Consider the following 57671-nt stretch of genomic DNA (forward strand, 5'->3'; position numbering starts at 1 on the left):
TTGCCGCTTCCGATATTTCGATGATAAACCTTGAATGTCCCATAAGCACCAGAGGCACCAAGGCAAAGGACAAACAATTCACCTTCCGTGCCAAACCATCTAGTGTTGAGGCCCTTACTTCAGCCGGAATTGATATTGTTACTCTTGCAAACAACCATATTCTGGACTTTGGTACCGATGCAATGCTTGATACTTTTACCAACCTGGATAAAGCAGGTATTAAATATGTCGGTGCAGGCTATGACCTTGATAAGGCCAGTATGGCAAAGTATTATAATCTAAACGGTTCTAACGTAGCCATCCTGGGGTCAAGCCATGTCATACCTGTGGTTGAATGGGCAGCAGGAAAGAACAGCCCCGGTGTTGCTACAACCTATAATCCTGCAAGACTTCTTTCTGAAATTAGCAATGCAAAAAAGAAGGCCGATATAGTTGTGGTTTACCTTCACTGGGGTACTGAACGCAATACCAAGCCCGACACCTATCAGAGAAACCTAGCCAAAAAGTATATTGACAGTGGTGCAGACCTTGTTATAGGATCTCACCCCCATGTTCTTCAAGGCTTTGAATATTACAAGGGTAAGCTTATTGCATATAGCCTAGGCAACTTTGTATTCACAAATATAAAAAACGATACAATGATTTTAAATGTAAAGTTTAACAGGGATAAATCCTATACCGCATCAGTTTCAGCATGTGCGATCGATAACTACCGCCCTGTTCTTCTTAAGGATAAACCTAAGCAGACGGCACTGTTTAACAAGCTGCAACAACTGTCCTTCGGTGCCCGCATCGACCCAAATGGTATCATTAGCCCGTCAGCAGGAATAAAATAGCTTGCGGATTGTTGTTGTGAGAACTAAATATTTAATACTTTAAAACAATTTTAAGTTATTTTAGTTATTTTAAATAACTAAAAAATAATTTTAACTATTTTAAACTATTTATAAGACATTTTAAATTCCATCCCGTATATATTTATGAATACAATAAATTTAAAATATAACATGTTATCGATGTATTGTTATTTACTTTAATTATTCATAGAAGGGATGGATGTATAATGAAAAAAAATAACCCCATTTTAGGAATTGCATTATTGGTGCTGGGAGGCATTCTTCTATACAATAATTTCTTCCACACTAACCTATTCAGCATGATGTACATGTGGCCCATGTTTGTTCTTGGACTTGGCCTTGTGTTTGAATTCAATTACTTTACAACCAAAAAAGCACCTGGCCTGTTGGTACCTGGCGGAATTCTTACCTCACTTGGGCTTCTTTTCTTCTTTGAAGCCTTTACCCATTGGAGATTTTCAGGAATGACCTGGCCTTTTTACCCGCTGGCAGTTGCTGTTGGACTTTTTCAATTGTACCTGTTCTCAGGAAGGCCAAAAGGACTGCTCATCCCTGTAGGAATCCTTACAGCAATAGGCGGCAGCTCCTTTGCGATAATGTTTATCAACAGGTTTACATCCTTTGCTGCACATAATTTGTATGTTCCTGTTATTCTAATTATACTTGGATTGTTCTTCATATTCGGAAGATCGGAGAAAAAAGAAGAATTTTGATTGAGCAAAATCATAAAAGTCGGGCCGACACAGTAGTGTTCGGACCCGACTTTATTACTTCTCCTTTTAACTTACTTTACGGTTCGGTATCAATATATTTTTGAGCAATTACACATACCTCTGCTCTTGTTATATTTCCTGCAGGTCTGAAAGTTTTATCCTGGTATCCGCCAATCAACTTAAGCTCGACTGCCTTGCCTACATAGCCCTTTGCCCATGAGGCTATCTTAGCATCATCTGCAAATGAAGTTTTATCAACGTCTATTTCATTATATCCCATGGCACGTACAAACATTGCAGTAAATTCCTGTCTTGTAATGTAGTTGGAAGCTTTAAAGGTATTATCGGTATATCCCTTTATCCATCCCATTTGTACAGCTGTTTTAATATAACCGTACGCCCATGAGGGTATCTTTGCCTCGTCCTTAAATGCCAGTTTGTTTGTGTTATCAGGATTTTTGTTGAATATTTTAACCAAAACAATTGCAGCCTCAGCTCTGGTTATTTTGTTGTCCGGCTTAAAAGTCTTATCAGGATATCCTGCCATTATGCTAAGCTTTATTAGTTTCAAAATATAGTCCTTTGCCCAGTGGTTCTTGATATCTTTAAGCTCGCTGGCATCAGTTGAAGGCTTTTCACCGTCATCCTTCACAACAGATCGTTTTATATTGATTATATATGTCTTAACTTCGCCATTTTCAGCTTTTACACTGATTTCCAGTTTTGTTTTTTCAGACGGAACATTAATATGATAGTTTGTAACACTGTTTGATTTAACAACACCGTCTATTGCCAGCAAAGCATTTTTATCTTCAGTGGTTGCATCTATTATAATATCCTTTATATCACTGTCAAGTGTAAGATCATACAACCCTGTATTTTTATCAAAGGCCGGACTTAGTGTACCCTTGTCGATATTTAATTTGCTCAATTTTGCATTATTGCTTTTATTTGTTGAAGGTTTATTGTCTCCTGGTATTACAATAGTCCCTCCAGGAATACCCGTATTTCCATTGCCGTTTTGGCCGCCGTTCTGATTTCCGTTGGGGTCACCGGTATTATCATTACCGCCGGATGAAAGCTTTTTTGAAAGCAAAAATGATGTATTGTTGTTGGAAGTATACCTCTCTTCACTGGATGTGGTTGTTAAAATGTGTATTATCTTAACTCCATCCTTATCAAACTTCATATCCTTTGTATTGATAGAACATAAGATTTGCTGCTTCCCGCCGGCATTCACTGTAAAGAGGCCTTTCTCTGTTATGATTCTGCCGCTTTCCGAGTCCTCTCTGCCAAAAAGCTTCACATCCTTGGCAGGTATAACACTGGTATTTTTGATGGTCACTACAAGAGTTTTGGAATCTTCATTTCCCATTACGGTCAGCTTTTCAATCAATATATCACAGTAGCCCATATCTGCATAAATTATGTTGTCTGTCATATCTATATCCGCGTTATCATTTACCAAAACCTTTAGGTAAAGATTGTATTTTCTAGCTTCCTTCGGCGTAAAGCTGGTACTGATATTTTTAAAAGTACCGGCCTTGATGTAAGTTTCTATGGTCTTACTTTGATCAAGTTTTTTGCCGCCATTGAAGGGATTGCCTTCATACGCTTCTATAGTGAGTTTCTTTATAGCCTTATTGCCTATATTCTTAAAATCAAATGATATGGGCAGTGGCTTGCCGGGACAGAAATCCGACTCATTGTACTTTGTTGATGCTATATCCGCAGAACCATTGGTATTCCAGCTAATCTTAGTGATGTAGAGATCGCTTAAGCCCTGTTCGTAATATTTATTTTTATCAAGAGTTTTTTCTATTTTTTCTGCTTTATTGCAAACAACATAAAGCTCTCCCGACTGGTCATATATGGCGTCAAAGCTCACAATCATCTGCTTTGTATCTGTAAGCTTAACGATGTTTGTCATTTCTTTTATTTCGGTATCATAAAAGGCACCGAATACTTCTATACTTCCATTAACCTGCTTTGCCCACATGAGGCAAATGCTGTCATTATCTAAAACAATCTTATAATTGTCATTATAACCGTCTATGGGTTCAGGAAGGAAATCTTTAGTCACCGGAGCTGTTATATCTTCCACATATTTTATCCTTTTGTCCTGGTACCAGAAAACTGATGCCTTGTTATTTCTTGTAACAATCTCAGGTTTTGAGTCAATTACATTATTTTTTGTAAGCTGCTTTTGTCCGCTTTGTGTACTTGCATCGGCAATCATATAATATATTTCTCTGTCAACTACAGTTTCAAGCTTTTTATCAACATCCAACGAGTAAGACAGGTATAGCTTTCCACCCAAACCTGTTGAAGTCATAGATATGGGGATACCGGCACAGTCTGCCAGCTTTTTGGCCTGCTGCCATGTTGATCCGTCAAAGCAGCTGTACATAATACTGTTGTTACCCTTTGTACCAAAAAGATCCTTTGCATCGTTGCAGACCCATGATACATATGCTTTTCCACCTGATACTGCTGCTACAGGAGTTTGATCAAGCATATTGTTTGTGGTAAGCCTTACCGGTGTTTCAAAGCTATTTGCTGCCTTGTTGAACTTTGAAACTTTAATCTCACTGGCTTCGGCAAGCTTTTCAAGTGTTGCGTCAGTTTCACCAAATTCCTTATTTATATTTTGCCAGGTTACAAACACATCATTTCCATCAGATGCTATATTGGGATAAAAATCAGCTGTATTGTCATTATCAACCGGTTGTGGAGCTGTCCATGCCCCACTAGCACCAATCTGAACAGAATACATAAGTTCTGTCCTGTTAACAGAATTCCTTGAAGCATCGTCTGCAAGCCATACCAGTACATTGGTATTGTTTACCCGCTTTACTAGCGGCTCAGAACCAGGATAAATGTTTGTCTGGAGTATTCCGTCACCTGAAGCGTTTCCTTTCCACTCCGACGGCAAATTGATATAATCACGGTCCGACACAACAAAATCATCTGTCGGCGTAATTGTATTTTCAGCAAATGCAATCAGGCCGGATGCCTGAATCGTAATCAGGCATCCAAGCAATATAGCATATAGTTTGCTTCTTTTAGATATAAGTTTTCTCATTATTTATTTCTCCCCCAAAAGATTAATACTATATTAAAAGTGATGAATCTAGTTCAATGGCCATTCTTTTTCCTTTAATGTAATCTTGCGTTCAAATATAAGTGCTTTAAGCGTTAAATTGAGTTTTGCAAATATAGCGGCCTGAACGTCTATCGTGTCTGGTGTATATATAATATCAACCTTCGGACCGAACTGCCCGCTTAATGTAACCGAGGCAACCTTGGCAATTCCAACCCCTCCGCCTACTTCTATAGAACCTTCCAGCTTAAGCGTTCCTTTTGGCGTTATTCGAAATGGTTTACTTCCATCAAGGTTCTCAATAGACAAGTTGCTTTCAAGCTGTCTGTATTCCACGCTGCCCTGTAGAGTTATAAATGCTACAATAGGCACACTACCTATAAAGAACTGCTGCTCATGAGTAAAATCTGCCTCTCCAAGAACCAGCACTCCCACGTCAACTTGTTTTATCTTTTTAGGATCATCTTTAAGCCTGACCACCTCTGCATAAGCAAAGGCTCCAACACTGTAGTCCAGTGTGTTTGAATAGTTAAAGACTTTCTTGCCGAAAACCCTCTGTAATTCTCTCCTCAAATCCTCCCAAGCTTTTGCTTTTTGATAAGCATCAGCCAATGCACCGGAACCATTTTCAAAAGTCTTCAAATCATCTCTGATTTGACCTTTTATATCACCAAAACCATTGCTTAACGCATCTTTGTCCAGCTCAATCCCGATAGCGTATTGATCCTTTATCTCATTTGAGCTATACTCAACATCTTTTTTATGCCAAGCCTTTAGGGGCCCTAATGAGCATGTTATTTCATCATCAAGAATTCCATAAGTATCAAAGGGCAGCTTTATGGGAGATGGTGGCGGAAGAAGCTCAGTATCTGCCTCTTCAGAAACTTGAGGAGGTTCTTCAAATTGCAGCATTACTTTAAACATTTGAGACCTTGAGCCATCAGCAGATTCTGCAACGATATATACATCTTCTGCTAAGCTGTCAAATGTTTTTCCAAGTGCCGCTTCAAATATTCCGTCAGAGGAAGATATGCTTTTTGCTCCCTTAACAATATATACATTTCCAGGCCTGTGTCCACGCCAGTTCACGTAAGTATGTATGCGGTACTGACTGCTGCTTCCCACTTCAATTCGTGTGGCAGAAAGGGATAAATCCTTTTTGTTGTAAGTTTCATCAAAAGCTGCAATGACATATGGTGCAGTTGTGCTTGTCTCTTTATCAAGAACTACAGTCATCATATCGCTGTAACCATCGTATGATATATCCATTTCATAAGTATTGTATCCCTGAAGCTCAACCTTTAAGGTGTAATCGCCCCTTTCAGGTATGAATATACCAAAACCTGCAGTTTCAGGCCCTTCATACTGGTTTATCACCTTACAATTTCCGCTCACTACCTTATATGTATTACCATCCTTGTCTGTGAGAGAAATCTGTGCCCCGTTTAACAATGAGCCGTCTGATTTACTTACCACTGCAACCATGAAGAGATTCTTCTGTCCCGCATTCTCCATATACATTGAAGGAATAACCTCTTCAGCCTGGGTCTTGCTTGACCATAAAAGCTTTATACCGCCTTCATTGCTGCCGGTTTGGTAATACTCAATACGTATTTTGGCACCTGGATAAGATATTTTAAATGAAGTCTCTCCATTGTTTGATATGGTATCCACAACCTTTAAATCTTCAACAAAAACCCTTACTCCCTGCTTTGAATCTACCCTGATCATATATTCTTCATTGTACTTTAAGTTTATATTTCCTTCCCAAAGTACACTGTATTTTGAAGAGCTCATCCATGATTTAGGCTTACCGGAGCCCCAGCTAAAATCAATATTTCCGTCTATTGACTCTTCAAAGGAACCGCATAGCTTTTCATTATCAAAGTACCAACCTGAAAGACCGCTGCCTCTAGACCTCTGTATCGATGTAAACTCCCACTCAACAGCATCAGTTGATGCTATTACTTTTGTCTGGCTTAGGTCTAGGGGTCCTGACAGATCATCACTTGGAAGCAGCCAGAATTCATACCATTTGATCTCTCCTGCCTTGAGTTCAGGTATATTTATATCCAAATTCTGTCCTTCCTTGAAAGTGAAGTTAGTCCCTTCTTTAAGCTTAAATGAGACATTATACTGCGAAAAGCTTGCTTTATTCATTATGCCCAGCCTTATAAGGTATGGGTCATCCTTATATCCTATATTCTCTGCCTCACAGTATATCTTCATCGCACTAAGCCCATAAACCTTAAGCTTATCCTTTGCTACAAATCTCTTCTCTATAAGTGCATCAAAAGGCTGAAGTCTTGCACTAAAGTCCGCAGACAACGAATATTCGCCTATTTCATCTCCCCGAATAATCCAAGATGCCTTTCCTTCTCCTCCACCCGGAATATTAACAGGTGTAAGATTTTGGTTGATTTCACCTTTTACAACAGTAAGTCCGTAAGGAGCATTGAGCTTCGCTTTAGAGCCTTCCAGTACAAATTCCGCCCCTTGTGCAAGGTTTTGTACAGTGAGGTTTACCTGGAAAAACTCTTTAAGCATACTCATTTCGCCCGGTATTTCCATATATGAAACAGTTGGCGGAACTGATGGGTCTGGAGCCGGTATTACATTTACGTATACATATTTTCTTTTTGATGTTACACTGTCATTTATGACATAAGTTGTATGTGTTAAACCTGTATTACCTATCTGTCCGTTGCCGTTGCATATAATCTTATATCCCAAATGGATTGTAAAACTATACACATATTGGTTTGCTGCTGACCTTACATCAATACCTGCTGCTTTTATTTCATCAAGCGTCATTCTTTTAAATGTAAGACTTCCATCTACAACTTCACCACGGTGCAGCTTCACTATAACATTGGCGTTCGTACCTGGTGTAATACTGATTTCACTCTTCGCAGGCTGATAACCGTTTTTGAATGCGTAGGCTGTAAAGCTGTTCTTTTGCTGAGCACTTATTAAAGGAACAAGTACTTCAGCAATACCGCTGCTATCTGCATCCAGACTCTTTTCGGTACCGTCAGGCAGCTTCACCACGATGTCAGCACCGCCTATGCCTGTACCTGTTGAGTCATCAACAACCTGTACCTTTACTGTGCTTGCATTTGCGTCATCCATGATATTTATTTTTTGTTCCGAGAAGCCTTTGTTTCCTGCCGAGTCATAAACAGTAAGCTTAACGGTATACTCGCCTGCTGTGCTGAAATTGTGGTAGGAAATAGCCTCTGTTGACTCTTCACCATCTCCAAAGCTCCACAATACCTTTTCTATTTTGTGGTTATCCGAGGATCTGCTCGAATCAAATTTTACCAATGATTTTGTAGTAGCCTGGGTCTCAGCTTTAATTACTGCAACAGGATTTTCAGTATCATCTACTGTGGGTATCCCATAAGCTGTATTGCTTTTTGAAGCATTGAGATACTGATCAACAGCCTCAACCTTATAATAGTATTTGGTTCCTGCTTGAACATCCAAATCCTCATATGATGTTTTTGTAGTTTTTGCTATTAACGAAAATCCTCCATCCGGATTTGTGCTCCTTAATACATGGTATCCGGCCATATCAGGTTCAGCGTTGGCACTCCATGTAAGCTCTACCTTCCAACCTCCTGCTTTGGCTGTCAATTCAGGTGCTTTTGGAGCCGCCAGGTTGAAACTATATGTTACCTTCAGTTCATCGCTTTCATAACCGTTTACATCTTTTGCTGTAAATACCACCTCATAATTTTCTTCGGTAAGTCCCTTTGAATCCCAATTAAATTCACATACATTGCTGTAATTATTTATACCGCTTACGGTTTTTACTAAAGTCCATTCCGTGGAACCTGCCAAACGATATTTCATTGTAATACTTTCCAATAAATAGTTGTCTTCAGCAAGAACTCTTATCCTTGGATTAGCAGGCAGAACAGCATTATTGGCATATGAAACACTCAAAATCTGAGGTTTTTCGGTATCAGTAATTAGTTTTGCAGCCTGTGTTTGGTATGCTTCACTCTCATTACCCGATGAGTCTACTGCTGTTATTTTGTACCTGTAGCTTATGGAGCTCTGCAGATTCCTGTCCCTGATGTTTAGATACTGATAACCGCTTGCTATTTTCTCATAGGCTCCTCCGTCTTTAGATCTATATATATTGTAATAGCTTAAATCTTCTTCAGTGCCCTTGTCCCATTTTAAATCAATGTATGAGGCACCAGTTGCTACCTCTACCCCTGTAGGTGTAGCCGGTGGGGTATGATCGACTATATACTCATTTATAGGTACTCCATCAGATACATTTCCGCTCCCATCTTTTGCAATACAACGGATATATATTTTTCCTTCTTCAAGCTTCAATATATCATAATTGTATGAAACATAAGCATTTGATGCTGATGCAGTGAGAGCTACTATGTCTGTCCACTCTGCTCTGTCACGCGACACCTGGAATACGGCTGATACTACTTTTATGTTGTCGTATATGCTAGCTGAAAGGAGCAGTTTATCCTTATACCTCTTTGACACTGGTCCAAGGTAAGTTATGACAGGCTTGATATCATCATCGGTAGTTGTTACCGATAGGGTCTCCGATACCTCACCCCTGTTTCCGTATTTATCATAGGCACAAACCCTGTATACAAAAGTAGTGTTGTTTAATAATCCAAATAACTGGATTCCCCTCTGGGTGCTAACTGTACCTACAGTTTTAAAGCTTCCATCCTCATTTTGACACTCTACCTGGAAATATGAAAAATCATTGTCGGGAACATCATCCCAGTTTAAGGTTATGTTATTTGATGCAGGAATTGCCTTCAATCCCGTAACCTTTTGGGGTCCCTGACGGTCAATTACATAAGCCCTTACAGGAGTTCCGTCACTTTCATTTCCTGATGTGTCAACCGCTATTGCACGTATATATACATTTCCGTTCATAGTGGGAGTTGTCCAGCTAAAATTGGCGTTGCCGGTAGTATTAACTGTCCTTATGTCATTCCAGTTATCCGTCCCGTTTAACGAATACTGCAGCTTTATGCTTGATATCTGTACATTATCCTGTGCTCTTACTACTATATTGCAGTTTGATCCCATTACGGTATTGTTTGCCGGTTCTATGCCAAGAATAACAGGTGGTGTGGTTTCGGAACTTGCAATTGCACTTATAACCCCTGTTGTATTGCTCTCAAGCCCAAGCTTGTCTACAGCAGATATCTTGTAGTAATACGTTTTTCCTATCTCAAGACCTGTGTCCTTAAAATTCACATTGCTTCTACCTGTTACTGTTCCTGCCAAACTCCACCTTGCACCCGCATCAACAGAACGGTAAACTCTATAGATGTTTGTATCAAGTTCAGGGCTGGCTTCCCACTTTAACTCTATACTGCCTTCCTTTGATACCGCTGTGAGATTAGTCGGTATAGATGGAGCTGACCTGTCCAAATCCAGTGTTACTATGGAACTGTCCGAATCCCTTCCCGCATCATAAACAGTATACCTTACCTTATAGCTTCCGCTTTCGGTAATTCCGGCATAATCCCAATTGATGCTGAACCATATATCATTGTAATTCCATGATGCTCCTGTACCAGAACCTATGCTTATCCAGTTGGTTCCATCCTTGGAATACTCAAAGGTTGCATACGCACCGGTATAGTTGAAGCTGTTTGTAATGCTAACTGTTAACTGATTACCTGTGCCACCTATGGTAGTTCCATCGGAAGGCGACACACTCTTTATATGAGGCATTACCGGCGTGCAGCTAACCTCCAAAGACTTCTCAGATTTGTTTCCTGCATTGTCATATGCAGCCACTGAATATTTATATGTTGTATCCGGTACAAGCTCTTTATCGGTAAATTTATTGGTTGCCGATGTAGATATTAAAGCCCCATCCCTGTATATCTCATACCCCTTTACACTTACGTTGTCAGTGGATGCTGTCCATGTTAATGATATGGTGTGCCCTGTTCTAGATGCCAATGATAAATTAGCAGGTACGGTAGGCTTCTCTGTATCAACTACAGTATCTACTGTCTTTTCATTGCTTGCAACAGACAGGTTGCCTGCTGCATCATATGCTATTACATAATAAGTGTATGTAGAATCAGGAGTTAACCCTGCATCCTTATAGCTGTTTGTTGCAATAGTTTTTATCTTTGTATTATTTCTGTAAATGTCATAAGCCGTTACACCGATATTATCCTCCGGCACTGTCCAGCTAAGGGAAATAGTTGTAGTTGTTTTATCTACAACCGTCAGCTCCGGTGCAGCAGGTGCCTGATTGTCAAATATCAATTCATTGCTGGCTTCTGAAATATTTCCAGCATTATCGTAGGCTTTAATTATATATTTGTAAGTTCCGGGCGGAAGTTCACTGTCTAAAAAGCTAAGACCGGTGGTAGTTTTTAGCTCTTCTCCGTTTCTAATTACCTTATATCCGATTACCTTTACATTATCTGTTGATCCAACCCATGAAAGCAATACTGAATTTGGAGTTTTAGCTGCTGCTGTAAGGTTTTTAGGTGAAGTAGGTGCCGATATATCTGGTTCTGTTCTTACTTCTATAATATTACTGTCTGCAGAAATATTTCTTACAATATCAAAGGCTGCAACCTTATATACGTAATGCGTATCGGGTATTAAATCTGTATCAAGGTAGTTTGATTTTGCAGTACTAGATATAAGTTCCCCATTACGATATACATAGTAACCGGCAACCCCCACATTATCATTTGAAGGAGTCCATGTCAGTGACACCTTTGTTTCTGTCTTTGATGATGAAGATAAATCAATTACAGCTGTTGGAGGCTCTTTATCGTTTTCTTCTTCAAGAAGCTTATTCCATACAGGTGTCTTGTTGAATGTGTATCCTATATCCATCTGTTTGTTAATGGATAATATGTTAAAACTTGAGCTGCCAGGGTTTTCAAAATATACATTTTGAAGTCCGCTGCCATTTAACATAACTTTATGGGTTCCTGTTGCCTTAAAATTATTTCCGTAATACTGTACCCTTTGGGTAAAGTCACCTCTAACCTCCAGTACACCAGCTGTAAGATAGCCTTCGTGACCATAGTAGGTCTGGGTAAAGAAATTTCTTTTAACAAGCACATAATCGGCTTCATTGGTCATTTGAAAGCGTCCGTATGTGCCATAAGGTATGGAGTAATCTTTTTCAACTACTATCTGACCTCCGCTAACTACCACAGTTCCATTTTGGGTAAAACTGCCTGCTGTCCTTATTTCCCCACTGCTTAGGGTTAAGTTGCCTGATTGGGAGATACTGCCTCCCGCAATAAGCTTATGGCCTTTCAAATCGATTGTACCGTTTAGTACCATATCTTTTCCCGCATTCACATCATTGCTTAATATTGCATTGGCCGAGAAGCTTATAGACTTTTCAACATTAATTTTATATCCGTTTTGATTAAAATTGCCGTTATAAATATTTAAGCTCCCTTGAATATTTAGATCCTTTTTTAGGGTTGTATTTCCTTCCATACTGAGGTTGTATGGCCAGCTTTCCCAGTTAATTGCTGCTGTTGAGCCAAGATATAGATTTTCACTGTCCACAAGAGTAGATTTTGTAAGTTTCACCTCTCCAGTTACTACCGTTTTTGTAGCAAACCTTAATCCCTGCAACGAGGTATTTGCAATCTCGAGAGTGCCTAGTGATGATTCTCCGTTTTCTGTGTTTTCAAAGGATATTGTCTGAAAGTTTTTACCGCTAAGCATCAAAGTATGGGTTCCTTCTGCTTTAAAGTTATCTGCAGCTATTTGTCTTTTTTGTGTAAAGTCTCCCTTTAAATTTATTACACCTGCTTTTAAGTAACCATTATGGCTGTATTGTGATTGAGTTATAAAGTTTCCTCCAATCTCAATATAATCAGAATCGTTTACCATCTTGAGAAATCCGTTACTATAGCTGAAACTTATTGTTCCATCCGCTGCTTTTGCTGCGGTTTGAATCCTATAATCCCCAGAAACAAATAGTTTACCGCCGTTTATATAAACCGTTCCTCCTGATTGCACAAGATTTCCCTTTACAGTAAGCGTATAACCATTTAGATCAAGGACATCTTCAGCAAGATATAGATCTCCATCAATAGTCTCATCCTTTGTAAGCTTCCATCCCATTTTGTCTCCATTAGCAAAGGATACTCTGCAGCCGTTTCTTATAAACGTAACCGCTCTTAATGGAGTTGCAAATTTTACTCCCTGCTCTGAGCTATTTAGAAGCTCAAGAGTACTAAAACCTGATTCAGCTGCCTCAAAGCTAACTGTTTGTAAGCCTGCACCACTTAATATCACCTTGTGGGTTCCTGTTGCTTTAAAATTATACCTGTAGTAATGCACCCTTTGGGTAAAATCCCCTCTAACTTCTAAAACTCCCGCAGTCAAGTACCCGTCAAGATTGTAATACGACTGAGTAAAGAAATTGCCTCCAACCAGCAGATAGTCCTTTTGATTGGTCATCTGAAGGCGTCCATAGGATGGATATGGAAGCGTATAATTGCCTGCTACCGACATTTGTCCTCCACCTAAAACCACAGTTCCGGTCTGTGAGACATTTCCTCCTACTGTGACTTTCTGGCCATTAACATTAAAGGTATTGTTGTTAATGCTAAAATCCTTATTTACTGTTAATTCTGCTGTTAAGGTTATACTAGCTGATATATTAAGGCTTTTCCCAACACTTATTTTAAATTTGTTCTGGTTGAAGGCCCCCGCATCTATAAACAAATCACCCGAAATATTTAAATCCTTATTTAGCGTCCTGTTTTCTTCCATGCTTAAATCATAGGGCCATACATCCCAGTTTATAACTGCAGTTGCTCCAAGATAAAGGTTTCTGCTATCTGTAAGAAGTGCAGTTGTCTCTTTTAATTCTCCTGTAACATAAGTTTTTGTTAAAAACTTTACACCTTTTTCTGAGCTGTTTGTTATTTCCAAAATTCCAAAGCAAGAATATCCGCTTGCCGGAGAATCGAAGGAGACATTCTGCAAGCCTGCTCCCCTTAGAATTGTTTTATGGGTTACACCGGCTTTGAAGTTGTCATAGGCTATCTGCCTCTTTTGTACAAAATCCCCCAAAACCTCAAGAGTACCTGCTGCAAGCATTCCATTATGACTATACTGGGATTGGGTTATAAAGCTTCCCCCTACCGTAACATAGTCCGATTGATTTACCATTTTAAGGTATCCGTTTCCATAGCCATAAGTAATCGTGCCATCTGCAGCTTTTGCGGCAGTCTGCATCCTGTAATCGCCGGTTATCTCAAGCTGGCCTCCGTTTATATATATGGTTCCGCCGGACTGTATCAGGTTACCCTTTACAGTTAACTTATGACCGTTTAAGTCAAGGGTCTCTCCTGCAAGATATAGATCTCCCTCATAAGTTTCATCCTCCTCAAGCTTCCACCCTAGAACATCGCCATTGGTAAACGAAACCTTGCAGTCGTTTCTTATAAAAGTTACTGCATTTAATGGTGTTGCAAATCTTATTCCTTGTACAGAATTATTATTAAGCTCCAATATATTAAATCCCGACTCTGCCGCCTCCATATAAACTGTCTGCAAGCCGGTTCCGCTCAAAATTACCTTATGTTTTCCTGTTGCCCTGAAATTATATCTATAGTAATGTACCCTTTCAGTAAAGTCCCCCTTAACCTCCAGCACCCCGGCAGTTAGGTAACTGTCATGGTTGTAATAGGCTTGTGTAAAGAAACTGCCCCCAACTAAAAGGTAGTCTTTCTCATTTGTCATTTGAATTCGTCCATAAGATGGGTATGGTAAAGTATAATTTCCTGCAACCAACATCTGCCCGCCTCCCATAACAAGAGTGCCTGACTGAGTAACATTCCCCCCTACAGTAACTTTTTGTCCTGCCAGGTTTAATGTGCTGCTTATGGATAAATCCTTACCAACTGTGACTTCACCGCTTAATGTAACATCGGATGATAAATTAAGGCTTTTCGCAATGCTTATCTTATATTTGTTTTGGTTAAAGCTGCCACCATTTATATAAAGATCCCCTGATATATTCAAATCCTTTTGAAGTGTCCGATTTTCTTCAAAGCAAAGGTCATAAGGCCATGTATCCCAGCTTATGACTGCAGCCCCTCCAAGATAAATATTCCGGCTGTCTGTTAAAGGTGTGGTTGTAGTTTTTGCTTCCACAGCTACTACAGTTTTTGTAACAAATTTGACTCCCTGCTGTGAGCTATTGGTTATTTCCAGTGTACCAAAGCAAGAATACTGGCTTGCAGGACTGTCAAAAGAAATATTCTGTAATGCTGTACCGCTTAATACAACCTTATGAGTTCCTCCCGCTTTAAAGTTGTCATAAGCAATCTGCCTTTTTTGGATAAAATCTCCTTTTATCTCAAGAATACCGGCAGTCAGCAAGCTGTTATGGCTATATTGTGATTGAGTTATAAAGCTTCCATTTACCTTTATATAGTCTTTCTCATTAACCATCTTAAGGTATCCGTTTCCATAGCTGTAGGAAACAGTTCCGTCGGTAGCTTTTGCAGCGGTCTGCATTCTATAATCGCCTTCTATGGTTAGCTGTCCCCCATTTATAAATAAAGTACCGCCGGACTGAATAATATTGCCTTTAACCAACAGATTATAACCGTTTAAATCAAGGGTTTCACCTGCTAAGTACAGGTCTCCTTCATATGTTTCATCCTTTTCCAACTTCCAACCTAGAATATCACCATTGGTAAACGAAATTTTGCATCCGTTTCTTATTAGTGTGGTAACATTTGGTGGGGTTACAAATTTTACTCCCTGGTCAGAGTAATTTTTAATTTCCAGTGTAGAAAAGCCTGATTCCGCAGCCTCAAAGCTTACTGTCTGCAATCCGGTGCCGCTTAATACAACCTTGTGGCTCCCAGTGGCTTTAAAATTATATCTATAGTAATGTACCTTCTGTGTAAAATCTCCCTTTACCTCCAGAATTCCTGCCGTTAAATAACCATCATGACTGTAATAGGTCTGTGTAAAGAAGCTGCCTTCTACCAAAAGATAATCCTTTTCATTTGTCATTTGGAGCCTGCCGTATGACGGGTATGGCACTGTATAGTTTCCCGCTGCCGACATCTGTCCACCGCCGACTATAAGGGTGCCTGACTGTGAAACATTCCCCCCAACATTAACCTTTTGCCCATTCAAATTAAGGGTACTGTTTATTGTAAGATCCTTTCCGACTGAAACACTGCCGCTTAATGTTACATCAGATGATATACTGAGGCTTTTTCCTATACTTACCTTGTAATTGTTCTGATTGAAAGTTCCTCCGTTAATATAAAAGTCACCTGATATAGCCAAATCTTTATTAAGTGTCCTATTCTCCTCAATGCTTAAGTCATAAGGCCAAGTATCCCATACAATTGAAGCAGTGGATGCCAGATAAATATTCCTGCTGTCAGTAAGTGGTGTTGTAGTTGTTTTTATCTCTCCTGCTATAACTGTTTTAGTTCCAAAACTCACACCAGCTGCTGAGCTATTTATGATTTCCAATGTTCCAAAACATGAATATTGGCTGGAAGAACTGTCAAATGCCACGTTTTGCTTGTTTGAACCACTCAGTATTATTTTATGGGATTTTCCAGCTTTAAAATTATCATTAGCTACCTGCCTTTTTTGAATAAAGTCACCCTTTACCTCAAGCGTTCCGGCTGTCAACATACCGCTATGACTATATTGGGACTGGGTTATAAAACTTCCCTCCACTTTAACATAGTCAATATCATTTACCATCTTAAGGTATCCGTTTCCATAGCTATAGGAGATCACACCATTACCTGCTTTGGAAGCTGTTTGCATCCTGTAATCCCCTGTAACGGTAAGCTGACCTCCGTTAATGTATACAGTGCCGCCTGATTGAATAAGGCTGCCGTTTACAGTTAGTCTATGTCCGTTTAAATCCAGAGTTTCTCCTGCCAGATAAAGATCTCCATCATATGTCTCATCTTTATCAAGTTTCCACCCTGTGACATCACCATTGGTAAATGAAACCTTGCAAGCATTTCTTATGAAATTTACAGCGTTTATGGGTGTTGCAAATTTAACACCCTGAAGGGAATTGTTATTAAGCTCCAAAGTCGCAAAACCTGATTCTGCTGCTTCAAAGTTCACAGTTTGCAAGCCTGTGCCACTTAGCACAACCTTGTGCTTTCCGGTAGCTTTGAAATTGTACCTGTAATAATGCACCTTTTCAGTAAAGTCACCTTTTACTTCCAGCACACCGGCTGTCAAATACCCATCGTGGTTATAATAAGTCTGAGTAAAGAAACTGCCTTTTACAAGCAGATAATCATCTTCATTTGTCATTACAAGACGGCCGTATGAAGGATAAGGTAGTGAATAATTGCCGCCAACAATTACCTTTCCTCCCGCTAGCTCCACATTGCCATATTGGGCGAAATTGCCTCCTACATTGATTTGACCGCCTCTTACATTGACATTGCTCGAATTCTGGAAGTTACCTGTGACATCCAATTGGCCGAAATTTATATTAAAATTACCGTTACTTTGAACAAAATTACCGTTTACCGTTATTTTATGTCCATTTAAGTCTATGTTACCCGAATCTATGTACAGATCCCCATATACCTTATCTTCATACAGCCTGAGATCGGATTTTATATGTGCAGGTTCCACAGTTAATTTTACATCCAACTTATTGCTTGGCTGTGATAGGTTTCCCGATTTATCCTTGGATTTAACCACAAAACTATATGGCGTATAGGGCTTTAAATTTTCCACTTTATATGATGTCGTTCCTGCATAAACACTTCCAACGACACTTTCCCCTTCATACAACTCATAGTCTGTAATGCCGGCATCTTCTGCGGGTGATTCCCACTTTAATGTTACGGTCGATTCGGTTTTGGATTCTACAGATAGGTTTAATGGTGCCGATAGAGCGTAGCTTCCATATACCTCTTGCGTAACCGGTGTCTGTAAAATCTCTTCAGTTTTTATGATTTCCGAAGATGGCGGAATTGATGAATCTGTACTTACATTAACCCTGGGAATAAGAGTAGGAGTAACTACAGATGTTGGTATTGCTGTATACACAGCTTTAGTTACATCAGGAACTGCTGTTACTGATGATGGCACCGAGGATGCTTTAGGAGTATTTTCCAAAGCTCTCTCAATCTTTTGATCTGTCTCTACCGGCTCTCCGGTAGAAAAGCTTGAAGTGCACTGGCCGGCTAACAGCGATACAATCACCAAGCCTGCCAATAGCCTTTTTAATTTAGTCTTCACTTTTTACCCCCCAAAAATAAAATGTTAAAATATAATATAAAAAGCCTTGTATACCCTAAGGAATATTAGGATAACAAAGCTTTATACACAACTAATAATATCAATTGATTTAATATTAAACCTTTAGACTATTTCTATATTTATGGTCCAATAATAAAACACTTAATAAAAACTGTACCAATTTGAACTTTGCTTCCCCAAAGTATAACATTGTTTTACAATTTTTATTATAGCATTTTTACATAATTTTTCAACTCACAAATTAGGAGATTACATTATGATATAACTTCCAAATTTTCGAGTTATTTACTGTTTGTGCATAGTCCAAACCTAATCGTATCTACAAACCTACACCGGATGAACCTTATCTTTATAATCCACCAGGTTGCTGTCAATAGCATATTTGCCGGCTTGACGAAGCTTGAAGAAATTCTCTGCCACCTGCGGGAACAAAGCATATGACAATACGTCTTCATCCTGCTCCAAATATTCTTTCATCTGCTCTCTTATGCTGTCAAGCTCAGGAGATAAAAGATCTGCAGGTCTGCATGTAATCGGCTCTTCATCCCCTAAAATCTTCTTAGAGATTTCTTCTGGAATAGGTGCTGGAGTCTTTCCGTATTCTCCTTTAACAAGGGCTTTTGATTCCTTTGGCACCATCTTGTATCTTTCGCCCATCAGGACATTTAATACAGCCTGTGTTCCTACTATCTGACTGGTAGGTGTAACAAGCGGTGGATAACCGAAGTCTTCACGTACACGAGGCACTTCTTTCAACACTTCTTCATATTTATCTACTGCATTGGACTGCTTTAGCTGGGAAACCAGATTGGAGAGCATTCCGCCCGGAACCTGGTATATAAGTGCGTTAACATCAACTCCCATAACCTTAACATCCAATAATCCGCTTTCTAGGTACTTATCCTTTATGGGTCTGAAATAATCAGCTATTTCACTTAATAAGCCAAGATCAAGACCTGTATCATACGGAGTATCCTTCAATGTTGCTACAAGAGGTTCTGTCGCAGGCTGAGATGTACCAAGTGCCATTGGTGAAATCGCACAGTCAACCACATCAATACCTGCCTCTATTGCTTTAAGGTAAGTCATTGATCCCACACCGCTGGTATAATGGGTATGTAACTGCAGAGGCACCTTAACGTTTTCCTTCAATGCTTTTACAAGTTCATATGCTGAATATGGCGTCAAAAGACCTGCCATATCCTTTATACATATGGAGTCTGCTCCCATTTCCACCAATTGCTTAGCGTCATTTACGAAATGCTGCAGGCTGTGAACAGGACTTACGGTATAACAAACAGTCGCCTGTGCATGGCCGCCTTCCTTTTTACACGCCTTTATAGCTGTCTCAATATTTCTTGGATCATTTAATGCATCAAATATTCTTAAAATATCAATACCATTTGAAATGGACTTCTGTACAAAGTACTCTACCACGTCATCTGCAAAATTCTTGTACGCAAGTATATTCTGGCCTCTTAACAGCATCTGAAGCTTTGTTTTGGTTTTACTTCTGATCTTCCTCAGCCTTTCCCAAGGGTCTTCGTCAAGGAACCTGAGACATGCATCAAAAGTAGCTCCTCCCCATGCCTCTAGTGAGTGATAGCCAACACTATCCAATTTTTCCAATATAGGAAGCATATCATCCGTCTTCATTCTGGTTGCTACAAGGGATTGATGAGCATCCCTTAAAACCGTTTCCGTAATACCAACCTTTGGCATATTCCACCAACCTTCCCCGAATCTATTCGTTTACATCAGTTATCTTAAAAGTTAAGTTATTTTTTCAAAGCACCTGAATTATGATATAGAAACCATAACATCTCCAGCACTCACTGCAGTACCTTTTGCAACGTTTACAGAAGCAATGGTTCCATCCTTTGGAGCTGTAATTTCGTTTTCCATTTTCATGGCTTCAAGTATCAAAAGTACCTGACCCTTTTTAACTGCATCTCCAGAATTAACATTAACCTTAAGGATTGTTCCGGGCATTGGAGCAGTAACTGTTGTTGCTCCCTGTGGAACTGCAGTATCCTTCTTTGGTGCCGGTGCTGATGCAGGTGCTGCTGGAGCCGCACTAACAGGTGCAGCTTTTACGGGCTCGGATAATACTTGAGCTGCCATATCAACCTTTACTTCTTCTACCTCAACTTCATACTGGTTTCCATTAACCTTTATCATATATTTTTTCATATTATTTATCCTCCAATCTATTGTTACGTATTAAGCTTTCTTGAAAGCCTTTCAGTTCTTCCCATAGTATTCCAGACCGGTGATGCGGTTGGAACCCTTTTTATATTTTTTACAACAAGTCTATATCCCTGCCTTGTGTCCATTTGTGCTATTGCAGCGGATATAGCTGCCACTATTTCCTCATCTATCTTATTTACAGTCTTATTTCCCATAATACCCTCCGGTTTAATGTCTCTCGACTTGCTTATAGAGGAATGTTTCCATGCTTCTTAGCAGGCCTGTTTTCACGTTTGCTTGAAAGCATTTCAAGGGCATTAATGAGCCTAATTCTTGTAGTTGCAGGCTCAATAACATCATCCACATATCCTCTTGATGCTGCAACATAAGGATTTGAAAACTTATTTCTATATTCCTCAATCTTTGCAGTCCTTGCTTCAACAGGGTTTTCAGCAGATTGTATCTCTTTTCTGAATATTATGTTTGCAGCTCCGTCAGGGCCCATAACAGCTATTTCAGCACTTGGCCATGCCAATACCATATCTGCTCCTAAATGTTTGCTGTTCATTGCTATATAAGCACCGCCGTAGGCTTTTCTCAATATTACGTTTATCTTTGGAACGGTAGCTTCGGAGAATGAGTAAAGAAGCTTTGCACCGTGTCTTATAACACCATTATGCTCCTGCCCTACTCCCGGAAGATACCCAGGAACATCTGTAAGGGTTATTACAGGAATATTAAAGGCATCACAGAAACGAACAAAACGTGCTGCTTTGTCGGAAGAGTTAACATCTAAAGCCCCTGCCATGAATTTTGGCTGGTTGGCAATTATACCCACAGTACCGCCGTTCAATCTTCCTAATCCGATAATGATGTTTTTTGCGAAATGCTTTTGTATCTCAAGGAAGTCTCCGTTATCAACGATTTTTGTTATAACCTCCAACATGTCATAAGGCTTGTTGGCACCTTCAGGAATTATCTCGTTTAGCTCTTCATCAATCCTGTTTAAGTCATCTCCCTTTGGCTCATACGGAGTATCCGAAAGGTTGTTGTCAGGAAGGAAACCTATGAGTCTCTTGATTTCTTCGATACATTCCATTTCACTGCTGCTCTTAAAGTGAGCAACCCCGCTTGTTGAATTGTGAGTATCAGCTCCACCGAGTTTTTCAAAGCTGACATCCTCACCTGTTACAGCCTTTATAACCTGAGGTCCTGTTATGAACATCTGGCTGGTCTTCTCCACCATGAATATAAAGTCTGTAATAGCTGGTGAATAAACAGCACCTCCTGCACATGGTCCCATTATTACCGATATCTGGGGTATTACACCTGATGCAAGGGTATTCCTGAAGAATATATCACCAAAACCGCTAAGTGAGTCTATACCTTCTTCGATTCTTGCTCCTCCTGAATCATTGATGCTTAAGAAGGGAGTACCCATTTTCATTGCCATATCCATTACTTTTGTGATTTTCTTGGCATGCATTTCACCTAAAGAACCGCCTATTACGGTAAAATCCTGTGATGACACAAACACGAGCCGGCCGTTAACGGTTCCGTATCCTGTTACAACGCCGTCCCCAGGCACTTTTTTCTTCTGCATTCCAAACTCTATGCTTCTTGTTTCTACAAATGCGTCAATTTCAACAAAGCTGTTTTCATCAAAAAGTACATTTAATCTTTCCCTAGCTGTCATTTTTCCGCTTTCATGCTGTTTTGCAATCTTGTCGGCACCTCCGCCAAGACTGATACTTTCCTTTTTCGCATGGAGCTCATTTATTTTGTCTATATTTGCCATTAAATTACCACCCCATAATCATTAATTATTATAAACTATTATTACCTGGTACTATTTTAAAAAATTATATATCAAATAATGTAAATATGCAATATTAATTTCACTACATTAGCAAAATTCATTATTATCAGCAAAATAAACTTTTTCTGAATTATAAAGATATAAATCTATAACATTTGTCTGTAGCACATCCAATTGATACAAACTATATTATATATATATTTGGCAAATAAAATGTATAACGCTTTCAGAAGGCATAAACATATCCATAAACTGTATTTTTTTCGCCTCGAAACCTTTGAATGTAAGGAATTGCCCATCAATCCCCAAAATGTTATAATTAAATAAAAATCAATATTAATTTTACATTTGGCAGAGCAAATAACGAACGGTTCAGCGTTATTTGCGATAGACAAAGTAAAAAATTAATTTGATTTTTATATTAAAATCAATATTAATTTTTAAAAGGGGGTCTGAAAAACGACAAAGCTTTAATAAAAATATATTTTAATAGGAGGTTAAGATGTTTACAAAAAAAGGTTTATTTAAAAAGGTATCAGTGTTCCTCTCGGCCACTCTGCTTATATCAACAGTAATCATACCGCAGAGTACAGCGACTGTAAATGCTGCACCAAGCTATAACTATGGTGAAGCATTACAAAAGTCGATTATGTTTTATGAATTCCAGCGTTCCGGAAAGCTACCAGCAGACAAGAGAATGAACTGGCGCGGTGACTCAGGGCTGACAGATGGTGCCGATGTTGGTGTTGATCTTACAGGCGGCTGGTATGATGCCGGTGATCATGTAAAGTTCAATCTCCCCATGGCCTACACAGTTTCCATGCTCTCATGGAGTGTGTATGAAGCAAGGGATGCCTACAAAAAAAGTGGACAACTTCCCTATATTTTAGACAACATTAAGTGGGCCACCGACTATCTTATCAAGTGTCACACAGCACCAAACGAATTCTACTACCAGGTTGGCGACGGAAACGATGACCACAAATGGTGGGGGCCTTGCGAGGTTATGCAGATGGCCAGACCGTCCTACAAGCTCACCACTGCAAATCCCGGTTCCACAGTTGTCGCTGAAACTGCAGCTGCACTCGCCTCAGCATCAATTATATTTAAGGAAACCGATCCTACATATGCTGCAAACTGTTTGAAACATGCAAAAGAGCTCTTTACTTTTGCCGACACCACAAGAAGCGACAAGGGTTATACCGCTGCATTGAACTTCTATACTTCACACAGCGGATTTATAGATGAATTGACCTGGGCATCAATCTGGATATATATGGCTACGCAGGATAAAACATATCTCACCAAAGCAGAATCCTTTGAACCTAGCTGGCAGAGAGAAAACCAGTCCACTGACCTTAAATTCAGATGGGGAATGTGCTGGGATGATAAGCTTATGGGTTCTTTTCTGCTGCTTGCAAAGTTAACTGAAAAAACTGTTTACAAGGAAGCTATTGAAAGACACTTGGATTGGTGGTCCGTTGGGGTAGGTTCCTCACGTATAGCCTATACCGCTAAAGGTCTGGCATGGTTAACTACATGGGGTTCCTTGAGGCATGCATCCACCACCGCATTTTTAGCAAGCGTTTATGCAGACTGGAATGGATGTTCATCAGATAAAGCAAAGGTTTATAACGATTTTTCAAAGCAGCAAATCGATTACTGTCTTGGAAGCACTGGAAGAAGCTTCCTTACAGGTTTTGGTGTAAATCCGCCGCAGCACTATCACCACAGGACAGCTCACGGATCATGGTATGATTCCATGAAAGTACCTGAGAACCACAGACATACACTTATCGGAGCCCTTGTTGGCGGACCTAAGAGTGCAGCGGACAATACATATTATGACAAGGTTGACGATTATGAATCAAACGAAGTAGCATGTGACTACAATGCAGGATTTGTAGGTGCATGTGCAAAAATGTATGAAGATTACGGCGGCGACCCTATACCGAATTACAAAGCAATTGAGCCTGTGACAGAAGATGAATTCAGTGTAGAAGCAGCTATCAACAATCAGAGTGCAAACCATATTGAAATAAGAGCATTCCTCCTTAACAAATCGGCATGGCCTGCAAGGATGGGAGATAAGCTTTCCTTCAGATATTTTGTAGATTTATCGGAAGTAATCGCTGCAGGTGCAAAACCTTCCGATATAGTTGTTTCTTCCAACTACAGCCAGGGCGGTACCGCTAAAGGACTTACTGCTTGGGATGCATCCAAAAATATATACTACGTAACCCTAGACTTTACAGGCACCAAAATATATCCTGGCGGACAGTCTGCTCATAAGCATGAAATACAGTTCAGAATTGCAGCTCCTCAGGCAACTACCTACTGGGATAACAAAAACGACTTCTCATTTAAAGGAGTATCAACTGACTCCAATGCAGCTGTGAAAGTTACTAATATGCCTGTATATGATAACGGTGTATTGGTTTATGGAATGGAGCCTCCTACAGGATCATCTTCATCAACACCAACACCTACAAAAGCAACTCCTACTCCAACCACAAGCTCTCAGACAGGCTATAAGGTTTACGGATATCTAAAGCCAGGCTTTAGCTATACCGGAGCTCAGGCAGCTTCTGTACAATCAGGCTTTAAGGTTGAGTTTGAAGGCACTTCATTAAGTGCATTGTCAGATGAGAACGGTTATTTTGAAATCAAAAATGTACCAGGCAACAAGGAATATACTCTTGTAATGAGCAAAAAGGGCTATCTTACAAGAAAGGTTTCTCCTATAATAGTTAACGGAGACAGAAAAATATCCTCAAATGCAGCACCTATTGATGTCTGGGCTGGTGATATACCTGTAAATGATATTCAGAATAATGCTATTAACATGGCAGATGTCATTGAGGTTGCAAAATCCTTCGGTAAAACATCCACCGATACAGGATTTATGTCCTATGCAGATTTTAACAAGGATAATTCAGTTAATATGGCTGATGTTATTATACTGGCTGCCAGCTTCAATAAAACTCAGGCGGATTATCCAAGTGTTGTGTTAGGAGAATTTTAATCTTGATGGGGTCCCTTATACAATAATAGATGGCCTGGATTTTGCAAATTTATATGGTCTTGTTGACATGGATATATAAAACTCATAATAGATCAATAAGGGAGATTGGATCCTGCTTAGTGTAAGCAGGATCGAAATACTCCCTATTTTTATATAACAATAATAAAGCAACAGGTAAAAATTTTTCTCAAAACTTTGACAAAATTATCACTTTCATGTTGTAATTTATAATGTGATTAACACTTTTAATATAGAATGTCACTAATACATTTTTGAAAGAAGCAAGTTGATCATTATTCAAAGAGTGTTAAGAAACTTACATGTTTTAAGGGGGAATTAAAATTGGTATCAAGGAAAACCGGCAAGGGTATAAGCATTACTCTTGCAATCATCATGCTTTTTAGCATGATACTGACGACAAACTTTTCATCATTTGCAGCTGGAACATTGGACAACAACTTAGTTAACAACGGTGATATGGAAAACAGCACATATTGGTGGCACAGCAACGGCGGTGCTCCGCTCACTTCCGTCTCGGATGTAAAACACAGCGGAAGTTATAGCATAAAGGCTACAGGAAGACAAAATCCATGGCAGGGCGTAGCACAGAATCTTACAGGAAACCAGAAAGGTGATCCCGTAGCAGGCACCAAATACCATGGAGCCGCATGGGTTATGTTTAACGGAGATACGACACCTGACAGTGTAACATTCAAACTTAGTATCAAAAGGAACAACGGCACTGAAGATAAATATGATAATATCAGTCAAGCTGCCGTAACAAAGGGACAATGGACATTGCTTGAAGGCGACTATACACTTCCTTCAGATACCGACGTTTCTAAGGGAGTACATATTTATGTGGAAACTACCGAATCAGGTTCATTCGTTGATTTCTATGCAGATGATATGAGCTTCACAAGTTTGGAGCCTGCATCCACAACATCACCTTCAACTACTGCATCAACTTCGCCGATACCAACTCCTGTGTCAAGTCCTGACAAGCTGGTTGCACTAACATTTGATGACGGACCGGATACAGTTCTTACACCTTTGGTCATGGACAAGCTGGATAAGTATAAAGTTCCCGCAACATTTATGATGATCGGAAGCAAAATAAATGACACAACCGCTCCTGTTATTAAGAGAATTGTTGATTCGGGCCGGGAAATCGGAAACCATTCCTGGAGCTATTCCAGCATGGATAAAATGTCAAAGGAAGATATTCAAAAATCTGTAAATGACACAACTGCAGCTATAGAAAAATATTCAGGAACTACACCATTGTTCTTCCGCCCGCCCAATCTTGCATTGAGCGATACAATGTATGATGCAATAGATATGACTTTTGTAAGCGGTTTAACAGCAAATGACTGGGATCAGTCAACAACTGCTGAGCAAAGGGCAGATGCAATAATAAATGGAGTAAAAGACGGCTCAATAATCCTTCTTCATGACGTACAGCCTCTACCCCACCCGACAGCGGAAGCACTTGATTTAATAATTCCTGCACTCTTAAGTAAGGGATATGAATTTGTGACTTTGAGCGAATTATTTAAAAGAAAAGGCGTTGAGACGGATCCAACAAAAAAAGTAATGTATTCTGCTGTAACAAGCAGCTCGCCTTCAGTACCAGGTAAAGACATTGTCAACAACGGCGATATGGAAAGCAGTAGTAACTGGTGGTACAACAGGGGAAGTGCTTCCATCGAAGCTTCTCCAGATGAAAAACACGGAGGAACCTCAAGCTTGAAAGTCACCGGCAGGACATCATCATGGCAAGGTCCCGGACAGAACCTGGTCGGAAATGAAAAAGGTGATCCTGTAGCAGACAAATCATATAAAGGGGCAGCATGGGTTATGTACAATAGTGAAACTGCTCCTGAAACCGTAACATTTAAATTGAGTGTTCAGTGGAATGACGGTTCACAAGATCATTACGACCAAGTAAGTCAGGTAAACGTAACAAAGGGCCAGTGGACAAAGCTTGAAGGCCAATACACCATTCCTTCAGGTGCAGTTTTGGAAAATGGTGTACATCTTTATGTAGAAACTACAGAATCGGAGTCATTTGTTGATTTCTATTTGGATGATGTAAGTTTCCAGGAGCCCGGGTCTAAAGTTTCGTTAAACGGCAGCGACAGCTTATACACTGATTTTGAAAATGGTGAAGCAAGCGGTTGGACTAATAGAGGTGACGAAACTGTAGCTGTTACCGGAGCAGCATACCATAACGGAAACTACAGCATTGCCGCGACTGGCAGAACCCAAAGCTGGAACGGTCCTCAGCACACATTGATGGGCGTGGTAAACTTTGATAAATCTTATCAGTTTTCTGCTTATGTAATGTATAAGGAAGGACCTGATACTCAGGACATCCAAATGAGTATTCAAAAAGAAAGCGGGTCAGGTACCGATTATATCAATATTGGTTCAGTTACTGCAACTAAAGGAAAATGGGCACTAATAGAAGGTGAGTATCGTGTAACTTACGACGCTACTCTGTCCAATATCCTATTATATTTTGAAGCACCTGGAGACAGCTTGGTTGATTTTTATATTGATGATGTAAAGGTATCCGGTGGAGATTCACTTGACTTTGACCCAAATATAACTTCTCTACACAGCGTTTGGGATCAGTACTTCCCGCTTGGGGCAGCAATTTCTCCTGAACTGCTTCAATCACCCATCTATAGTGAATATATCAACAAGCATTACTCCAGCTTGACTTTTGGTAACTGTATGAAACCCGATGCAATACAGCCTACGGAGGGTAAATTCACCTTTACTGCGGCAGATAAAATTGTTTCTTTTGCACAAGCAAATAACAAGCTTTTGAGAGGCCATACACTTCTGTGGCACAACCAGATTCCATCATGGTTCTTTACAGATCCTCAGGATTCAACAAAACCTGCATCAAGTGAATTACTTCTTGCAAGGTTGAAAACACACATCGAAGCTGTTATGACACATTATAACGGAAAGATCCATACATATGATGTTGTTAATGAAGTTCTTTCAGATATAAGCGGGCTTCGTGGAGAGAGTGAAAACTCAAAATGGAAATCAATTGTGGGCGATGTGGATAAAGACGGCATTGATGATGACTATATCCTTGCTGCATTTAAATATGCATTTGAAACAGCTAAAAAGATAGGCGATAACGATGTAAAATTCTGTATCAACGATTACAACCTGGAGTCCAGCACTAAAAAGCTAGATGCAATGTATGACATAACAAAGCGTATATTAAAAGTTGCCGATGAATCAGGCATTTCAAGAGACAGGATTGTTGTAGGTTTCCAAATGCACATCAGCATCTACAGTCCTTCTATGGACCAGATTAGGCTATCTTTAGAAAAAATAGCATCCCTTGGTGTAAAGGTTCAGGTAACCGAGTTGGATATGTCCATTTATAAATCTGCAACAGAGCCTGAAAAGACTGCAACAGAGGATATCTTTTTGCTTCAGGCAAAAAGATATATGGATGTCTTTGCAATTTTTAAAGATCTAGCAATTAAAGGCAATTTGGACACTGTAACAATATGGGGTGTGGATGATGGTGAGTCATGGTTAAACGACTTCCCTGTAAAAGGCAGAAAGGACCCTGCACTGCTGTTTAATAAAAGGCTTCAGGCAAAACTGGCTTACACAGCATTGACTGATCCTGACAAGCTGCCGGTTTACAAGCAGCAAATGAATGCATATAAGGGATCACCTGCTATTGGCCAAGAAGTAGACAGCTTATGGAATGCATTAAAATGGGTTGATGTAAACCAGTATGTCTCAGGTACACAAGGTGCGACAGCCAAGGTTAAGACTATGTGGAACGGAAATAGTCTTTACTTTCTTACTCAAATAGATGATAGGACTCCTAATGATAAAGACAGCCTGGAAATATTCCTCGACCCGACTCCCGATATACCAGGTGATACATTGCATTATATTATAATTTTAAAAAATACCCAAAGGACCGCTACCGGATATATAGTGCAGACAGTTATATCCCGCCCTCAAATAATTCCTAAGCAAGGTGATAAGATCGGAATTGATTTCAGGGTAAAAGACTTTACTACAAATGGAGAAATATCATCAGTAGTTGTATGGAATGATAGCAAAAACAAATTAGACACTGACGCTTCTGGCTTTGGTTATTTAATGTTTGATAAGGAAGCAAAGCTTGTTAAAGTAAACTATGGTACCCCTGTAATTGACGGAAGTGTTGATGGCATCTGGAATGAGGTGCAGGCGAATTCAACCGATGTCTGGGTAAGCGGCACATCAGGAGCTACAGCAAAGTTCAAAACCCTATGGGCAGACGGCAAGCTGTATGTCCTAGCTGATGTAACCGACAGTCTGCTGTCAAAAACCAGTACTGATGCTTATCAGCAGGATTCAGTAGAAATATTCATCGATCAGGATAACGCAAAAAACACATACTATGAATCCGATGATTATCAAATCAGAATAAATTTTGACAATGAGGTTTCATATAACCCAGGTGAGCTTACAGGATTCAAATCTGCTACATCCAAGACAGAAACAGGTTATATAGTGGAAGCAGAAATTCCATTAAAAGCAGCGGAAGAAGGCAAAGTTATGGGATTTGACCTTCAAGTCAACAATGACCAAGATGGTGACGGTACACGCGACAGTGTAAGTATCTGGTGTGACCCCACAGGATTTTCATACAAGGATGTTTCCAACTTTGGAAATATAATTCTTGGTCAAAAATCAATTCCTACTGAATTCAAGGTCTCAGGATACATTACTCCAGATTTTAACTATGCAGGCAGTCAGGCTTCAAGCTTATTGTCCGGCTTCAGGGTTGACCTTGAAGGTACAGGCTTAAGTACAGTATCCGATTCAAACGGCTACTTCGAATTTAAAAATGTACCTGGAGGAAAATCATACAGTATCTTAATAAGTAAGGCAGGATATCTTACTAGAAAAATTTCATTTATTAACGTTAACACAGATAGGGTTATCGGATCAAAATCAGCCCCGATTGCCATGTGGGCTGGGGATATCCCTATAAATGATGTTCAGGATAGAGCCGTAAACATGATTGATGCTGTTCAGTTGGCAAAAGCCTTTAATTCTACGAATCTGGATGCAGGTTTTATATCCTATGCAGACTTTAATATGGATAATGCTATAAATATGATGGATGTTGTTATACTTGCTAAGAACTTCAACAGCACTATGGCAGATTATCCGAACTTTATACTAAATTAGTATTAATTAGGGCATGATTACTTGTTTAAAATTCATAAGTTGAAAAGATAATGTATCTTAAAGGTAGAGTCCAAATAAAAGGGCTCTACCTTTATTAATGTCTAGGAAATTAAAGAAAAGTGTTTCTAAATCTATGCCATTCTGGGGGTATTGGACATTAATTATGTACAACATTTTCATCTATCTTATCTACTATAATTATCCTGCTCTTTATCATTCCCATCCAGCAAGTATATAAAATATCTCCAGTTTCATGGGGGAAAAATTCTATAATATTATCTCCTGCTTCAAGCTTCCTATCAATATTAAGCTTTGGAATCACAATTGCATTATTGCAATCATTTAGTTTATCTTCGTCTGCTTTAAGGTTCCATCTTACCTTTATCCCCTTTTGGATCATGATTACCGGGTAACTTCCATAATCTATATGTGTTGTTACCGTCTGAATATCACCTTGGACTATTGCAGTACTGCTTTCAGAACTAGAATTCATCACATGGGGCAGACTAATTGAAATACCTGAAAGTGCAAGACCTCTACCCAACATTACTACGCCTAGAACTACAATTAAAGCAGCACTTACTTTCAATATAAAATTTGAGAATTTTTTATTTATTAATATGTTTATAGCTCCAAAAACAAAAAGAGTAGGCACTGTGCCAATTGAGAATATCAACATTGAAATAGCACCTAACCATATATTCCTGGTACCTAATGCATATAGTTGCACCATCTGCAGAGGACCACATGGCATTAGTCCACTTAAAAGTCCTACATATAAAGGGCCATATTTTTTACCCTTTTGAACTTTTCTTGCAAAAAAAAGTGGCATCCTCAAATTAACCCTTCTAAGAAATGGAAGTACTCCCAACAGATTTATTCCCATTATAACCATGAATATCCCGCCAATTATTGGTACAATTCCTTTTAACACTCCCCCAAAGCTAAATAGCTGGCCAACCCCCCCTACAATGCCTCCTACAATAGTATAAGAAATCACTCTACCCAAATTATATAAAATTGAAGGGATAACCAATAACTTCTTTTGCTTTCCATCTTCGACCCACGGTTTTCCAACAGTCTGAGAAATAGCTATTCCTCCGCACATCCCAATACAATGGAAAGATGTTAATAACCCAAAAATAAAAAGAACAATCACTCCCATATCGCTTTCTAGTTTTGGTAAATATTCAAGCATGAAAAGGTCTCTTAATACTATTACCACATCAATATTTAAAAAGTGTTTTAATATTAAATAAACACATATTAGAATTAACGTACTTATAGCAGTCAATTTATATGCTTTTTTATGCTGAATGTTTTTAGTTTTTTTTATTTCCTTATCATCGATAACCTTGCTAGACATCAACATCACCTACAGTTCTTAATTCTATTAAAGCTATAAATTTAATATATAGATATAGGAGCCCTTCTCTAGGATTACCAAAGAAAGGATGATTATAAATCACCCTTTCTTAATTCTACCTATTTTAAAAGTCACACTCCGTTATGTAATAAAACAGATTAGATACTGCTTGCAGCAGCTCTGACTTCTCCCGTTTCCAGAGCTAGCAAGTGGTCTGCCCATTTTGCTGCCCATTCACGAAGAGCACCAATGTCCAGAGGAGTAGGCACCTTAGAGTCGGTATGATCAGCAATTTTCTGAGCAAGGCTTCTATATACTCCAGCTTGTTTTGAATCAGGTGCTGCTTCAATTGTGGTTTTTCCCTGGAGCTCACTCTGAGTTACTGTAACTGATCTTGGAACATATTCAACAACCTGTGTATTTGTTTGTTTAACAAAGTCATCAATTATTTCCTTTGAATATGGTGCATTTATAGAATTGGCAATAACACCTCCAAGTAAAGCTCCACCTGAATTGGAGTATTTTTGAATCCCTTTGAAAAGGTTATTTGCTGCATATACCGCCATAAAATCAGCTGAAGATACAGTAAATACATGCTCTGCGATTCCTTCCCTTACCGGAACGGCAAAACCACCGCATACAACATCACCCAATACATCATAGATAACATAATCCAAATCAAGCTCCTCAAAAGCCTTCTGCTGCTTAAAAAGCTGAACTGCTGTTATAATTCCGCGGCCTGCACAACCTACACCAGGTGCTGGCCCTCCTGCTTCTACGCAGTAAATTCCATTAAACCCTTCAAATATTACCTCATGTGCCTTAACAACATTCTTTTCTCTTAATGTATCTAGAACAGTAGGAATATACTTTCCACCTCTTAGTGTATTAGTTGAATCACTTTTAGGGTCACATCCAAACTGCATTACCTTGTAGCCAGCTGTAGATAGTGCAGCACTAATGTTTGATGTAGTAGTTGATTTACCAATTCCACCTTTTCCATAGATTGCAATTTGCTTAATTTTTTTAGCCATTATTTACACTCCCGTCATTTTAGTTTTCTAAATACTTTGTGATAATCAGTTTTTAATAAGAGTATCCCAAAACTTATTTCTTGTTCATAAAATGTACTTCATATGAATACATATTTTTATTTATATAAATAAAAGAGGCTAAGCCTAATAATCCTTAAAGGATTATATGCTTAGCCTCCAGTATTTCTGGTCAACTAAAAAATTATTCGTTTCGTTAATTAGTATTCCTATCGTTTTACTAAATTTTAAATCTTTTTTGCAATAATGTCAATAGGATTAGTTGAAATTATTATTAATTATTTTATTTTTCATTAAAACATAAATTTCTGGAATTTTTATATTATTGACAAAATAAAAAAATACTCTTAATACGAAAACATATTTGACTAAAATCAAATATAAAATTGGACCAATCTTATATTAAAGTGCATATTGATATAATATATTTTTTATCTTAGTAAAGTAGCTAACTGGATAACTAGAGGCTAAGTTGATTTTAATTCAACTTAGCTTTTATTAATGATAACGAACTTTAAAGCTTAATAAAAATTCAATTCTAAAGTTCGTTATCATTAATTGATTTTTATCTTACCACATTCAATCTATAATCTTAATTTTTAGGAGGCATTAATTATTGAAATCTTTAGACAACATAAATATTGCTGAACACACAAATACTGAAATATTTACAGATAAAATAGATGAAGACTGTAGTTTATGCATCTATGCAAATAAAACAAGTCATATTCCATTGCTTTCAAAAGAGTTTAGAAAGTCCATAATTTCTTTTGCATGGCCATGCCTTTTGGAATTATTATTTGTGTCGATGATTTCTATTGTCAACCTCATGATGGTTGGCCACCTGGATGCATATGCCGTTAGTGCAATATGCTTAACAACCCACCAATATCAATATCGCTTGGAATAAAGGATGGATTAAGCCTGCCATTTATAAATTCATGTGCATCAAGCGGCCAGCCGTTTTTCATATGAATGCTAATATTCAATTGTATGGACCCTAAGTAAATCATCTTTTGTTATAATGGAAGTTATTTCATCTTTGAAAAGTCTATAAAAACATTCATATATCTCCTGCTAATTAAACTTTCATATATATTACAATGCCATATTTCGCTACTTACGGATAAAATGGGATATATATCCGGCTATATTCACTTTCTTATCTTACTTTAAATTATTTTACAATTTCAATAACCTGTTTTAATTTTCTTAAGACTTAAAGAATTTATAAGCACCGAAATTGAACTAAATGCCATAGCTGCTGCAGCTAACACAGGATTAAGATTTCCTGTAGCCGCAAATGGTATACCTATCAGGTTATAAATAAACGCCCAAAACAAATTCTGTTTTATCTTCCCAAGTGTCTTTTTAGATAAATTTATCGCAATAGGTACATTTGTCAAATCACCTTTTAATAGAACAATATCCCCCGTTTCAATTGCGACGTCTGTCCCGCTCCCTATGGCAAAACCCACATCACTTGTTGCCAAAGCAGGAGCATCATTTATACCGTCACCTACCATGGCAACTTTTTTCCCTAGAGATTGGAGCCGCTTTATCTCATCTGCCTTATTATGCGGAAGCACTTCAGCTATAACATTTTTAATGCCTAACTCGCTTGCTACAGCCTGAGCAGCATATCTGTTATCACCCGTTAGCATATATACTTCTATTCCCATTTTTGTAAGTAGTGAAACCGTTTGTCTTGCCTCATCCCTTATTTTATCTTTAAAAGTAATAGCACCCTTTATTTTTCCACTGATGGATACCAATACAACAGTGCTGCCATCCCTGTTCCTTTCAGAAATAATACCTTCTATGGCAGTTATAGGAATGTTCTTTTCTTTCATGAGACTATATGTCCCAATGTACACTTCCTTCCCGCCAATGATTGAATAAACTCCTTTTCCGGGAATAGCGTGAAACATTTCGGGATCATTTAATTCAGCATCAAAATCTCTTTTCCCTAACTCGTATATGGCTTTACCCAGGGGGTGCTCAGATTTCTTTTCTGATACTGCAGCATAATATAGTAATTCTTTCGAGTTGAATGTATCGTCATCCAGCGTTATAATATCAGCTATGTCAGGCTTTCCAGTTGTTAGAGTCCCTGTTTTATCCAGCACAACAGTATCAACTTTGCATACCCTCTCAAGGACCTCTCCATTTTTAATAAGAATCCCCTTTTTAGCACCAATACCCATACCTGCCATTATAGCCGTTGGTGTTGCAAGCCCTAAAGCACAAGGACATGATACCACAAGTACCGAAACTGCATAAATAATTGGAATATCTATAACATAAAAACTGGAATGGAAAATATAGAAATACCAAATAAAGAAAGTTAAAACTGAAACCATAAGAACTACAGGTACAAAATACCCGCAAACTTTATCTGCTATTTTTTGAATAGGTGCCTTGCTTCCCTGAGCATCTTCAACAAGTTTTATTATCCCAGACAGCATCGTTTCGCTTCCAACTTTTTGAGCTTTAAAAGTCAAGGATCCAAATTGATTTATTGAAGCCCCAAAAACTATATCTCCAGGCTTTTTCTCAACAGAAAGACTTTCACCCGTGAGCATCGATTCATTAACTGTAGAATAGCCATCAAGTATTACTCCATCCACTGGTATCTTTTCACCGGGCCTGACAACTAATATGTCCCCTACTTTAACTTCCTCAACAGGAATATCCTCTTCTTTTCCATTGCGTATAACCTTTGCGGACTTGGGTTTTAACTCAATCAACTTCCTGATAGCCCTCCCTGTCCTGCCTCGTGCAACTGATTCAAGATATTTTCCAAGTAAAACCAATGTTATAATAATACTCGAAGCCTCAAAATATATTTTTTTCATTCCATAAAAATAAGATTCATTATCATATAAAGATATGTAAACGCTGAATAAATAAGTAGCAGTTGTCCCAATTGCAACCAACAAGTCCATGGAAGCTTTTTTAGCCTTTAGTGCATAAAATGAATTTCTATAAAACCTAAATCCAATAATAAATTGTACAGGTGTTGCAAGTGCAAGCTGCAGTCTCCAGTCATGAAAATACCATGTATTTAATCCTATGGATTTTATTAAATCACTTAACCTACTTTGATCATCAGGGTCAAAATACTCGCTGCAGCTTGCCATTCCTCCTAACAGCATTGCAATAATAAGAGGAAAACTTAATACTGCTGCTGAAATAATAAGCCATAAAAGCTTTCTCCTCTCAACATCTGCCTTATCACCAGTTTTCTCGTGAGATTTGTTGGACTCCTCTACTGCAAAACCTAGCTTCTCAATCCTTTTTAGAATGTCATCCAAAGATATAACATCCTTGTCAAAGTCCAGCTGTGCCTTTTCGGCAGCATAGTTCACCGAAACATTTTTGATACCGTTTACCCTTTCCAAAGAGGATTCAATGGTATATGAACATAAAACACATGTCATTCCATAAACTTTTATAGAAATTCTTTCACTCATAAGCACACCCTCATGCCCTAATTAAACTGTTTAAATACATATGTATAAATATCTTCAAGGAGCTTAAGACCTCCATGATAGCCAACATAAGAACTGCTTAAAATCAAACGTTCCTTGATTGGTACCGATACTGCAAGAAAATTCCCGCCAAGCTCCTCTGTAAGCTTCTTCTCAAAAATACTTCCTATTATAAGCGGGGGCCCAAAATACTCATTGTTTCTGATGTCGGTATGTATTTCATACCCATCATTGGAAAATATAACAGGGGCTTCAATTCCATATTTATATTCCTTAAAGCAATTTTTAACCTCTTCCCTGTATTCTTCCGGAGTTGAGTCGGTTATGTACTGTTTGTCAGGTACCAGACCGAAGTCATTTGTAAGAAACTTGGATATTGCAAGGGCATCAGCTGCATTGGTTACAGTTGAATAACGCCTTGACATGGTTCTGTTTTCCAAAAACACATCTGATGTTCTTTCAATATAGTAGTAGTACTCCTTTTCGCGGACATCAATGATTTTTTTGATTTTGTCTCCATCTACTCCTGCATACTCTCCTACTGTTCTTAAAAACTTGCTGGTTTCATACGCACCTATAGGAAGCGTAGGATAGTGCAGGTAGGGGGTTCCAAACCTTTCTTCCAGCAATTTTACGTTTTTTAGCCCAACCCATGGAGAAACCAAAAGATTAAATTCTGCGACGGGTACCCTGTCAATATTCTCAATTCCCCTAAACTCTCCAAAGATTGTGTTAGGTGTAAGTCCAAGCTCTCTTACAAGCAATTCAAGCTCTCTTATGTTTCCAACCCAAAATGGATCATATGATGGAACTGGTCCCCATATATTCACAAGGCCTTTAACTTTATTTCCATAAGTCTTTTTTGAAAGATACTGATCGATAATTGCATTAATTACCCACTCATGACCTTCAAGGTTATTGCCTTTAAATCCGGCTGTCTCTACAAAAATTACAGGCTTTTCGCTGTTCTCAAATTCCCTTACAACCTTTGCTATGTCATCTCCCACTATCTCGGTGGTGCAGCCGGATAAAACCACAAAAATATCTCCATCAACTACTTTCAAAGCGTTTTCTATTGTTTCTTTAAGACGATCTTCTCCGCCAAATACTATTTCTTTTTCCGAAACATTTGAGCAAGGATAAATCTGGGGCGAAATATACCCAGAATCACCATTACTGCCTGCAATACCTCCGGCAAGCTTTTGAGCACAGCCGGGACCTGCATGCAAAACCGGAACTCCCCTATGTATGCCTTGCACTGTTTGCATGGCACCTAACGCACAAACATATCTAGGTTGATCTAAAATCTTTGTCATGCTATGGTTTCCTCACTTTCCAAGAAATGGTCACTATTCTGTCTGAACCACCAATCGGTATATGGCAGCTTTACACGTTTTGACAGATTTTCAGTATAGCTCCTGTTGGTCACAACATCATATATGGAATATGCAAAATTTAAAAGTCCTTTATATCCGAATATTGCATATTCATCAAATACACATAACGCAGGGATTCCTAGTTTCATTGCCCATACTGTAGAACCTGTATGCCTGGAGAAGAAAATATCCGGCTTTACGGTATTTAAGATATTAATGAGTTCATGGTTCTGCAGGTCACTTACAGACAAATTATAGTTATTGGGCGAGTTATCTACCAGGTACTTAAATGCATCGGGTGCATTGCCATCATCATACTGCTTATCAAAGTGCCATGCAGCTGAAAAAACAATTTCTATGCCCAACTCCTGCAAGGCTCTTGTTGTATTGAAATTAAACCCCGGCCCCATTCCTATAACAGCCCTAAGGCCTTTAAGCTTGTTTTTTATCTCTTCAATTCTATGAAGATATTTTTCTTTTTCTTTTTTTAGAAAGTTTTCTACTTCTACTTCTTTTCCGATTGCCTTTCCAAGGCTTCCGAGCCAGCTCTCAAAACCTGCTATCCCATGAGGTTGCAACGACTTCACATAAGGCACTCCGTACTTTTCCATTAAGCCATTTCCCATATATGTTCCTAAAGTACCGCATGTACTTACAGTTGCCAATGACTCGGATAACTTTGATAGCTGCTCAACAGAAGTGTTGGAAATAAGGAAAAGAGGCTCCGCATCCAGCTCAGCAAATATTCTTGTTATTTCTTTCCTGGCACTTCCAAAAAAGTTTATGACATTAATGATGTTATTCCTTTTCTCAGGGGGCTTAACAATTTTAGTCAGTATTGCATGAAATGCAGCATCAAATCCGGATGCCCAAATTTTTGTCCGAAACCCCTCACAATGAACCGGTGCAACAGGAATACCCAATTCTTCTTCAAGTTCTACAGCAGTACTCTCCAAATCCTCTCCAATAACACCGCTTACACATGAAGCTCCAATGAATACTGCACTCGGTTTATATCTTATAAAAGTTTCCCTTACAACATCCCTCAGATTCTCAGTAGCCCCAAATACAGTATCCGATTCATTCATGTCAGTACAAACATAACAGGACCTGGAATTGTCCAGATTCAGTTTTCCTGCCAGCTGGTCCTTTGAATTACTGACCTGCATTGCAGTAACAGCACATCCTGAAGGGGCATGGTGAACTATTGCGGCATCTATAATAAAGCTTAATTGGCTTAACGCACAAGCAGCATTACAAAGACTTGCCTGACTAAAGCATCGTCCCTTGTCGGATAGCCCTCCACAACCTGCCTTATAATTCAGGTCCCTAAGAGTTCCATTATATCCGGTTATGGATCCTAGCCTGTTTTCCCTTGCCTCACTCTCATTGCTTTTTAAGTTAACAGACATGTTGACCTCTCCTTTCAAAACACAAATTATACCAATTATTCCTATCGTTTTTATCAATTTTAACCCACTATTTTTTTACTGTCAATATTTATTTTGATTATTCCTATTGACTTTGTATACTTTTTTAAAATTAATATTAGAAAACCTATTGACAAAGTAAGATTTAGAATTTAGAATAATATCAGCAACGCCTGTAAATTTACTGGATTATACATAATAATTAAATACGTTGACCAGACAATCTGGAGACTAAATATATTCCTTTTCTCATTTAAGGATAAATTTAGTCTTTTTTTGTTCTCACATTGGATATCCGAAAATTAATATCTCCAAACAAAATTTAAGTACTTAAGACTAATTATTTCTTTATGAAGGGGGTGAATTGTATGCATATCAAAACATTTCAATTACTTAAAAATGTATTAATTAAATCAATTGCAATAATAGGGTTTATGGCTCTCTGGGAGATAATGCCGCGTATTGGCCTGGTAGATAAAATGTATTTACCTCCCTTTAGTGAGGTAATAACGGCTTTTGGCAAGCTGGTTATTTCAGGCGATTTATTTATTCATATCGCCTCAAGCCTTAAAAGATCTATGAGTGGACTCTTACTGGCTGTAGCTATAGGTGTACCATTAGGTATATTCGTCGGATGGTTCAAATGGGTTGAAAAATTACTTGACCCTTTGCTTCAAATATTCAGGAATACATCAACACTTGCACTCTTTCCCGTATTTATATTATTCTTCGGACTTGGCGAAATATCTAAACTGGCAATTATATTTTGGGGTACTTTATGGGCTACACTTTTGAATACTATAAATGGTGTAAAAAATGTTGATCCACTTTTAGTAAAGTCTGCACGTTCAATGAGTGCATCCAACTTCTTTATTTTTAGTAAGATAGTTCTTCCTGCCGCAACTCCTTCTATTATTACCGGATTCAGGCTAAGTGCTTCTACTTCAATACTAATACTGGTAGCAGCTGAAATGCTGGGTTCAAACTCAGGCCTGGGTTTTCTGATATTCTATTCGGAGCAGAAATATGATATAGCAGAAATGTATTCGGGCATTTTAACTATTTCCATTCTAGGTATCCTTATTAACTATCTGATAGTAGCATTTGAAAAACGTCTTTTAGTGTGGAAGGAAGGAGGTTAGCATAGATAATAATATTAAAAGTGTTAGAGCTCTTTATTCATACATGACATTCAATAGCATTTTTGGGAGGATAACTATCATGAGAATTTCCAAATTGAAATTTTTAACTTTATTTATAATTATATTAACTTTATTGGCAGCTAACACAGGCTGTGGCAAATCTGAAGACAAAGGGGATAACACAAACAGCAATTCATCAAATACTTCTTCACAAAAAGAAAAAAGCGATAATATGCCTTCTTCTGACAGTGATGAAGAATCAGGCTTTGACATTATAAAACTTCCAAGCTCTGCAAATCCACTTGGTGTGGATACCATCGCTGTAGCAGAAGAGCTGGGACTTTTCAAGGAACAAAAGATTAAAATCGAAAGGGTTGGTATTGTTCCATGGGCACAGCTTATTCCTTCGCTTATCTCAGGTAAGCTTGACTTTGCAAGCGGTCATATAAACCGTGTCGCAGCTGCTGTTGCTGCAGGTGCAAAAGTTAAAGCAGTTGCTGCAAATACTTTAACAACAAAGGAAAAGCCCCATATGACTTTTGTTGTTAAGGAAGAAAGCCCTATAAAAACACCAAATGACATTTTAGGTAAGAAAGTTGCAATAATGGCCTATGGAGGATGTAATGAATATACTCCATATGAATACCTGAAAAAGAATGGTCTCAGTGACCCTAAAGGTAAATTTGAAATTGTAACTGTACCTGCTGGAAAAGAAGAAGAAACCTTAAGAAAAGGTAATGTAGAAATTGCCGGAACACATGACGATCCTGCCAACCTATTGGGCCGCGGCGGTGTAAGGATACTCTTTACCGATTATGACATATGGGGTGATGTCGGAGGTCAAGCACCTTATTTTGCAGCCGAATCATACCTTCAAAAAAAAGCTGATCTCGTAAAACGTTTTGTAACAGTAATCGGAAAGGTAAACAAGTGGATTAATGAAAACCAGCAGAAAGCCATAGAGATACATGCAAAAAAATATGAAGTTGATGCTGCAAAGGTAAGAGTTAATTATTTTGTATCTGATGCAGTCATAAAGGAAGATACAGTTAAACTCTGGATAGATATTTTAAACGGCTACAAAGATTTAAAAAGCCAGATATCACCTCGCGATATATATACCAATGAGTTTAACCTAAATTTTAACAAGTAAAGGGGAGGTAATTTTATGGGTTTATTAGAAGATAAAGTTGTCCCTGGTAGGGAAGAACGTATAAAAGCCAGTATGGCTTATGGAGGATCAGCCTGCGGTTTGGTTAAGGCAGATAAGATTTGTCTTAGAAACCAGGAAAGGACATTTGCACAAGCAGGATTATGCCAATTGCTTCCTACATTGGGAATGCTGGCTTCTCTGCCTGATACAGCTATAATTGTACATGGTGCTATTGGTTGTGCTTCAACCGGATTCGGTGCCAATATCGGAAGCAGATTAAGGCATGTGCAAATGGGTAGAACAGCTATCAAAGATACCATTTGGATATCAACAAATCTTTCTGAAAGTGAAGTAGTGCACGGTGGAGAACAAAGATTGGAAGATACTATATACGAAACATATGAGGAGTTAAAGCCTAAGTCTATAGTTGTTCTTCAGACATGTGCCCCATCAATTATAGGTGATGATCTTCACAGTGTAATTGACAGGGTGAGAGAAAAACTTGATATACCTATCCTTGCATCAACATGCGAAGGTTTTAAAACCAAAATTTGGGCAACAGGTTATGACGTAGCATTCCATGCCATCGTTCACGGTTATATTGAAAATGACAAGGAAGGCCGCCCTCCCCGTAAAGAAGGCCGTAAAGAGGGTGAAAAACCTCTTGTAAACATCATAAATCTTGCATCCGTTGGCCTGACAGACGAAAATGAAATCAAAAGAATTCTAAACAGCATAGGTATTGAAGTCAATATCGGTCCAAACTTTGCTTCAAGAGAAGATATCAGAAGAATGACCCAAGCTGATCTTACAGTAAGCATTTGCCCTACCCACGATGATTACTTTGTGGATTACCTAAACAAAGAATACGGAATACCATTTGTTTTAAGGGATATGCCAATCGGTCTTGAAAACACCAAGAACTGGCTTTTAGATATTGCAAGCAAAGTAGGTTTGCAGAAAGAAGCAGAAAAATTCATTGAAGAAGAAACTAAAAAGACACTTAAAGCAGTAGAAAAGTATACTCCATATTTAAAAGGCAAAAAGGTCTTCTTGAGTGCCGGAGAGTTCAGGGCATTAGTTACAGGGCTTCTTATTCAGGAACTGGGTATGGAAGTAACAGGCCTTAGAGCTTATCATCACGATTACTTTGGCGATGAGTTTTATACAAAGCTTGTAAAAGCACAAGATGGTAAGGATTTTGTTGTAGACATCGCAAATTTCCAGCCCTTTGAGCTTATGAATATTTTACAAAAAGTCAAACCCGATCTCTTTATAGGTCATGTATCTGACAATCTTTCTGCAGCAAAGCTTGGTTTCCCTGCAGCAACCATTTTCAGAATCTTTGATTATTATATTGGTTACAGAGGGTTTTATGAATTCGCAAAGAAAATGACCAGGGTTTTAAAGAATCCGGCTTTTAATAAAAAGTTATCTGAAAATGTTACACATCCTTATAAAAACCAATGGTATGAAGAAAATCCTTTTAAATATATTAAAATAGTTAAAAGTGAAGATAATGATGGCGATATTAAGGAAATTGAAAATTCCTTTGATTTTGCATCTTTGAAAGGAGAAATTTAAATGAGTGGATATATAGAAAGACCGCGTTACCAATGTGCACTTGGAGGAGCATTGGCAACATTAAATTCTGTTGACAGGGCTGTTGCAATAGTTCATTCAGCCCCAGGTTGCAGTTCAAGTGCTGACAGTGCTGCAAATGTAGGAAGCGGTTATTGGGGAGCCACATACTGCGGTGGTAGAGCAACACCAAGCACAAACATACTTGAAAAGGAAATTATATTTGGTGGCGAAAGTAGACTTAAAGAACAAATCGAATCTACCTTCTCCATAATAGATGGTGATTTGTTTGCAGTTATAACAGGATGTATGACTGATATTATAGGTGATGATGTAAAATCAATAACAGAAACATTTAGACAACAAGGAAAAAATATTGTTGTAGCTGAAACCGGAGGATTTAAAGGAAACTCATCTACAGGTTATGATCTAATACTGGAAGCAATTTTTACCCAGTTCACCGAAAAAGGGCTTGAAAAGAATCCAAGACTGGTAAATATATTAGGGCTGGTTCCATCCCAAGATGTTTTCTGGAGAGGTAACCTTATTGAGCTAAGAAGACTTCTTATTGAGCTTGGGATTGAAGTAAATACATTTTTTACTCCATTTGATAATACCAATTCTTTAAAGACTGCATCAAGTGCAGCTCTAAATATTGTATTATCAAATGTTCACGGTATAAACGCTGCAAAGGCTTTTAAGGAGACCCATGGAACCGATTACATTTCTCTTCCTTTTCCAATAGGCCCAAGTGCTACGAATGAATTCCTCAAAGAGGTCGGTAAAAGTCTTGGCATATGCAGCAACAAAGTTGATGAGGTTATTGAAAAAGAGAAAGCATGGTATTATAGTTACATACATAGCCTCACTGATATATATAACGACCTTGATCTCCAACGAAACGCTATTGTAATAGGAGATGCAAACTATGGATATTCAATAACCAGGTTTGTATCCGATGATTTAGGTTGGATTCCTGCATATGTTGCAATTACCGATATACTGGAAGATGATCAAAAAGAACTCATAAAAAAGCAATTTGATTCCTTTTCTCACGATCTGAGGCCAAAGCTTATATTTGAAGAAAACACAAGCCGAATATCAAAACATATAAATGAAGACCTTAGCAGCATCGAAAGCGAGTTTGACCATGCAATAAGTCCAGCTTTCGTTTTGGGAAGCACATTGGATAGGCCTTTAGCAGCAGAGCTAAAAGCCGGTTTCTGGAGTGTATCATATCCAATAGTAAACAGGGTTGTGACTGATCAGGGTTATGTTGGATATCGCGGCGGACTTAGGCTTGCAACCGAAATATTCAGTGTAATTTTAGGAAATAGATAAATAACTATGACAATATGAAAAGGAGGTCATCCTATGGCAAAAATAGCTGTTTCAAGTACTGATGGTGTACTTATTAATGAACACTTTGGAAAAGCCAAACTATTCTATATTTATGAAGTGACTGAAAGCGATGAAGTTAAATTTATTGAGCTGAGAGAAAACACACCGCACTGCTCAGGTACTTATGACCATGGACAGATTGAAGAGGCCGTGAAACTCCTCTCAGATGTGAATGTGGTACTTACCGCTCACATAGGGCCAACTGCCACAGGAATTTTACAAAGTACAGGTACTTCTGTTTATACTTTATCAGGCCCCATTGATAAAGCCCTTAATACATATGCAAAAAGACGTAAGATACTTGAAAATATAAATATAAGCCCCATAGACCAATGCTCACCTTCAGGTGGCTGTTCTTCCGGTGGATGCTCCGGAGGATGCAGATAGCAAAGTAGAAAATCAAATTTAAAAGATACAGAACCATTATGTTTACGGTTCTGTATCTTTTTTAGCATCTAATAGAATATGAATACTTATTTTTAAACTTTTAAAAACGAGCCTATCAATAATTGTGATACCTTCTTTATTTCATCCTCAATATTCCCATAAACCTGCACAACCAACTTGCCTTTGCCTTCCAATATCTTTTGCGGAGAATGGCCGATTCTCATGGTTAAAATAACATCACAATCCTCAATTGTTTTAATAATGCTATCCAATCTTTCATCCTCATCGCATTCACTAGGACCGTTACAGAACTTTTCAACAGCTCTGGTATCAACAAATTCTACTCCACCCTTTTCGTACTTATAAATTCTATATTCTTTTGCATGACCAAAATGTTCATCAATAACTTTACCGCTTCTTGTAGACACCGCAAATGTATAACTAAAATCTGTATTTTCCAATAGATTCTCTTTTTTAGAATGTGAAGGAATTTCTCTAAAATCCTGAGAACAATCTTCATCTAGAGTTCCTATTGCATCTGCCCTGCATTGCTTGCAATGGTACATTTGTTTTAAATGAACCTCACATGACTTCCTAATGTCATTAAGTTCCTTATTACTGGTAAGGGGCATATCTTCGAATACGCTTCCCGATGCAGGAATAAGAGGCATTATATTACTTATGAATACGCCCAATTTTTTTACAGTCTTTATAACTTCTTCAATCTTTTCATCATTTATTCCTTTTATCATAACAACATTAACTTTTACAACAATCCCAAGAGCAACTAGCATCTTAATTCCTGCCAACTGGTTTTTTAAAAGTATTTCTGCAGCTTTTTCACCGGCATGCCTTATTCCGAATATATTTACTTCGCTGTAAATTTTGGCACCTATTTTGGGATCAATGGCGTTTATAGTAACAGTAATATGTGTAACTCCTAGCTTCACCAAATCTGATGCATAGTACGGCAGCAAAAGTCCGTTTGTGGAAAGGCAAAAGGTAACATCAGGATCTACTTCACGTATAAGCTCAAGGGTTTTTTTTGTATTTTCAAAGTTAGCCAGGGCATCGCCAGGGCCAGCTATTCCTACTACTTTCAGATTCGAAAGTTTATTCTTTACTTTTATATATCTTTCAAGTGCCTCATGGGGATTTAGCACATCACTTGTCACCCCAGGCCTGCTTTCATTAACACAATCGAATTTACGGTTGCAATAATTACACGATATATTGCACGCAGGTGCTATAGGAAGGTGAATTCTTGCACTCTGGCACCCTCCGCTGTAGCAGGGGTGGCTCTTTGTTTTTTCTTCCAATTCAGCATTTATAAAGTTATTAACATTACTTATCATAATTAGCCCCCACTTCTATAAAACAGCAGTCGCAGAAATCTCACTTGCAATGTCTACTCCACTGTTATTATCATCTCTTATTTGCCCATGACCATTATTTAATGATTCATATACTTTATGCTTAGCCCAGTTGAAATCGGGCGAAGATCTTATATCACCTATTCTTCTGGGCCTTGGGAGGTTTACCTCAATTATCTCTTTTATAGTGCCTGGATTTACAGACATTACAGCAACCCTATCAGCTAAAGCAACAGCTTCATCAATGCTATGCGTTACAAATATTATTGTCTTATTTGTCTCTTCCCAAATTCTTAATAGCTCATCCTGCAAAATCTCTCTTGTCTGAGCATCTACAGCTGCAAAGGGTTCATCCATCAGAAGAACCTGCGGATCATATGCAAGAGCTCTTGCAATGGCCACCCTCTGCTTCATACCACCGGATAGTTCATAAGGAAACCTGTCTTCAAAACCTTTCAATCCAACAAGTTCAATAAATCTTCTGCTTATACCCTTTCTTTCATTTTTGGGAGTACCCTTAATCTCAAGACCAAATTCCACGTTTTGCCTTACAGTTCTCCAAGGCAAAAGTGCATAACCTTGCATAACAATTCCCCTATCCAAAGCTGGCCCTGTAATAAGCTTTCCATCTATAAAAATCTGTCCCCCGTTAGGCTTTGCCAGTCCTGCTATAATGTCTAAGAGAGTTGATTTACCGCACCCGCTGGGACCTACGATTGTTACAAATTCGCCTTGCTTTACTGTAAGATTTACATCCTGTATTGCCAAAAAATCTTTCTTCTGCTTTGAATTATTTTTATTTATTTGGTAAACCCTGCTTAAATTCTGTATAACTATTTTGTCTTTACTTGCCATACAATTCACTCCTTTATGTACAAAATGGATTTTTACTATATATAGGGATATCATTTTCATCCTATCAAAGCTTCACTCTGGTCAATATATTTAAAAGGATCATCCTTGTACCATTCCTTATGGTACGGGAGGCGTGTATTTTCCGATATGTTTTCATTAAAGGATGGGTTTCTTAAAAGTCTAGCTATTCTTCTTGCAAATTCAAATACACCCTGATATCCGAGATAGTTTATTGTCTGCCCAAATATAGGGAATACAGGTATGTCATCATTTCCAGGCAGTTCTTCCAAAAGCTCATTTCCAAACTTATCGAAGTGATAGCCCTTCATACCCGTTACTTCCATTCCCAGGCTCTGTAACAGCTCGGCTGTAGTTACAACTCTTATCTCACCGCCTGCCAAAAAAACCTTCTTTCCTTTAAGAATTTTCTTAAACGGTGCAATTGCTTCCTCAAGCTGTCTTGTCTCAGATTCAATGAACTTTTCGGCAGCCTCCTCAATCCCAAAAAACTTTGCAATGTCTCTAATCCATATATTTGTGTGCTTAATTCCAATTGGAATAGTTTTTAAAATAAACGGTAAACCAAAAATATCTTTTATATGCTCTACAAAATAATCATCATGGGTAGCACATATGCTTACATTCAGTGCTGCATCCTGCACATTTCCAAAATCATCAGGATGGGAATAGCAAGGTAAAAACCTTGTATTTAAGTCCAATGCTTTTAATATTCTTGTCAGTTCATCCTCATCAACTCTGCTCATGGAAGATACATTAAGAACATTCACCGTTTTACTCACTTGCAGCTTTCTTTTTAAAACTTCAATCTCATCCTCCATGATACTGCTTTCCTCCTTCGTTTCTGATAGGAGATTTCTTAAAATCCCGTGATAGACGGCATCATAAGCGGTAGCCATGATCTTTGTTTTAAAGCCCTCACAATGGACAGGCACTATCTTTGCTGACCTATCACCAGGACAAATTCACTGGTGGCTTTAGCACCTATTGGAAGTGGTGCATTTATATAAGGTACATTATGTACTTCTTCAAAAACCTTAGCTGCATCACTTCCGAAAGTGTCGGATACAACAATATTTAAAGATGCTTTTGCAGCATTTTTTAGGTTATCTAAGGTTTCATTGCTTCCAAAAAAAGTATTTACCTTGAGTCCAAGCTTTGATATGATTCTTTTTAATTCATTAAGATTTCCTTTCCAGAAAACATCCTGTACCGGTACTATTCCAAACAAATTAACAGTTCCAGGCTCTTTCTCATCTGATTTTTCAACATAATCACGAAACAGGGTCTCTAAAACCAGATCATATCCTTTATAGGAATTCCCCTTAAAGCCTCCTGTATCACTACTTAAGACTGTTTTATTACTGCGGTTGAATCTTTTTACTACAGAAGCCGTGTCATCTCCTATCATTTCAACCATGCAGCCGGTAACTACAAAATACAATTCCCCGTCAATCACCTTTAGTGTGTTTTCGATTTGCTCCTCCAGCCTGGCCTCTCCACCAAATACAATCTCATTTTCATATACGTTGGAGCTTGGTAATGCCTGACCCCCGCAATAACTACTACCTGAGTATCCTCCCCCGCCATTTAATGCATTGGATATATTTCCGCCACATCCGGCAGCAGCATGAAGAATCGGAATAACACCCGGCAACGCATTCAAAGTTCCTATTGCTCCCCCTAATGCACATAAATACCTTGGTCTGTCTACAAATTTACTCATTGAAACTCCCTCCAAACTAAGCTACTAAAATTTCCTAGACATCAAAAAAGCAAAACCACTTTACTCTAATGAGTAATATGATTTTGCCTCCAGTTTACTGGTCAACACTTTAATTACGTTTATTCCTATTAATCTGATATGTTTAATTAACTTTAATTTTAAATCTTTATTCTTCACATGTCAAGAACTTTTGCAAATTAATTGGTAATTTTCCTATATGTTTAATATGTTTTTACAGCAGAATTTGTCGGAGTAATGCCAAACTCCTCCTTAGAGACTCGATTGAATGTTCTTTCTGAGCCGAATTCATATTTGTACGCAATAAAACTTCTGTGATATCATTAAGGATTTAACACAGAAGTTCAAACAATGATTTTTCTGATATAATTAGAGTATTATGTAATTTCAGTTATTACTAAATTTCCGGGTGGTTATATGTTTATCAATTTATATGAACGATATATTAAGCGAAAATTATTCAATAAAATATTTATTATATTTTCATCAGTTGCTGTGATTTGCTTTTTTCTTTTTGCATATATGGCTTGTTTAAATATAAATCTTTATTTTAAGAGCAAGTCCAAAGAAGCAAATGAAATGGCAGCGGCAAGCGTACATTCATATATTGAAGAAAAAACAAATGAATCTAGGGATATCATTGATAACATTTATACCAATAAAATATTATATACCGAAATTCTGTACCTCATGGAAAACGGTTATAACAAACATTTAGAATACAAGATGAATAAGCTTTTTGAAAGCCAGGATAACAAATACAATGGATTTGAGAACTATTTCAACTCATGTCTTTTAAGAGACGCTGGCATGACAGGAATCAGCATATACAGCATCAAGCAGGATGAAGCATTTGTATACTCTCTAAATTGTGGTGTTGTATTTCCTAAAGACGGTTATGTAATTAATGCCATAGGAAAATTTAACAATAGCTTTGAAAGCCTAAGGATACTGCCTAGTCATAATGCACATTATCTTAGAAACAGTAACCGGAAAAATGTTTTTTCCATGGCTTATATAGTGAAAGAAAAATTCACTTCAAATAACCTGGGGTTTATAGTTATTGATTATGCTGTAGATAGTATAAAAAACAAGCTTTCAGCATCGGCTAAAGAATATCATGTTGGAATCACAGTCTTTACACCGCAGGGCGGAATAATATATGACTTATTAGGCAAACCCGAATATCATAATCTTTTCAGTGATTTAAAAAATAACAATACTTCATCAGCGATACACAAAAACAATATGATACATACCATTACTTCGGGAAGTGTGGGTATTGTAACTGCAGCTGTTCTCCCGAGACAATCTGTTTTTTCACATTCTTCCGTGTTTACAAAAACTATATTTTTTATTGCGTGTATTTTTATAATAGCTATTTTGGTTTTTACTGCCTTTTCTATCAAGAGGTTTTCAACAAGGATTGCATCACTTGTTCATGGTACCAAAATTATAAAGCAGGGAAACCTTTCCTATAGGATTGATGCGGCAAAAAACGGAGATGAGCTAAGTGAGATTGCAGTGAGCTTTAATGACATGTGTGAGGATTTGAAAAATTATATCGATAGGGCATATGTGTCGGAAATAAATCAGAAAAATGCACAGATAAAAGAACTGCAAGCCCAGATTAATCCTCATTTTCTGTATAATACCCTGGAATCCATAAGAATGAGGATTTTAGCAGGAGAGAATAAGGAAGCCGGAGATATGATTTATCTTTTATCAAAGTATTATCGCAGTACCGTAAAGGAAAAAATGGTTATCAACATATGGGAAGAAATAAGACATGCCAAAATGTATGTGGAGCTTCATAATATTAGATCTTCCTACGTGGTTTTTGTAAAATTCAATATTGAAGAAGAGCTATCGGACTACGGAATTCTTAAGCATACCCTTCAGCCTCTTATTGAAAACTATATTTGCCATGGCATCAATATGGAGCGGGAGGATAATCTACTTAACATAAATGTATACAAAAATGAAAAAGACATATTTATATCCCTTGAAGACAATGGAAACGGAATCTCAAAAGAAAAGCTTGACGATATAAAGGAAAATTTGGAAAGAGGCAGTAATAATACACAAAGTGGCATTGGAATTAAAAATGTGCATGACAGAATTGTATTGTTTTTTGGAGAAGGATATGGACTCACAATAAAAAGCAGTACAGGACAGGGAACTTCTATAACCATAAGGATTCCTGCAATACCAAAGGAGGAAATGGAAGTATATGTACAAAGTTTTCATCGTGGATGACGACCCTGCTATTGTTAGAGGTCTAAAGAATATAATTAACTGGGAAGAGTATGGGTTGAATATCCCTGAGACAGCATATAGCGGACTGGAGGCATGGAAACTTATTGAAAGCAGTACTCCCGATATACTCATTACCGATATTAAAATGCCTTGTATAGATGGGCTGGAGCTTATAAGGAGAGTTAAGCAAATAAAGCCTTGTACTCATTTTATAGTATTGAGCGGCTATGATGATTTTGAATATCTGAAGGAGTCAATCAAGCTTGGCATTGAGAACTATATATTAAAACCTGTAAATGTAGAGGAATTGACATCAACTCTGTTAAATATACTTGAAAAGCTTCAAAACACCCGGGTAAGTCCCATTGATTTTGAGAGGGATAAGGATATAATAAGAAACAATGTCCTCTACCGACTTGTTACAGGTTCAATAAGTGAAGAGGAATTAAATGAAAGACTGTTCCATCTTAACATCAAACTTAATGGACCTCTTACGGTTTGTGTATTTAGAGCTTTGGAGAGTAAGACATGGAAGACGATACCTGGCGATATTATGGCAAACATTGAAAAAATATGCACCAAAGTTATTGATAAGCATGAATTAGGGCCTACTTTTCGTTCTCCTGAGGGAAATATTCTGTTATTGATTTGCTGTAATAAGGAGCTTCTTGAGCCACTTATGCTAAAAGATGTGCTTCTTGAGTGTATGATGGAGGTGAAAAATTCACACTGTATCAATCTTTTTATTACTGCGGGAAGCTATGAAAATAACTGGAGAATGCTTGAGAAAAGTTATAAAAAAGCGATAGAACTTCAGCAATATTCAATAATACTGCCTTTTGACAGTATACTAGACAGTGAAATCGAAAAAGATACTTCTAAAATACAAATAAGGGAAATACTTTCTTTTGATGAGTTGAAGAGGTTTATAGCTTCAAAAGATGTTGACGGACTACTATCTTATATTGATGGCATATTCGTAAGGATAGGAAACTTGAAAGGCATTACGCCATACTTTGTTCAGAATACTTCGGTGGAAATACTTTTTTCCATAATAAACATAGTCATCAGTACTCCGGAGGGAAGCAATGTGCTGGATCAGGAATTGCATAGGCCTGTTTCGGATATTTTCAATCTACAAAGCCTGGAAGAAATAATAGAGTTTACTAAGAACAAGGCTAAAAGTATTCTTCAACACCTTATATATAAGCAGAAAAACCTGCATCCAATCATAAAAAGGGCAATGAAGCATATAAAAACGAATTATTCCAAAGATATTTCCCTTAAGTGCCTGGCTCATGATTTCAATATCAATGCCAATTACTTAGGACGGCTTTTCAAGGAAGAGCTGGGAGTGTATTTTACCGATTATCTCAATACAATAAGAGTAGAAAAAGCTAAGGAGCTTCTGCTGAGCACAAACAAAAGCACAAGAGAGATTTCAATTGAGATTGGTTATTCTGATCCAAATTATTTTTACAGCTTGTTTAAAAAATATACAGGTATTTCACCCTCTGAATTTAAAAATCAATAAAACTTAAAATGCTACTTTTTTATCCTCTTTTCGAGAAGCCATGTATCAAGCTGATTCTGCTGCTGGGCCATCACTTTATCAAGGCCTGCCGCTTTGTATTTTTGAATAATTTTCGGCAGGTATATTTCAGGGTCAACAGCACCAACAAAGAGCGGTCCTTCGAATTCTTCGGTGACCTCGGTAATCTTCTCAATCTCGTTCTTAACAGGTTCAGGGTCAAAATTAAATTCAAGTAGTGGCGAAATTATTGGTGAAGCATTAAAATTCTCAATATCCTTTGATATGTTTTTTGAATAAGAGGAAAGCGTATAAGAAAGCTTCATGTTTCCAAATGTGCATGGCTCTATATGATATGAATTATCCAACAGCTTAATTGCGTTTTCTCCTGTTTTTTGGTAATGGATACCCTCTATTCCGTAAGCTATCAAATTGAAGAGATACTTGTCTGTATTAAGCAGTTCCAGAAACATGACTGTCCTTCCAGGGTCCTGGGAAGTTGATGATATGGCGTGCATGAAGAATACCGTATCCTTTTTTGTTATAAAAGGGCTACCTATGGGAACAACAGTAACATCATAACCCAGTTTTTCCTTCAGTTTGCTTTTTAAAAGTGGGTTATAGGATACTGAACCAGCAAACCAGTTTCCTGCATTTTCAAAGTTACTGACATTTTTTAATGATGCTGCATCCTTTAAAATATACCCGGCTTTATACCACTTGTGCATGAGTGACAAATAATTTTTAAATTCAGTAATCTCCATGGCATTAACAACCTTGTAGCCTGTCCTATTATCCAAATACAGACCGCTTGGCACCTGTTCCTCAACCCTTTCCATAGGCATAGAAAATGCATGACAGGAATAAGGATAAATGAGGTAGGGAACAACATCCTTTTCTTTTTCCTTAATTATTTTAAGCATAGGTTCAAGATCTTCTATTTTTTTAATATTGGACACATCAACCCCATACTTGTCCGTATATTTTTTATTTAAAGAAATTCCCCACTGATGTGCGAGATCCTGGTTTGCCGGAAGGGTATACAGTTTATCCTTAACCCGGGCCCCGTTAAGAAGTATTTGCGGAAGTGCATTCAATGTACCCTTACCGTACTTTTCAAGGAGAGGGTCAAGCTCAATAAAGGACCCCCTTAGGGCATTATGAGTGTAGCTGTTCATCCAGACCGATGTAAAGCAAATATCAAATTTCTCACCTGAGGAAATGGCCGATTTAAGCCTATTATCATAATCGGCTTCTGGAATCAATCTCATTTCCAGGGTTGCATTTATTCTTTTTATTAAATATTCATTGACTTTTTTAAGTACTAGCTGCATATCCTTTTGGGTTTTATGAGCATGATACCATATAATTTTGTAAGGTGGGAGTGACTTGCCGTTTTTATTACTTTCAGCCATCATAGCGTCTCTATTAAAATCAATACTGGAGGAGCTTCCTTTTATATTGAAGAATAACATAATTAAGATAAAAAATATTATTGCTTTTTTAGTATTCCTCATGCAATACCCTCCGTAATTTCCTTAACATAAATAAAAACCTGCACACCTTGAATGTATCAAAATGGGCAGGTTTTTTCAACTCTATTGGATTTATTTTTTTATTTATTTCATAGATTGGTATTAGTCGCTGACTGTTTTATTGAAATTTAAAGCAATAATAACTGCATCAGCCATATTTATTGAACCATCATTGTTCAAATCACAAGAAGCTTTATAATTGCCGTCTCCTACAACTGAATTGAATATAGCTGCCATAAGAACCACATCAGACATGTTAACAGCACCATTTCTGTCTATGTCACCTATAAGTACTTCGGTTGCAGATTTCTTTATAAGACTTAAGTTATCAAAGGTAACAACTGTACCGTTAAAAGTGTCGCTGCCAAGGCTAAATGCAAGAGCACAGTTAGAGTCATCTACTTGGACTGTAAACTTAGCTTCGTAATGTTGAGGCTCATTAGTGATGTTTAAATTACCTAAATGAAGTGGTGACCAAGGTGCATGATTTAGTTGAACAGCGAATGGAAGCAATCGTCCATCGGTACATTTGTAATCGAATGAAAGTACATATTCTGCTCCCTTTTCCAGCATAAAACCTGAGGCAATCGCCTGGGTAGCCCAACTTTCTGAACCCCCGTTTTGAACTGCCACAGCAATTCCTGTGTCGGGTAAAATTTCATAGGTCATTTCGTTTCCAAATGCAAGAATTGAACTTAATTCCAGTAAATTGGACTTGGCAGATAATTCTTTGCCGTCTTCCTTTACAAATATTCCATTTATAAAATCTTCATTATTAAAATGGTCTTTTAGCCAGCTTACACGCTTGGACAGCCAATTGCTAAGATACATGTAATGGTCTTTATATGTTGGAAGTTTAACTATTTCCTCTGGTGAGATGTTTGTCTGCTTTCCTAAAATGTTCCACTTATCAAAATTTCTGCAATAAGACTTATAATTGGATTGGGCTTCTGTAATAACTATATTTGGCAGGTCATTTAATTCGTTTTGAAGTTCATTCCAGCGTTCTTTTACTAATTTGCGGAACCAATTATTTGAAAGTGCATTGCAAAACCATGGATTTGAGTTTGCATTTACATTTAAGACAGTATATGGGCTAAATCCTGCCCATGAGTCAAATCCCTTTACACAGTTTGCATTCCCCATAGCCAGATCAAAATCCCACATAGGGCCAAAGCAAAGTTTTCCGTTAACATCTTTATACATATAGAAGCTGTCCCAGCCGGCATCAACATTTTTTACAATTTCATTGCCAATGTATATATCAACTAATGAGTCAAGGTCAATATACTTTTTTACATTCTCCTGATCGCCATTTTTTAATGCGTTATACGATTCCTTAATGTAATTGGATATGTAATTAATCTGCTGGCCTTTTATTGCTGCAGTTTCAGACAATTCACTTTTTATTACATAGCTTGCTGTATCAACGTCAAACTTATTTTCCCCCTCATATCTGGACATTTCAACTAAATAACCGTTGTTTTCGACTTCATCAGGTGCTTCTTCGATTGCTACACGATTTTTATTAACGTTATTGTCCTCACATAGCAGATAAACACCTTGATATTCACCGTTAAGATATAATTCTATAGAGCGGCAGTTCGGCGAATAAGACATACCGGTAAGTTTCTCTGCAAAACTATATGCTGTAAGATTTCTTAAAAGAGAATGGTCGGAATGATTAGCTATTAAAAGCCAAGGCTTTCCTTTACCGTCGCCAATACCTAATAAGTTTTGTTTTTCTTCAAATTTCATTTTATAGCTTTTCTTTTCTGCGTACATGGAACTGCTGCCGCGGAGTTTTACCAATGTAGCCATATCAGTCATTTCATAAATACCTTTGTCATTAATTATGCTGATTTTTGCATCAGCATATACTTCATCAGAACTGATTTGGCCTCCGGAATTGGTGTTTATTGTAAGTATTGGCATTTCAAGCTGATTATATTCAGTATTTAATGAAGCCACTGTGGTATTTCCTGTTTCTGACGCATACACTTTTTCTTTACATTCCCATCCAAACATACTTATAGCTAAAACCATAACCGTTAATGATATTGTTAAAGCGGGTATTTTTACTTTCATAGCTATAATCCTCCTATTCTAAGCTTATTAAGGAATGATTAAAGAATTACTTCCCCTTGCGAGTGTGAGTTCACGAAATTAAGTGGACTCGAAAACGAGCATATAGGGGGAAGTTATTTCTTTAACATGCCTAACGATTTTGCCCGGGCATTTTATAACACGAACTTTACGCTTCTAAATATAACATTTAAATACATATATGGATACTTGAATAATTATAAATTTACTTTAAAAAAAATACATTTTCTTAAATATCTTTAATGATAAAAAATTTGAACATTAGGTCTTGTTTGGTAATTTTCCTATGTGCTTAATATGTTTTTACAGCAGAATTCAATTGACAAATGTTACTAAATATATTAGAATTATATCATAGTATTCCAATACACTTAATATACTTTAGCATCATTTGTTAATGATAAAAAATTAGGATGTGATAATATGAACATAACAATTTTTGGTGGTGATAATATTGAAAGAATTAATTGCAGTCTTTGTAAAAGAGGCTTCTGCATCATAAAACATATAAGTGGACGAAAAAGCAATCATAAATGTGTAGAAATTCCTCAAAATTCAGATTTAGTAGTTGTTTTTATTGATTATATCAACCACAGTCTGTGTGCACATATAAAAAAAGAAGCCCAAAAATTAGGCATCAAGACTATTTTCTCAAAAAGATCATGGTCTTCTTTGCAATCGTTAATATCTTAGAGATTTTGTATCAGAGTATAATTATTTTTCATGCTCAAAAAGGCTAAAATAGTTTTTGCATCAAGCATATCACCATTTTTAATGTTGTTATGCAATTCGTCAAATCCCATCCAGACTAAATCATAAACATCCTCATCCTCAATCTCAGCACATTGGGCCTCATCCTTCAAAACATTTATATGATAGATCTTCATTAAACTGTTTGAAAACCCCATCATAGGCTTATATGATACAAGGTGCTTTATTGATTCAGGCTTTACGATTAGTCCTGTTTCTTCTTTAAGCTCACGGATTAGACATGTTATTTCATCTTCATTATCTATATCCAAAGATCCTGCTGGAATTTCCAGGGTTTCTTCCATAAGTGCCGGACGAAATTGCTTAACCAGCAAAATCTCGTTATACTGATTAACAATAATTGCAGCCACTGCATTATAGTCATTTAATATATCATACTCTCTATCACCCACTTTACGTTTGTAAACCTTTAGCCAACCGTCATAAGCCAGTTTATCGCCCATCATATTTATTTCCTTTCAAATTTAAAGCTCAATAAAAACAAAAAGGCCGCATTCCTTTAAGGAACACAGCCTCTAGTTTTCTAGTCAGCATATATAAACCATATGTTTTGCAATTATTATTTATATTTCAAAATATAGTAAAACACAAAGCAACTATTTTAATTTGATTTTTTCATTTTTTTCAATCTGAACAACCTTGCCTTCTTGTATGAACAAAGTCACAGAACCATATTGAATACTTTCAACATAACTTAACAGTTTTTTTAAGTTCTCCTCGGATATTTGAGTTTTCTTTATTGCTTCGTCTATTGCCATCATCCATCACACCCTCTATAAATTTGGCTATATCAAAAGTGTTACTATTCTTACAGTTAATGCAAGAATAATAACTTTAATTGACAAAATTAAAAACC

33 protein-coding genes (2 of these 33 cut by a window edge) are annotated in these 57671 nt (G+C 37.8%); 13 read left to right on the forward strand and 20 right to left on the reverse strand.

The genetic code is table 11. The features are described 5' to 3' along the window. Both VIO64_RS14945 and VIO64_RS14950 read left to right on the forward strand, forming a co-directional pair. Nucleotides 1–836, forward strand: partial view of a CapA family protein gene (locus VIO64_RS14945; protein WP_331919633.1) — the 3' portion only. The gene continues 322 nt to the left of window position 1, outside the view; only the last 836 of its 1158 coding nucleotides appear in the window; the start codon falls outside the window, past its left edge; the stop codon is at nt 834–836. 227 nt (nt 837–1063) lie between these two features. Continuing rightward, complete coding sequence (locus VIO64_RS14950; RefSeq protein WP_331919635.1) at nt 1064–1570, forward strand: hypothetical protein; 507 nt, start codon at nt 1064–1066, stop codon at nt 1568–1570. A 76-nt stretch (nt 1571–1646) separates the two neighbouring features. Here the strand turns inward: VIO64_RS14950 and VIO64_RS14955 are convergent, their stop codons facing one another. The 6 genes from VIO64_RS14955 to VIO64_RS14980 all read right to left on the reverse strand — a co-directional run bounded on the left by VIO64_RS14955 (nt 1647) and on the right by VIO64_RS14980 (nt 21957). Further along, entirely contained in the window at nt 1647–4655 is a 3009-nt protein-coding gene (locus tag VIO64_RS14955) for an S-layer homology domain-containing protein (RefSeq protein ID WP_331919637.1), read from the reverse strand. 48 nt (nt 4656–4703) lie between these two features. After that, nucleotides 4704–17948, reverse strand: a complete 13245-nt coding sequence (locus tag VIO64_RS14960; protein ID WP_331919639.1) for a fibronectin type III domain-containing protein — start codon at nt 17946–17948, stop codon at nt 4704–4706. A 348-nt stretch (nt 17949–18296) separates the two neighbouring features. Beyond that, nucleotides 18297–19691, reverse strand: coding sequence for an oxaloacetate decarboxylase subunit alpha (locus VIO64_RS14965; RefSeq protein ID WP_331919641.1), 1395 nt, complete (start codon nt 19689–19691; stop codon nt 18297–18299). Between the two features lie 78 nt (nt 19692–19769). Next, the gene (locus tag VIO64_RS14970) at nt 19770–20162 is read right to left on the reverse strand and encodes a biotin/lipoyl-containing protein (protein ID WP_331919643.1); all 393 of its coding nucleotides are present in this window, start codon (nt 20160–20162) and stop codon (nt 19770–19772) included. A gap of 23 nt (nt 20163–20185) precedes the next feature. Then, nucleotides 20186–20374, reverse strand: a complete 189-nt coding sequence (locus tag VIO64_RS14975) for a sodium pump decarboxylase subunit gamma (RefSeq protein WP_331919645.1) — start codon at nt 20372–20374, stop codon at nt 20186–20188. Nucleotides 20375–20406: 32 nt separating this feature from the next. Further along, nucleotides 20407–21957, reverse strand: coding sequence for an acyl-CoA carboxylase subunit beta (locus VIO64_RS14980; protein ID WP_331919647.1), 1551 nt, complete (start codon nt 21955–21957; stop codon nt 20407–20409). A gap of 523 nt (nt 21958–22480) precedes the next feature. Between VIO64_RS14980 and VIO64_RS14985 the strand changes: the two genes are divergently transcribed. Next, nucleotides 22481–25003 (forward strand): glycoside hydrolase family 9 protein, encoded by a 2523-nt coding sequence (locus VIO64_RS14985; RefSeq protein WP_331919649.1) that lies wholly within the window; start codon nt 22481–22483, stop codon nt 25001–25003. A gap of 342 nt (nt 25004–25345) precedes the next feature. Next, nucleotides 25346–30241 (forward strand): endo-1,4-beta-xylanase, encoded by a 4896-nt coding sequence (locus tag VIO64_RS14990; RefSeq protein ID WP_331919651.1) that lies wholly within the window; start codon nt 25346–25348, stop codon nt 30239–30241. A 157-nt stretch (nt 30242–30398) separates the two neighbouring features. On the opposite strand, the gene VIO64_RS14995 is transcribed toward VIO64_RS14990, so the two are convergent. Then, entirely contained in the window at nt 30399–31607 is a 1209-nt protein-coding gene (locus VIO64_RS14995) for a sulfite exporter TauE/SafE family protein (protein ID WP_331919653.1), read from the reverse strand. A gap of 158 nt (nt 31608–31765) precedes the next feature. Continuing rightward, nucleotides 31766–32641: a nitrogenase iron protein gene (nifH, locus tag VIO64_RS15000; RefSeq protein WP_331919655.1), complete on the reverse strand. Its 876-nt coding sequence runs from the start codon at nt 32639–32641 to the stop codon at nt 31766–31768. Between the two features lie 634 nt (nt 32642–33275). On the opposite strand from nifH, the gene VIO64_RS15005 reads away from it, so the two are divergent. Beyond that, a complete protein-coding gene (locus VIO64_RS15005) occupies nt 33276–33569 on the forward strand; it encodes a hypothetical protein (RefSeq protein WP_331919657.1) in 294 nt (97 codons plus the stop codon). Nucleotides 33570–33849: 280 nt separating this feature from the next. Here the strand turns inward: VIO64_RS15005 and VIO64_RS15010 are convergent, their stop codons facing one another. The 3 genes from VIO64_RS15010 to VIO64_RS15020 are packed head-to-tail and all read right to left on the reverse strand — an operon-like array spanning nt 33850 to nt 38941. After that, complete coding sequence (locus VIO64_RS15010; RefSeq protein ID WP_331919659.1) at nt 33850–36135, reverse strand: heavy metal translocating P-type ATPase; 2286 nt, start codon at nt 36133–36135, stop codon at nt 33850–33852. Between the two features lie 17 nt (nt 36136–36152). Next, on the reverse strand, nt 36153–37469 hold the full coding sequence (locus VIO64_RS15015) for a nitrogenase component 1 (RefSeq protein ID WP_331919661.1): 1317 nt from the start codon (nt 37467–37469) through the stop codon (nt 36153–36155). Continuing rightward, the gene (locus VIO64_RS15020) at nt 37466–38941 is read right to left on the reverse strand and encodes a nitrogenase component 1 (RefSeq protein ID WP_331919663.1); all 1476 of its coding nucleotides are present in this window, start codon (nt 38939–38941) and stop codon (nt 37466–37468) included. The genes VIO64_RS15015 and VIO64_RS15020 overlap by 4 nt, the downstream gene beginning before the upstream one ends. Before the next feature lie 386 nt (nt 38942–39327). Between VIO64_RS15020 and VIO64_RS15025 the strand changes: the two genes are divergently transcribed. The 5 genes from VIO64_RS15025 (at nt 39328) to VIO64_RS15045 (ending at nt 44623) form a co-directional block, all read left to right on the forward strand. After that, nucleotides 39328–40101 carry an ABC transporter permease gene (locus VIO64_RS15025; RefSeq protein ID WP_331919665.1) on the forward strand — a complete coding sequence of 258 codons (774 nt, stop codon included), beginning with the start codon at nt 39328–39330 and terminating at the stop codon, nt 40099–40101. A 79-nt stretch (nt 40102–40180) separates the two neighbouring features. Then, complete coding sequence (locus VIO64_RS15030; protein WP_331919667.1) at nt 40181–41254, forward strand: ABC transporter substrate-binding protein; 1074 nt, start codon at nt 40181–40183, stop codon at nt 41252–41254. A 15-nt stretch (nt 41255–41269) separates the two neighbouring features. Continuing rightward, complete coding sequence (locus VIO64_RS15035; protein ID WP_331919669.1) at nt 41270–42838, forward strand: nitrogenase component 1; 1569 nt, start codon at nt 41270–41272, stop codon at nt 42836–42838. Next, nucleotides 42839–44176 carry a nitrogenase component 1 gene (locus VIO64_RS15040; RefSeq protein WP_331919671.1) on the forward strand — a complete coding sequence of 446 codons (1338 nt, stop codon included), beginning with the start codon at nt 42839–42841 and terminating at the stop codon, nt 44174–44176. Between the two features lie 33 nt (nt 44177–44209). Continuing rightward, complete coding sequence (locus tag VIO64_RS15045) at nt 44210–44623, forward strand: NifB/NifX family molybdenum-iron cluster-binding protein (protein ID WP_331919673.1); 414 nt, start codon at nt 44210–44212, stop codon at nt 44621–44623. Between the two features lie 92 nt (nt 44624–44715). Here VIO64_RS15045 and nifB read toward each other — a convergent pair whose 3' ends face one another. The 4 genes from nifB to VIO64_RS15065 form a co-directional block, all read right to left on the reverse strand. Further along, on the reverse strand, nt 44716–45978 hold the full coding sequence (gene nifB, locus VIO64_RS15050; protein ID WP_331919675.1) for a nitrogenase cofactor biosynthesis protein NifB: 1263 nt from the start codon (nt 45976–45978) through the stop codon (nt 44716–44718). 15 nt (nt 45979–45993) lie between these two features. Continuing rightward, a complete protein-coding gene (locus tag VIO64_RS15055) occupies nt 45994–46851 on the reverse strand; it encodes an ABC transporter ATP-binding protein (RefSeq protein WP_331919677.1) in 858 nt (285 codons plus the stop codon). Nucleotides 46852–46907: 56 nt separating this feature from the next. Beyond that, nucleotides 46908–47690, reverse strand: coding sequence for a nitrogenase component 1 (locus tag VIO64_RS15060; protein WP_414705292.1), 783 nt, complete (start codon nt 47688–47690; stop codon nt 46908–46910). Nucleotides 47691–47803: 113 nt separating this feature from the next. After that, nucleotides 47804–48595 carry a nitrogenase component 1 gene (locus tag VIO64_RS15065; RefSeq protein ID WP_331919679.1) on the reverse strand — a complete coding sequence of 264 codons (792 nt, stop codon included), beginning with the start codon at nt 48593–48595 and terminating at the stop codon, nt 47804–47806. 597 nt (nt 48596–49192) lie between these two features. Here VIO64_RS15065 and VIO64_RS15070 point away from each other — a divergent pair. Together VIO64_RS15070 and VIO64_RS15075 are read left to right on the forward strand one after the other, a co-directional pair. Beyond that, nucleotides 49193–50872, forward strand: coding sequence for a sensor histidine kinase (locus VIO64_RS15070; RefSeq protein WP_331919681.1), 1680 nt, complete (start codon nt 49193–49195; stop codon nt 50870–50872). Next, complete coding sequence (locus VIO64_RS15075; RefSeq protein WP_331919683.1) at nt 50847–52406, forward strand: response regulator transcription factor; 1560 nt, start codon at nt 50847–50849, stop codon at nt 52404–52406. The genes VIO64_RS15070 and VIO64_RS15075 overlap by 26 nt, the downstream gene beginning before the upstream one ends. An 11-nt stretch (nt 52407–52417) precedes the next feature. Here the strand turns inward: VIO64_RS15075 and VIO64_RS15080 are convergent, their stop codons facing one another. Both VIO64_RS15080 and VIO64_RS15085 read right to left on the reverse strand, forming a co-directional pair. Beyond that, a complete protein-coding gene (locus tag VIO64_RS15080) occupies nt 52418–53920 on the reverse strand; it encodes an ABC transporter substrate-binding protein (RefSeq protein ID WP_331919685.1) in 1503 nt (500 codons plus the stop codon). Between the two features lie 120 nt (nt 53921–54040). After that, nucleotides 54041–56026, reverse strand: coding sequence for a CotH kinase family protein (locus VIO64_RS15085; protein WP_331919687.1), 1986 nt, complete (start codon nt 56024–56026; stop codon nt 54041–54043). A 441-nt stretch (nt 56027–56467) separates the two neighbouring features. Here VIO64_RS15085 and VIO64_RS15090 point away from each other — a divergent pair, with 441 nt between their 5' ends. After that, nucleotides 56468–56737: a DUF2325 domain-containing protein gene (locus tag VIO64_RS15090; protein ID WP_331919689.1), complete on the forward strand. Its 270-nt coding sequence runs from the start codon at nt 56468–56470 to the stop codon at nt 56735–56737. Here the strand turns inward: VIO64_RS15090 and VIO64_RS15095 are convergent. The 3 genes from VIO64_RS15095 to VIO64_RS15105 all read right to left on the reverse strand — a co-directional run. After that, on the reverse strand, nt 56734–57261 hold the full coding sequence (locus VIO64_RS15095; RefSeq protein ID WP_331919691.1) for an NUDIX hydrolase: 528 nt from the start codon (nt 57259–57261) through the stop codon (nt 56734–56736). The genes VIO64_RS15090 and VIO64_RS15095 overlap by 4 nt on opposite strands. A gap of 150 nt (nt 57262–57411) precedes the next feature. Next, on the reverse strand, nt 57412–57576 hold the full coding sequence (locus tag VIO64_RS15100; protein WP_331919693.1) for a YezD family protein: 165 nt from the start codon (nt 57574–57576) through the stop codon (nt 57412–57414). Between the two features lie 86 nt (nt 57577–57662). Next, nucleotides 57663–57671 carry the 3' end of a DUF2292 domain-containing protein gene (locus VIO64_RS15105; RefSeq protein WP_331919695.1) on the reverse strand. It continues 183 nt past the right edge of the window, so the window shows 9 of its 192 coding nt (coding positions 184–192); its start codon lies off the right edge, out of view — the gene reads right to left on this strand; it ends in the stop codon at nt 57663–57665.

The organism is Pseudobacteroides sp. (assembly GCF_036567765.1).
In the GTDB taxonomy this organism is placed as follows: domain Bacteria; phylum Bacillota; class Clostridia; order Acetivibrionales; family DSM-2933; genus Pseudobacteroides.

Bases quoted from the DNA above. Each gene is read 5' to 3' on its own strand.
- VIO64_RS14950 (WP_331919635.1), top strand. From the start codon at position 1,064: ATGAAAAAAAATAACCCCATTTTAGGAATTGCATTATTGGTGCTGGGA.
- VIO64_RS14955 (WP_331919637.1), bottom strand. From the start codon at position 4,655: ATGAGAAAACTTATATCTAAAAGAAGCAAACTATATGCTATATTGCTT.
- VIO64_RS14965 (WP_331919641.1), bottom strand. From the start codon at position 19,691: ATGCCAAAGGTTGGTATTACGGAAACGGTTTTAAGGGATGCTCATCAA.
- VIO64_RS14970 (WP_331919643.1), bottom strand. From the start codon at position 20,162: ATGAAAAAATATATGATAAAGGTTAATGGAAACCAGTATGAAGTTGAG.
- VIO64_RS14975 (WP_331919645.1), bottom strand. From the start codon at position 20,374: ATGGGAAATAAGACTGTAAATAAGATAGATGAGGAAATAGTGGCAGCT.
- VIO64_RS14980 (WP_331919647.1), bottom strand. From the start codon at position 21,957: ATGGCAAATATAGACAAAATAAATGAGCTCCATGCGAAAAAGGAAAGT.
- VIO64_RS14985 (WP_331919649.1), top strand. From the start codon at position 22,481: ATGTTTACAAAAAAAGGTTTATTTAAAAAGGTATCAGTGTTCCTCTCG.
- VIO64_RS14995 (WP_331919653.1), bottom strand. From the start codon at position 31,607: ATGTCTAGCAAGGTTATCGATGATAAGGAAATAAAAAAAACTAAAAAC.
- nifH (WP_331919655.1), bottom strand. From the start codon at position 32,641: ATGGCTAAAAAAATTAAGCAAATTGCAATCTATGGAAAAGGTGGAATT.
- VIO64_RS15010 (WP_331919659.1), bottom strand. From the start codon at position 36,135: ATGAGTGAAAGAATTTCTATAAAAGTTTATGGAATGACATGTGTTTTA.
- VIO64_RS15015 (WP_331919661.1), bottom strand. From the start codon at position 37,469: ATGACAAAGATTTTAGATCAACCTAGATATGTTTGTGCGTTAGGTGCC.
- VIO64_RS15020 (WP_331919663.1), bottom strand. From the start codon at position 38,941: ATGTCTGTTAACTTAAAAAGCAATGAGAGTGAGGCAAGGGAAAACAGG.
- VIO64_RS15025 (WP_331919665.1), top strand. From the start codon at position 39,328: ATGCATATCAAAACATTTCAATTACTTAAAAATGTATTAATTAAATCA.
- VIO64_RS15030 (WP_331919667.1), top strand. From the start codon at position 40,181: ATGAGAATTTCCAAATTGAAATTTTTAACTTTATTTATAATTATATTA.
- VIO64_RS15035 (WP_331919669.1), top strand. From the start codon at position 41,270: ATGGGTTTATTAGAAGATAAAGTTGTCCCTGGTAGGGAAGAACGTATA.
- VIO64_RS15040 (WP_331919671.1), top strand. From the start codon at position 42,839: ATGAGTGGATATATAGAAAGACCGCGTTACCAATGTGCACTTGGAGGA.
- VIO64_RS15045 (WP_331919673.1), top strand. From the start codon at position 44,210: ATGGCAAAAATAGCTGTTTCAAGTACTGATGGTGTACTTATTAATGAA.
- nifB (WP_331919675.1), bottom strand. From the start codon at position 45,978: ATGATAAGTAATGTTAATAACTTTATAAATGCTGAATTGGAAGAAAAA.
- VIO64_RS15055 (WP_331919677.1), bottom strand. From the start codon at position 46,851: ATGGCAAGTAAAGACAAAATAGTTATACAGAATTTAAGCAGGGTTTAC.
- VIO64_RS15060 (WP_414705292.1), bottom strand. From the start codon at position 47,690: ATGGAGGATGAGATTGAAGTTTTAAAAAGAAAGCTGCAAGTGAGTAAA.
- VIO64_RS15065 (WP_331919679.1), bottom strand. From the start codon at position 48,595: ATGAGTAAATTTGTAGACAGACCAAGGTATTTATGTGCATTAGGGGGA.
- VIO64_RS15070 (WP_331919681.1), top strand. From the start codon at position 49,193: ATGGCAGCGGCAAGCGTACATTCATATATTGAAGAAAAAACAAATGAA.
- VIO64_RS15075 (WP_331919683.1), top strand. From the start codon at position 50,847: ATGTACAAAGTTTTCATCGTGGATGACGACCCTGCTATTGTTAGAGGT.
- VIO64_RS15080 (WP_331919685.1), bottom strand. From the start codon at position 53,920: ATGAGGAATACTAAAAAAGCAATAATATTTTTTATCTTAATTATGTTA.
- VIO64_RS15085 (WP_331919687.1), bottom strand. From the start codon at position 56,026: ATGAAAGTAAAAATACCCGCTTTAACAATATCATTAACGGTTATGGTT.
- VIO64_RS15090 (WP_331919689.1), top strand. From the start codon at position 56,468: ATGAACATAACAATTTTTGGTGGTGATAATATTGAAAGAATTAATTGC.
- VIO64_RS15095 (WP_331919691.1), bottom strand. From the start codon at position 57,261: ATGATGGGCGATAAACTGGCTTATGACGGTTGGCTAAAGGTTTACAAA.
- VIO64_RS15100 (WP_331919693.1), bottom strand. From the start codon at position 57,576: ATGATGGCAATAGACGAAGCAATAAAGAAAACTCAAATATCCGAGGAG.